The sequence below is a fragment of the Gilliamella sp. BG7 genome (assembly GCF_046635565.1).
GTDB lineage: Bacteria > Pseudomonadota > Gammaproteobacteria > Enterobacterales > Orbaceae > Gilliamella > Gilliamella apicola_P.
Map to the genome: position 1 here is coordinate 62989 of NZ_JBIDFB010000008.1, position 56748 is coordinate 119736.

A 56748-nucleotide genomic window follows, 5' to 3' on the forward strand; every position below is an offset into this window, starting at 1 on the left:
TATGGATAAAAAAGATCGCGCTATTTTAGATGAACTTAAAAAAAATAGTCGTCAATCATGGAAAGAAATTGGCGAAAAAGTATATTTGTCAGGACAGGCTGTTGGACAGCGAGTTCAAGAATTGTATGATAATCATATTATTGAAAAATTTACTATTAAAGAAAAAACAAATCAGCTTCAGTTTATAACTATTTATATGAATTCAAATCAATTCACCTCGTTCGAAAACATGGTCATGTCGTTTAAAGAAATCATCGAATTTTATAAAATCACAGGCGATGGGTGTTATTTTATAAAAAGTGAATTTACAGACCAAAACTTACCACATTTTTTAGACAAACTTGAGCTCTATTGCCGTTATAAAGTTAGTCATCAGTCAAAAGTGATTAAATAACGCTATTTTAAAAATTTACACCTAAACTTGTTGACTCTTTTTTGTATAAAGATTTTTTACATAAAAAACAAAAAAAAGTTGCGAGCATATAAATTCTGTTATATTTTGTTCAGTAGCTTTAATTATCAACTCAGTTAAAGGTTTTTTATTTTTATGAATTGTTTTTGCGTTTTTATTACTAATGCTATTAGTACACATCATCATCACCATCATTCCTGAATAGTCTTCGGGCAATTGGTGCAGGAAGACTTTGGTCTTCCAGTGATGTCGCAAAAGCAAGCAGAAACCCTCGGAAGATCAAACTTCCGAGGGTTTTTTGTTTGTAGTTTATAAATTTTTAGATAACTTTGGAGAAAGATATGTTGGATAATTCGCGTTTACGCATTGCTATGCAAAAGTCAGGTCGATTAAGTGACGAATCAAAAAAGTTACTTGCCCAATGTGGTATTAAAATTAATCTTCAAGAACAGCGTTTGATTGCTTTTGCTGAAAATATGCCCATTGATATCTTGCGTGTTCGTGACGACGATATCCCCGGATTGGTTATTGATGGCGTTGTCGATATTGGGATTGTCGGCGAAAATGTTTTAGAAGAGGAAGTATTAGATAGGCAGGCCGAAGGCGAAGATCCACAATTTAAAAAATTGCGCAGTTTAGATTTTGGTGGCTGTCGGTTGTCGATCGCAGCACCTCGTGATTTTGAGTATACAGGACCAGAATGTTTAAATGATTTGCGTATTGCCACCACTTACCCTCACCTGCTCCGCCGTTATCTTGCTCAATATAATGTTACTTTTAAAACATGTTTGCTTAATGGTTCGGTCGAGGTTGCCCCCCGTGCTGGGCTTGCCGATGTAATTTGTGATTTGGTTTCGAGTGGTGCAACGCTTGAGGCCAATGGACTAAAAGAGATCGAAGTTATCTATAAATCAAAAGCCTGCTTAATTCAACGTCAAGGCGAAATGTCACCAATAAAACAGGCGTTAATCGATAAAATCATGACACGCATTCAAGGCGTTATTCAAGCTCGTGAATCCAAATATATTATGCTCCACGCCCCTACTGAGGTGTTAGATGATATTGTTGCGCTATTGCCGGGTGCCGAAAATCCAACCATTTTACCGTTAACAGGCGAGCAAAATCGTGTTGCGCTACATATGGTGAGTAGTGAATCTCTTTTTTGGGAAACCATGGAAAAATTAAAAACATTAGGCGCAAGTTCAATTCTTGTATTACCAATTGAAAAAATGATGGAGTAATAAGATGAAACTTTCTTATTGGCAACAATGTACTGACGTTCAACGAAAGAAACTACTGACTCGCCCTGCAATTAATGCTTCAGATTCGATTAGCAAGGCAGTAGCCGATATTTTGGCACAAGTAAAACAGCACGGCGATGAGGCTTTAAAGGTTTTAAGTCGCAAATTTGATAAAGTCCAAATTGAGCAAATAAAGCTTACAAAAGAAGACATAAAAGCCGCCGCAAATCGTGTTAATCCTGAATTAAAACAAGCCATGCAATTAGCGGTTGCCAACATTGAAAAATTCCACCAAGCGCAAGCCTATCAACCTATTACGGTTGAAACAATGGCAGGCGTAAAATGTCAGTTAGTTACTCGTCCTATTGATTCGGTTGGGCTTTATATTCCAGGCGGTTCTGCCCCTTTATTGTCTACGGTGTTAATGCTTGCAACACCAGCTAAAATTGCGGGTTGTCGTCAAGTTATTTTATGTTCACCACCGCCCATTGCTGACGAAATTTTATATGCGGCACAATTATGTGGTGTTAGCGAGGTTTATCAATTAGGCGGTGCACAAGCCATTGGCGCAATGGCACTAGGTACCGAATCGGTTCCTAAAGTTGATAAGATCTTTGGTCCAGGCAATGCCTATGTTACCGAGGCTAAACGACAAGTTAGCCAGCGACTTGATGGCGCTGCAATTGATATGCCAGCAGGTCCGTCTGAAGTGCTCGTGATTGCGGATAGTTCAGCAAATCCTGCTTTTATTGCTGCCGATCTTTTGTCGCAAGCTGAACATGGTCCTGATTCACAAGTTATTTTGTTAACACCTGATGAAAAAATAGCACAAGCAGTATCGATTGAAGTCGATAAGCAACTTACGCAACTATCGCGCCAAAATATCGCTAAAAAAGCATTACAAGAAAGTCGCCTTATTGTAACTAAAGATTTGGATGAATGTGTTGCTATTAGCAATCGCTATGGTCCAGAACACTTAATTATTCAAACTGCGAATGCGGATGAATTAGTTGAGCAAATTACTAGTGCTGGCTCGATCTTCTTGGGTGATTGGTCACCGGAGTCAGCAGGTGATTATGCATCAGGAACCAATCATGTATTACCAACTTATGGTTATACAGCCACATATTCTAGTCTTGGGCTTGCTGATTTTCAAAAACGTATGACGGTGCAAAAATTAACACCAGAAGGATTAAAAGCAATAGGTAATGCCGTTGAGCTTATGGCAGAGGCTGAACAACTAACCGCTCATAAACAAGCAGTTAGTCTTCGTCTATCGGTATTAAATTCAACAAATCAAAAATAGGTGGCTAAAATGGATATCAATAAATTAGTTCGAAAAAATGTTCAGCAATTAACACCTTATCAATCTGCTCGGCGAATTGGTGGTCAAGGCGATGTGTGGCTAAATGCCAACGAGTACCCCGTTGCTCCACATTTTGAATTGACCGATCAAACCTTAAACCGTTATCCAGAACCACAACCAGAAAAGGTTATCTGTCGCTATGCACAATATGCAGGGGTTAAAACTGAACAAGTGATTGTTAGCCGAGGAGCTGATGAGGCCATTGAGCTTTTAATGCGTGCATTTTGTGAGCCTCAGCACGATAGTATTTTATATTGCCCACCAACTTATGGCATGTACCAAGTGAGTGCTGAGACATTAGGTATTAAAACTAAAACCGTGCCAACCACTTCTGATTGGCAGCTTGATCTTGAGGGTATAAAACAAAATATTGATACTGTAAAACTAATTTATGTCTGTTCACCAAATAATCCGACCGGTAATTTAATCGATTCTGATGATATCAAAGCTTTACTTGATATTGCTAAAAATCGTGCTTTGGTCATTATTGACGAGGCTTATATTGAGTTTTCGCCTGAATCTAGTGTCGTTAGTTGGCTTAATGACTATCCTCACTTGGTGATTTTACGAACATTATCCAAAGCCTTTGCTTTGGCTGGATTACGTTGCGGTTTCACCATTGCTAATAAACCTGTGATCGAAGCCTTACAGAAGGTTATTGCACCATACCCTCTAGCAACCCCCGTTGCTGATATTGCAGCTCAAGCATTGAGTAAAGATGGTGTGAATACCATGAAGCTACATGTGGTAAATTTAAATAATCAAAAGGAAAAATTTGCCAATTTACTTCGACAATTGCCAATTGTCGAAAAAGTTTATCCAAGTTATTCCAACTATTTGTGTGTTAAATTTCAACATGATAAAGATGTATTTAATATTTTATGGCGCCAAGGTATTATTTTACGAGATCAAAGTAGATCTATTGGGCAACAAAATATTATTCGTATTACCATTGGAACCCAAGCCGAGTGCGAGGCAGTCATTTCTGCGCTCAAAACAATTAAATAGGAGCAAAAATGTTACAAAAGTACTTATTTATCGATCGAGATGGCACACTAATTACTGAACCTCCGGTTGATTTTCAGGTTGATCAGTTTGAAAAATTGGTTTTTGAACCTAATGTGATCCCAGCCCTACTCAAGCTACAAACTGCGGGATACCATTTAGTGATGGTCACTAATCAAGATGGGCTCGGGACTAGTAGCTATCCACAGGCTGATTTTGATGGTCCACACAATTTGATGATGCAGATTTTTAAATCGCAAGGTGTTAATTTTGAGGATGTATTAATTTGCCCACACTTTCCAGAAGATAATTGTGAGTGTCGTAAGCCTAAAATCCAATTAGTTTTGCCATATCTTACTAGTGGTAAATTAGATAAACAAAACAGCTATGTTATTGGTGACAGGGTCACAGATATTCAATTGGCTGAAAATATGCAAATTAAAGGATTACGCTATCATCCTGAAAATTTAAATTGGAGCGAAATCGCCCAACGATTAACCACTAAAGATCGTTATGCAAAAGTTGAACGCAATACCAAAGAAACTAAAATACTTGTTGAAGTGTGGCTTGATCGCCAAGGTGGCAGTCAAATTAATACTGGAATTGGTTTTTTTGATCATATGCTCGATCAAATTGCGACTCATGGTGGAATTAAACTCAATATCCAAGTTGATGGTGATTTACATATTGATGATCATCATACCATAGAAGATACTGGACTAGCTTTAGGAGAGGCACTAAAAATAGCACTCGGTGATAAACGTGGTATTACCCGTTATGCCTCTGTTATCCCTATGGACGAGTGTTTGGCCAGATGTGCAATAGATATTTCAGGACGCCCTTATCTAAAATTTAAAGCAGAGTTTACTCACCCTAAAGTTGGCGATATGAGCACGCAAATGGTAGAACATTTCTTTTACTCAATAAGTTATGCTATGGCTATTACATTGCATATTGAAACAGAAGGCGATAATGATCATCATAAAGTAGAAAGTTTATTTAAATCTTTTGCTAGAACATTAAAACAAGCCATCAAAATTGAAAGTGACCGATTACCAAGCTCAAAAGGAGTGCTATAAATGAAGATTGTCATCCTCGATACTGGCTGTGCTAATCTATCTTCGGTCAAATATGCCGTGCAACAATTAGGTTATGATCCAATAATTAGCCTTGACCCTGATATCGTGCTCAGCTCAGATAAGTTGTTTTTACCTGGAGTAGGATCCGCAAGTTCAGCAATGGAAAAATTAAAAGAGCGTCATTTAATTGAACTTATCAAAGTCTGTACTCAACCTGTATTAGGGATCTGCCTTGGTATGCAACTTCTAGCCGATTATAGTACCGAAGGACATGTTAACACATTGGGAATTATTCACGAAAAAGTTAGAGAAATTCCTGATTGTGGTTTACCTTTACCACATATGGGGTGGAATCAGGTTTCACCTAAAGCCGGTCATCATCTATTTCGAGATATTCCTGATGATGCTTATTTTTACTTTGTACATGGATACGCGATGCCATTATGCTCAGCAACAATAGCAGAAACCAATTACGGCGAAAGCTTTACCGCAGCCGTACAAAAAGAAAACTTTTACGGCGTGCAATTTCATCCCGAGCGTTCTGGCTTAGCCGGTGCAAAATTGCTAAAAAACTTTTTGGAGATGTAACTATGACAGCTTTTCCAATAATCATTCCTGCACTTGATTTAATCGATGGTTCCGTTGTGCGATTACATCAAGGTGATTATAAGCAAAAACGTGATTATGGCAACGATCCACTTTTACGCTTACAGGATTATGAAAAACAAGGTGCTAAACTGTTACATCTTGTTGATTTAACAGGTGCGAAAGATCCCCAAAAACGCCAAATTTTACTAATACAAAATCTGATTAATGGTGTGCAAATACCAGTTCAAGTTGGTGGAGGAATTCGTACTGAAAAAGATATACAATCATTGCTATCTGCCGGCGCTGCTCGCATAGTAATTGGTTCGACAGCTATTAAGCAACCCGAATTGGTCAAACAGTGGTTTTCAAAATATGGTGCAGAAAGGCTAGTATTGGCTCTTGATGTCCGCATTGACAACCAAGGAGATAAATATGTCGCTATTCATGGGTGGCAAGAAGATTCCTGTCAGACACTAGAACAAGTGATTGATGATTACCTTCCTTATGGCTTAAGGCATGTATTGTGTACAGATATTTCCAAAGATGGCACACTCAGTGGATCAAACGTTAAGTTGTATCAAGAAATTAGTCGTAAATACCCACAGATTGCTTTTCAAGCGTCTGGCGGAATTGGTCAATTGAGTGATGTCAAAGCACTGAAAGACAGTGGTGTTAAAGGTGTCATTGTTGGCCGTGCTTTACTTGAAGAAAAATTTACAGTTCAGGAGGCAATTTCATGTTGGCCAAAAGAATAATTCCCTGTTTAGATGTTCGCGATGGACAAGTGGTTAAAGGTGTACAATTTCGTAATCATGAAATTATTGGAGACATAGTCCCCTTAGCAAAAAGATATGCAGAAGAAAGCGCAGATGAGCTCGTTTTTTATGATATCACCGCTTCGTCAGATGGCCGTGTTGTCGATAAAAGTTGGATCTCAAAAGTTGCCGAAGTGATTGATATCCCTTTTTGTGTTGCTGGTGGTATTAAAACGGTTGAAGATGCAGGTAAAATATTAACCTTTGGAGCTGATAAAATTTCGATTAATTCCCCTGCCCTTGCTGATCCTAGTTTAATTACACGACTTGCAGATCGTTACGGAGTACAGTGCATTGTAGTTGGCATTGATAGCTGGTATGACAAACAGTCAAACAATTATCATGTTTACCAATTTACTGGTGACGAAAAACGCACCGTTGCCACAAAATGGAACACTCTCGACTGGGTACAGGAGGTACAAAAACGTGGTGCAGGTGAAATTGTTCTTAATATGATGAACCAAGACGGCGTTCGTAATGGATATGATATTATTCAACTAAACGCCGTTCGAGAAGTATGCAACGTGCCACTAATTGCTTCAGGCGGTGCTGGTACTATTGAGCATTTTCTACAGGCATTTAATGAAGCACAAGTTGATGGAGCATTAGCTGCCTCAGTTTTTCATAAACAGATTATTAATATTGGTGAACTTAAACAATATTTGGCACAACATGGAGTAAATATTCGATTATGTTAACGCAAAATTGCAATACCCAATTAGATTTACAACAACTGGATTGGCAAAAAGTGGATAATTTAATGCCAGTCATTATTCAGCATTATGTTTCGGGCGATGTGTTAATGCTTGGCTATATGAATCAAGAAGCGTTAGCACAAACACAAAATAGCGGCAAAGTCACTTTTTATTCACGAACCAAACAGCGCCTTTGGACAAAGGGTGAAACTTCTGGCTATTTTCTTAATGTTGTGAGTATTTCAACTGATTGTGATAATGATACATTATTGATTTTAGTTGATCCAGTTGGCTCAACTTGCCATACCGGCTCAACAAGTTGTTTTGCTTCGACTAAAACCCAATGGGGATTTTTATTTGAATTAGAACAGATAATTGCAGGGCGTAAAAATGCCGATCCTAAATCATCATATACCGCAAAACTGTATCATGACGGCACTAAGCGCATAGCCCAAAAAGTGGGAGAAGAAGGCGTTGAAACAGCCCTTGCTGCAACAGTTCATGACAGAGAGGAACTAAAAAATGAATCTGCCGATTTAATTTATCATTTATTAGTTTTACTCCAAGACCAGAATCTGTCTTTACAAGATGTCATTGGTATTTTAAAAGCAAGACATAAATAGTTATAATCCATCCAAAGTGCGAGTTATATCGCACTTTGTTTCAATTTTTTTATTCTCATAAAAAAGATAGAATAAATTAGTAAACTGGTAATTTTACCCCGTTAAACATCGTTAATACTTCGGAATTTTTTTCACATAACATAAGTTTGTCTACAGCTTGTCGATTCAAATGAGCCGAAAACTGACTGATAAAATCATACATATAACTGCGTAAATATAATGAGCGAGGAAAAACAATATAGGTCGTGCTGTAAGGAAAAATATGTCCAGCATTAAGTACAACTAAATCGTCATCTGAAGTATTGATCACCGCCATTTTTGCCACAATACCAACGCCGACACCTAATTTAACATAAGTTTTAATTAACTCAGCATCCGTTGTGCTAAAAACAATATTAGGTGATTGGTTAGCACGCAAGAAAGCTTGATTTAAATCTGAACCATCATTAGAAAAATCATAGCTAACTAACGGATATTTTGAAAGCTCTTCAATCGAAATTAATTTACTTTTGGCAAGCGGATGATCTTTCATCACAATCACAGCTTGATTCCAGTGATAGCAAGGTAAGGCAATCATATCATCGCTAAGCTGTGAGATATCGGTCACAATAGCAAATTCAGCCTGACCTGCTTGAGTTTGTAAAATACATTGAGGAGATGATCCTTGCTCCATATGCAATGTAATATTTGGATATTGCTGCATAAACTGTTGAATCACAACTGGCAATGTATAACGAGCTTGAGTATAGGTAGTGGTAATTGTTAATGAGCCTTGATTTGGTTGACTAAACTCTTTGGCGATAATCTTAATATCATTGGACTTATTGAGGATCTCTCGGGCAAGAGCAATGATTTTTTCACCAACCGGTGTGATTTGAGAAAGGTGTTTACCCACTCGAGTAAATATCTGAACGCCGAGCTCGCCTTCTAATAATTTTATTTGTTTGCTTATACCGGGTTGAGAGGTATACAGTTTTTCGGATGTTAGCGATACATTGAGGTCGTTATTTGCGACCTCAACAATATAGCGTAATTGTTGCAATTTCATAACACTCAAACGCTCCTTTAACTGTATGCCTTTCTTCCTTTTTAATAACATTACAAAAGGAAGAATTGCTAAGGTAAGTCATTTCACAGCCTAGCACAAAAGAATAATTATTTTATACTAAAACGTATACTTTCCTGAAAGTTTTTCACAAAATTAAGACGTGCTTACCTATTTTTTACTATTGATCCATTTGCCATTCACATATTGCATCACCCAACCCGTCGATTTTCCATTAACTTCAGAAGTAACATATTGTTGTTTATTTTTACGGCTAAAACGAACAATTGATGGATTACCATTAGGATCTTTATTTGGTGCTTCGGTCAAATAAATGAATTTTTCGGGCAAGCGCTCTTTAAAACGTTGTAACTCTTCTATCAAAGGTGCGCGTGTTTCTCTTGATTTTGGAAAATTATGCGCCGCCAAAAAGATACCCGCAGCACCGTCACGTAATACAAAATGTGCATCTGACTTGGTGCATTTTAGTTCAGGTAGATCAACTGGGTCTTCTTTTGGTGGTGCAACATCACCATTTTTTAAGATCTTACGCGTATTTTTACAATCAGGATTAGTACAGCCCATATATAGGCCAAATCGCCCTGATTTTAAATGCATTTCTGAACCACATTTTTCGCATTCAATAATTGGCCCTTCATAACTTTTAACCTTAAAGTTACCTTTTTCAACAATAAAACCATCACAAATCGGGTTATTGCCACAGATATGCAGTTTTCTTTCATTATCAAGTAGATAACTATCCATAGCCGTGTGACATTTTGGACAGCGTTTACGGGCTCTTAAAGCATCAGTTTCTGCTGTTTCAGCTTCTTCTAGAATATTTAATGTTTCGTGCTCAGGAATTAAGTTAATGGTCTGTTTACAACGCTCTTTAGGTGGCAACGCATAGCCTGAACAAGCTAAAAATACACCGGTACCAGCAGTCTTAATACCCATTTCACGCCCACAATTTGGACATTTAATTTCAGGTGTTAGCACTAATGGATTAAGCTGCATTCCGCCTTTATCTGGTGCTTGTTCAGCAACCTCAAGATGCTGACTAAAGTCACTGAAAAACTGATCCAGCACTTCACGCCATTCTTGTTTTTTATGAGCAATTTCATCCAGAGCATGTTCCATACGTGCTGTAAAATCATAACTCATTAGATCATTAAAGTTTTCACTAAGTCTATCGGTAACAATTTCACCAATTTTTTCAGCATAAAACCGACGATTATCTAAACGTACATAACCACGATCTTGTATTGTCGAAATAATGGTTGCATAAGTCGATGGTCGCCCAATTTCTCGCTTTTCAAGCTCTTTAACAAGAGATGCTTCGTTATATCTTGCTGGTGGTTTGGTAAAATGTTGATTTGGATTTAAGTTAATTAAATCAAGCTTATCGTTTATCGATAGTGATGGTAATATTTTATCTTCATTATTTTTGGCTAGCTGTGGCTGCACTTTAGTCCAACCATCAAAACGCAATGTCCGACCTTTGGCTTTTAAAGTAAAATCACCTGAATTAACCGTAATTGTTGTTGAGTTATATTCAGCCGATGTCATTTGGCAAGCTACAAATTGGCGCCAAATTAGTTGGTATAATTTAGTGGCATCAGCTTCAACATCACTAAGATTATCAGCTAAGATAGTAACATCTGATGGGCGAATCGCTTCATGTGCTTCTTGCGAGTTCTTTTTACTACTGTATACATTAGCCGATTTTGGTAGATATTTATCGCCAAAATTTTTACCGATATAATCACGTACCATCGCTAACGCATCCTGACTTAAATTGGTCGAGTCAGTACGCATATAGGTAATGTAACCTGCTTCATATAATCTTTGAGCCAACATCATGGTTTTTTTAACACCAAAACCAAGACGAGTACTTGCTGCTTGCTGTAAAGTTGAGGTAATAAAAGGTGCTGTTGGATTACTTTTAGTTGGCTTTTGTTCAATATTAGTTACTTGATATTGGTTTTTACTAAGTTCAGCTAGCGCAATATCAATGGCAATTTTATCTTTAGGTTCGAATGCTTCGTTTTTATAATGAGTAACTTGCAAACTTAATGGCTCATTTTTAGCCGTGTTCAAATCAGCAAACAGATCCCAGTATTCTTCAGGAATGAAAGCATGAATTTCGCGTTCACGCTCAACAACAAGACGTACAGCAACAGATTGTACACGACCAGCTGATAACCCCCTAGCAACCTTTTTCCAAAGTAATGGCGATAGCATAAAGCCAACTACCCGATCCATAAATCGACGTGCTTGCTGGGCGTTAACCCGATCCATATCAAGCATCGATGGTTCATTAAAAGCATTTTTGATCGCCGTTTTGGTAATTTCGTTAAAAACAACACGACGATATTTGCTATCTTCACCACCTATCACGTCTTTAAGATGCCATGCAATGGCTTCCCCTTCTCTATCCAAATCGGTTGCGAGATAGATCATGTCAGCATCTTTAGCCAGTTTTTTCAGTTCAGATACTACCCTTTCTTTACCTGGTAGAATTTCGTAATGCGCTTTCCAACCGTTATATGGATCAACGCTCATGCGATCAACCAATACTTGTTTTTCTGAACGTTTAACTTTTTTCTCAACTTTATCTTTTTTGTCTTTTGTTGATTTTTCAGCTCGTTGGCTGCTACCACTCACAGGTAGATCGCGAATATGACCTACACTTGATTTAACCACGAAATCTTTGCCAAGATATTTATTGATCGTTTTTGCTTTGGCTGGTGATTCGACAATAACAAGGAATTTTCCCATAATTAAACCTTTCTATTCTGTTGTTTGTATTATTTACTATCAATATTTACATCTAGGAGTGATAGTAAATCATCTTTAATTGTTGATACTTTCGTTGCATATTGCTCTTTCTGCTCTGCATCTTCAATTAGTTGAGTAATGGTTTGTGACAACGTGCATCCACGGCGTTTAGCTAAATTAGCCAATCGTTGCCAAACTAAAAACTCCAAATCAATGGATTTTTTCCGAGTATTTTGTTGTTCTGCATTAAAATGGCGCTTTCGCCTTGCACGAATAGTTTGCTTAAGGCGATTATCTAAGTCAGGGTTTAAATGCTGTTTTATCCAATCAACGACACCAGTTGGGTTATGCTCTAATAACAATAACTCATTGACCGCCTGCTGCGCAGCGCTTTTTTCAATATAACGTGTAATTAACTCGCCTTCTAAGTGCCTTTTAACTAGATAATTCCATTTCCAACCACATTCAAGGTTTTCTAACTGTTGATATTTCATCTGTTCACCTTGTGACGCTGTAACTAAATAGCTATTTGTAGCATAATCTGCTCACACAATAAAGAAAATTATTGCGTTTGACAAATTTTTTATAAATCTGTTATCGTGAGCCTCTCATTTCGATCTTTATTTAAGGAATCCTACATAATGGCTAAAGCTGATGTTATTTATATTAATGGCTATATTTACACCGCAGATAAACAAGACAACGTGTGTGAAGCTATCGCAATCGAAAATGGCTATATTATTGCAACAGGCTCCACGCAAGAAATAAATAGCAGTCGCTATGTTGATAATCATACAAAAATTTATGATTTGCAAGGCAAAACAATGATGCCAGGTATTATTGACTCACATTTACACACCTTTTGGGGTGGCATGCAATTATCATCATGTAATTTAAATTACCAAAGTTTAACTATTGATGAGACTTTAGCTATTATTCAAGACTATTTAGATAAAGATAATCCCAATCATAACGCTAATTGGTTGCAAGTCCGTGGTTGGTTACGCCAAGAAGTGTTGCCAATTGGTACAGATATTACTCGTTTTGATCTTGATAAACTCAATACAAAACGCCCTGTTATTTTGTTTTCAAATGATTGCCATACTTTGGTTGCTAACAGTATAGCATTAGAAAAATTTGGTTTAGATAGAAACACTCCTGAACCATCGGATGGTAAAATTGGTCGTACTGATGACGGCGAATTAAATGGTATATTAGAAGATGCCCCAGCCATGCGTGCTTTTGATAGTATTTCTAAACTAACAGATGAACAAGCACTTAATATTGCTAAATTATCGCAAGCAGAATTAAATAAACAAGGCGTTACTGCTGTTATGGATGCTCGAATTACTGAAACTCAAGCCGATGCCTTTTTAAGACTACAGCAACAAGATGGGCTTTCTATCCGCCTGTTTGGCGCTCGGGAATTGCCACCTGATGATGTATCATCAATCGCCGATATTCCAAATGTCATTGAGAAAGTAAAACAGTTTGCCGCTCGTTATGATGATAAAAACTGGCAACCTAAACCAGGCATTAAAATATCACATACTAAGTTATTTGTAGATGGCGTAATGCAAGCACCTTTGATGACTGCACGATTACTTAAACCATATCAGTTAGAAAACGAAAAAGATCGTTACGGTGATCTTTATTATTCCACTGAAATGTTAAATGCATTAATACTTGAATCCGCAAAAGCAGGTTTTCACCCACATATGCATACTGTTGGTGAAGGGGCAATTGAAGTGGTACTTGATGCTATTGAAAAAATGCGAAAAGCCTTACCTGATGCAGATATCCGTCCAAGCACTGCACATAACGAACTAAGCGCAACACACCAGTTTGCCAGATATAAACAATTAAATGCTTGCGTAGTATTTTCTTTCCAGTGGGCTGGTTGTAGTTCAGCAATGGTTGAGCAGTATCAAACTCTATTTGGTCCAGAGCGTTATAATGGATTAGAAGCGCACGGGCAATACATTGATGCTGGTGTAAACTGTGCGTTTGGTAGCGATTGGCCAATTGATCCTTTAAACGAATGGTATGATTTCCAAATTGCTATGACTCGACAAATTGATGCTGATCATCCACGATTAGACAGCGATCGTAATTTAACCATTACTGAAGTATTGCGTAGTGCTACTATCAATGCTGCATATGTATTAAATCAAGATGAATATATTGGTTCAATTGAAAAAGGTAAATTTGCTGATTTAATTATTTTAGATCGCAACCCATTTACCATACCAACTAATGATATCCAAAACGTTAACGTGTTAACAACTATTGTTGGCGGTAAAACGGTTTATCAAAATGATGTAATTTAAAATTTAAATTTTTTATGTCAAATTACTACACCACAATTATTAGTGGTGTAGCATAAATAATTATCCAAGCTTTAATCAACTTCAATTGCTTTTGATTTTTCTGTTTCCACCGCTGTCGTTTTTGTGAAATGTAAGATAGCAGCAATAATCAATGCTCCGATAAACATATCAATCACATACCATATGGCTCCCTTAGTCACTCCCCCTAACGCTACTAGACCACCGAATGCGACAAGCGAATCTATGCCATTTATCATGCCTAACAAACCTGCAACCGCTGTACCAACAACAATTGCAATGATAACGCGTTTAGGATCTTTGGCGGCAAAAGGAATGGCACCTTCGGTTATCCCAGCTAACGATAAGAAAAAAGCTGTTATTCCAAACTCTTTTTCTTCTTTAGTATATTTTGAACGTGAAATAATCAATGATGACACCGCTAAACCTAATGGTGGAATAGCGCAGCACATACGAAACACGCCATTTGGACCATAAACTCCCTCAGCCATTGCTGCTAGGGTAAATGCAGTCGCCGCTTTACTACATGGTCCTCCCATATCAAGCGCCGCTAATACTCCGATTCCAATACCTAAAAATGCGGCATTCACCTCTGACATCCCTTTTAAAGTAGCGACCATAACTTTAACAAACCAATCGAGAGGATAAGATAATCCATAAATGTAAAGTGGTGCCATCACTAATATCGTCACCGTAGGGATGATCATCACTGGCATAATCGAGGCAATTACCGGATGGACTTTAATCGTTTTCAACCATTTCACGAAATAGCCGATTAAAATACCAAAAATCATTGCACCAATAAATCCTGTACTAACTTGATTATAACCAACCGGATTATTAACCACATAGCCCATAATAAATGCAGGCGCTAAAGCTGCATTGCCACCAATAGAGTAAGCCATATACGCAGCAAGTACTGGAACCATCATAGCAAAACCATATAAGGCAACTTGCTTTAAATCAATAAAGAATTGATTACTTGGCTCAATATTGCCATTGGTCACATTTCCTGTCATTAACACAATTGAAAAAAGAATTCCCGATGTGAGAATGACAGGTAAAAACTTACTGATCCCCGTATTTAAAGCTCTAAATATCTCTTTACCGATACTATCTTTAACAACCTTTGCCGATGTTTTCTCAGCATTATTAAAAATATTGGCAGTATTTTTAACTGCTTCACCCGTACTTACTTTTATGACATTTTTATAAGGCTCAAGCCTATCAGCATTTTCAATTGAAATATCAGTCGCTAATAAAATTATATCGGCATTTTTAAGATCTTGTTCAGTTAATGAATTTTCAATACCTGCAGCACCTTGGGTTTCGACTTTATAATCCCAACCGCGTTTTTTCGCTTCATTTTCAATTTTTTGCTTAGCAATATATGTATGCGCCATCCCTGCGGTACACGCACAAATCGCAACAATTTTTTTTCTAATCATATAAACCTCTAATCTTATTTGCCACAGATTGAATATCGCTTTTGAGCAAATCTTCGACAAAATCATCATTAGCTAAATTCGATGCTAATTTAGCAATAATGGATAAATGCTCTTTATTGGCATGCTCTGGCGCACCAATTAAAATAACTAATTTAACTTTATTACCATTATTCCAAACTATGCCATCAATATATTTACCGACAACAATAAATGGTGTATTAACCGCTGTACTTTTAGCATGAGGCAATGCAATATCTGGCAACACATCTGTTTCCATTTCTTGCTCATGATCCATCACATCTTCAAAAAAACTTTTAACATCTATTAAATAAGGTTGGCTAGTTTGAGCCATTAAATTAATGATGGATGATTTCTGATTCGTAACTTCACTGGTTAAATCAACCGATAAAACAGGGATTGACTGCATAAATAGATCCTCTTTATTAATGATAACTGCCCAAGATAAATTAATTTTCATTTCTTTGCATTTAATGTACAACAATTGATTTATGCTGACATTTATTTTGTCTGACAAATAATAGATGGATCACAAATATGAAAAGTTTAACTCAAAGTTTTAATCAATCCATCTAGATTAAATTGATCAGAAATAACTCGTAATATTGCATTAAAGTTTATAATTTACCCGCTCTGGCGTTTTTTACAAAAAATTAGCTTGCATAATTATTATAATATGGCAGAATTCCCTGCCGCTTTAAGCGGGTAAAAAGGCAAAACTATACTTAGTAGTTTTTTATTGTTTTTTGGACAGAGGAGCAAAATAAGTCATGTCCGCAATAAAAATGAAACGAGTTTTAACCACTCCTGCATTAATTGCATTTGGTTTAGCTTATATGGTTCCTTTAGGAATCTTCACCACTTATGGGGAAGTTACCGTTGCTAGTAACGGACACTTACCTGTAGCTTACATTATTACTCTTGCTATGATCTTCTTTACAGCATTGAGCTATTGCCGAATGGCAAATAAGCTTCCAATTGCTGGTTCTGCTTATTCTTATGTACAACGTACTTTTGGTGGAAAAGTTGGTTTTTTAGTAGGTTGGGCACAGATCCTTGATTACCTATTTTTACCAATATTAAATTATTTGGTATTAGGTATTTATCTTAATGAAGCATTTCCAAGTATTCCTGCTTATGTTTTTGTACTTGGTTCATTGTGTAGTGTTAGCTTATTAAACTATTTAGGTATTAAATTAATTAATTCAGTAAATTTTACATTGATTATCATTCAGATTTTTTTTATTGGATTATTTATCTTTTTAATCTTAACTAATGTAAGTCTAACTCCAGAAGCGATGATAAAGCCTCTGCAAGTTAATGCTGGTGATTTTAACGGTTTGCTCTCTGGCGCAGCAATTTTATGCCTAGCCTTTTTAGGTTTTGATGCCATTGCTACCCTAGCTGAAGAGTCTAATGATGCACAAAAATCACTACCAAGAGCGATTATATGGACAGTTCTTATTGCAGGCTGTATCTTTTTAGTTGTCTCTTACTGTGCTCACTTAGCTTATCCCGTATGGCAGGATTTTATAGATAATAAGGATACTGCAAGTTTAGACGTGGTTCGTCGAGTTGGTGATATTAGTCAGCTAGGGGGAAATTTTATGTATAACTTCTTCCAAGCGGCTTATTTAACGGGTGTCTTTGCCTCGGCAATGACTGCGCAAACCAGTGTATCACGAATTTTCTATGCCATGGGGCGAGAAGGCGTGTTACCTAAACAAATTTTTTATAAGGTTCACCCCCGCTTTAGAACACCTTATTTATCGATTATTTTTGTCGCCTGTTTTTCACTATTATCATTAGTGTTAGAACTGAGTTTGGTTGTTTCTATGATCAGCTTTGGTGCTTTAGTTGCATTTACTTTTGTTAATTTGTGTGTAATTAAAAGCTACTTAAGCGATATCAAGGCAAAAACAGTTTCTGTCCTATTTAAATATGGGCTGTTGCCATCCATTGGTGTATTACTTTCATTATGGTTATGGACAAGTCTTGATGCGACAGCGATGATTGTTGGTTTAGTTTGGTTATCTATTGGATTTATTTATTTAATTTATCTAACGAAAGGTTTTACCAAAAAATTACCATCAATTGATCATAAAGAATTGAATTCAATAATTAAAGATTAATTTAATCTTTTTAAACAGGTCTACTTAAAAGTATTTAGTTATGCCCTTTTTAATAATTCCGTCGACCTTAGTCGACGGAATTATTGAAATATTTATTAATTGAGTTAATTATTCACCAAAACCTGTCGCAAATAATTCACGAATTTCGTCCATTGCAGCTTGTTCGTCTTCACCATCACAGATAATTTCAACAGTTGCCCCGCCTTTAACTCCTGCACCAAGCAAACCCATCATACTTTTTAATTTAATTGCTTTATCATTATACACAAGCTCAATTGATGATTGATAACGACCTGCTAATTTAACTAGTGTTGTTACAGGGCGAGCATGCAAACCTGTTGAATTTTTTACTACCATTTGCTCTTTTAACATAATAAAGTCCTTATTTTTATCTTAAAGTTAATACAATACCTGTATTTATATCATAAATTAATCGACTATGCTTCTTTTTTAAGAGTAAATTTGTATAATTTATATAAACCATATGTTTGTCTAAATTTGGTATGAAAGTTACACCCAAAAATAACGTACAACATGAAAAAAGATAGGTGCTGCAAAACACACAGAATCTAAACGATCAAGCATTCCACCATGACCACTGATAAAATTTCCCCAATCTTTTATACCTTTATCACGTTTGATGGCTGACATAACCAGGCCTCCCAAAAAACCTAGTAACGTAACAATAAGTGAAATTAAACCTGCTTGTACACAACTAAAAGGTGTTATCTTAAATAGACACGCACCTATTAAACTTGCTAATAAGGTTCCCCCTATAAACCCTTCAACCGTTTTAGATGGTGATAAATTTGGGATAATTTTGTGCTTACCAAATAATTTGCCAAACACATATTGAAAGGTGTCTGAAAGTTCAATAATCAACAATAAAAAAGCAGTCAAAAGAAGATTACGATCTTGATAATTGTCGATTGGTAATATTAATAGTGCTGGTACAAAAGAGATGTTATAAACTGTAATCATTAGTCCCCATTGCACTTTAGCCGTTCGTTCTAAAAAATTATTGGTTGAACCAGTTATTGCCGCCAAAATGGCTAATAATAAAAAACCATAAACAGGAATAAAAACGCAAAACAATCCATACCACGACATAGCTACTAAAATATATTGCAAAGGTAAAGCTATAAAATAAGCAAACATCAAAGCATAAGAATCATAATGATTAACAGGCGTTATGGTTAAAAATTCACGTAAAGCAATGACAGATAATATAAAGAACAGAAAAATTACAGCAAATTTGCCTAAAAAAAAAGCAATACTAATAACTGCTACCATTACCCACCATGCATTAATGCGAGTGTTGAGATTATCAATTACACTATTTGAACCACCAAGATGCCGTTTTAATAGCCAACCTACAGTAGAGGCAATGGCAAGAAAAATACCGATACCTAAAAATAGTAATAAAATATCAATTTGATGACTAGACATTGTTGTTTCTCCTTTTTATTTATTTGCTATTAACGTAAAGCTTTTTTGCTATAACTTTATTATCAAGACTAGATAATGCCACTAAACCATGCTCCTATTAACAATATAATTTGTATAATCAGTAATGTTATTTGTTTTCTAAATAACCTTAACGTACCTTGTTGGCGTTCAATGATAGTCCGTTTTGTTAACTGATTGGACTTAATTAAATGAAGGGTTAACAGTGCATTATCTAACTCAATAAGTGTATTGGCGAGTTGTTTATTGCGAGTAGACAAATATTTAAACAGTTGTTTATCAAACTGAATTCGTAATGTGTAATAAATCCCAATCAGTCCCATAATAAAAGCAGCAAAACAAAATAAGGTTAATGGTAAAGCATTGTTAATCATCCAATTAGAGATCAATCCAAAGCATAATGCTGTAATAGTGAAAAATAACAATAATAAACCAATTGATAAACTGATAGTCAGTAAACTACAAAATGTCACAAGTGATGTTTGACAATCTGTTGTAAATTTTTTGGGTTCATCATGATTTAACATACTGACTTCCTTTTTTTATTTGTAAAAACCAGTCTAACAAAATTATTCGTTGCTTGGCTGTAATAACAATTGTATGACGGCGTTCTTTTACCATACTTATTGCTTCATCTAAGTTCGATGCTCTTTTAGTTAACAATAACCAAGCAATAATTGCGGTAGCACTGCGCGAATATCCCAAAGCACAACAGACTAATAATTTACCTTTTTTGTAATGCTGATTAATAATTTCAGCTGCTTGCTGACATTGTTCAATCGTCAGTGGCGTCATATCTAATACAGGGATGAGATTGTACTGACCATTAAAATGAGGAATTGGTAATTCAGCGCAAAGATCAACAATTGAGAAAAAATGATTTGTGCGCAAAGTATTATTGGAAGGTATTCTACCTAAATAAACATTATCACAAATCAAATCTACCGACTTATTTTTAAATGTCCACAATCGTGAATTAACCCATATAATCACAAAATAAGGCAGATATAAAATAGTAACTGCAAGATTAAATTTTCCATTAGTCTGTTTTTGAAAACCGACTGTACCAACTAATAAATAGTTTACTGAAACTAATAAAAATGCAACAGAAAACCATAATAACCATAATGCCCATGAATAAAAGTAAATAGCAATAGAAAAGGAAAATGCAAACAGTAAAAAATAAACGCTACTCCAAAAATACTGCTTAGGTAATTGGTAATTTTTTATTGGTGATAGACTATCATTTGGCCATAACCAAATACAGAAACACCCTACTCCGACCCCTGTAGGGACGTCAAAAAAGTGATGTTGCCAAGTTGTTAATACAGATAAAGCAATTAATAAACACCAAATATGTAAAATATAGCGCCTCACACCACGAAAATAGCCAACATAAAATTGCCATAAAATAACCAATAATGTAATGTGAAGCGATGGCGCTTGATTAAAAGGTTTATCAAATCCCATCAAAATATCAAATAATAATCCCGATAATCCATCTAATGTTGGGAGCTCAAAAGAAAACTTAAGCGGAAAAATCAAAAAACAGATAATACAAATAATCTGAGCGGATAAAAGTCGAAGACAAAGTATTTTTAGAGCTCGATGAGAGCAAACAAGTAATATTGCTAGTCCATACATAAGGTCTATCGACCAATAAGGTACGATAGACCAAGACCACAATGGAATTGAATGTTCCCATTTAAAAACTATACTTCCTACATCACTACGTGTAGAGGTAAACCAATTGGCAAAATTATAGCTAGTAAAAAAGAAAATAGCTAAACAAATTAACCATATAAACTTATAAATAGTTAGCTTATTAAATCCTAGTTTTACTTTATCCATTATTTTATTCGTTGTGCTAGCGATACAGTAAAAATCCCCCACTGATCAATACGCATTGTTATTTTTTTAAACCCAGCAGTTGCAACCAACTGATCCATTTCACGTTGAGTTCGTCTTCGCATAATCCATGGTTGACCATCACGATGTGATGTTAACGCTCTTGCTATAAATTCCAATTGAGGATGCCATGGCTGATTGGTATAAATTAAATATCCCCCTTCAGGTATTGAGTCAGCAAGGCCAGATAAAGAGTTACGTAGCAACTGATTATCACTAAACAGCTCATACAAACCAGATACAACAGCTAAAGTTGGTTTAGGTGATAATTGGGCTAGTTGCTCACGATTAAAAGCATCACCTTTTTCAAAACGTGCTATATTTACTAATCCTTTCTCTTCTATTAATGTTTGACCTGCAAGCACATTAATATCACTATAATCTCGTAGTAAAATCGAATTGGGTTTATTGGCAATTTGATTAATCGTTTCTAAAATATAACGCCCATGCCCTGCTGCTATATCAACAATATCGACAGAATAGTTCTGATCATATAATTTATTGATAGCTAGTTTTAATAGCTCTTCAAGATGTACTTTTCGTTGTCGAATTCCTCGCCAACCAATAGATTGTAAATAAACATAATCAAAAAAACGCCCCAATTTTGATGTTCCCGATGGTTCATTACGGTAAACATAATCAAGCGCACTACCCGAATCAAATCCCGTATCGATACCAAGCCTAATTCCGTCAGATATTTTACTGACATATTTTAAATTGGCTTTAATAAACTTCCAGTATATAGGTTTAATCAAACCCGATGGAGGCATCGTTAAATTATCTGCTTCTTGCCTAGTATATCCTACAAGATCAGCATTAACTAATGGCGGTACACAAATTTGATTGGCGAAACAACCAATAATAAATCGTCTTGCACGATCGATAGCGAATTTTCGTTCTTTTTCGCCAAATGTATCATGATAAAACCCTGGGAGAATGTGAAATTCTTTTTGTTGTGTGCCCAAATTATCGTAAAACTGTCTTTGCGGTTTTCGTCTTACTACATAATCCGATCCAGAAACTAACAATTGTGTTGGGACGGTAATTGCATTTGCATCTTTAACAACACGATCTGATACTGAATATAAATCAAGCAAAAGTCGTACAGAAATAGGTCGAGTAATTAATGGGTCTTTTGTAAACGAAGTTGCTCTTTCTAAATCATGCGTTAATAAATTAGGTTTGACATAACTATTAACAAAAAAATTCCCTTTCAAATTATATAGTAATTTCAATCCTGGCACCGCTAATGGTACATATAATTTTACGCTAAAAGCTGGTGAACCTAATACCAAGGCACGAATATTTGGCACATAGTCATGTACCCATGCCGAAGCAATCACAGCACCAACACTTTGGGCTATAATAGCAATATCTTCTTGACGGAGGTTATACTCCTGCATGATGTGTTCAATGAAACAGTTAGCATCTTTAATTAATGTTGCAAAATTAGGAGCATCACCTCGCTCACCTTCTGATTGACCATTACCTCTAGCATCCCAAGCAAAGATTTGATAATCTGGTAGATTTAATTCATCAGCAAGATGTGCAACACGTCCTGAATGTTCATGCCCACGATGAAAAATGACTATTGCTTTAGGTTGATTAGCATTGCTATCAATAACAGGCCAATAGCGATAGAATAACTGACAGCCATCATAACTAATAAATGTTTTTTGTTGCTGTTGACGCATATTTCCCCTCGTTATTTTTGGACTTCTTGAATGCCATTTCGTATTCTGTTAATTACAGTACAAACAAGCAAAATACTAATGATCCATAATAGCGCATTGATGTAACTTAAAGGTAATAAATAAGTGGCAATCGCTAGACTAATTCCACCAAGCACAAATGCTCGATCGCTCTTACCCATTGGTCCATCATACCGCCGTGAAGCACCAATCATAACACCTAGCACGCCACTGTATTCTGTTAATAACGACAATAAAACCACTAAAATGACTAAATAGTTATTGACACATTCAATTTGTGTAAAAATGAGTAACAATGCGCTATCAGACACAACATCACAAATTTCGTTTAAATAAGCACCTAAATTTGATTTTTGGTAATATTCTCTTGCTAATATACCATCAATGGCATTAAGTGCCATACGGATAAACATCCATATTGGAATAAGAAAAAAAATCCATTGATATTTGGCTAATACTCCAACAATCAAAGCGATAAAAATCGATCCAAATCCAGCTATTAATGTTACTTGATTGGCGGTAAAATTTGCTTTATAAAGAGCATTGGCATATGGTCTAAGTAATGCTTGAAATTTTGGTTTTAATTGATAAATCGACAACACAACTAACTGATCCTCCTTGTAAATGCATTACTATGAATAATTTTATACATTATCACATAGTTATATGTCATTATAATGATTAAAAAATACGTTGTAATTGGGTATACCTTAATGAGCTAACAATAAAATGTAAACGATTTAGCACGTTCACTTCTCCCGCTCCATCATCAAAATCCAAATACAATAAATTAAGTTTAGGATTCAAGTCACGCATACGTTTTTCAACACCTTTTGAAACCACATGATTAGCAATACAGCCAAAAGGTTGCAAACTAATGACATTGTTAATACCATACTCAGCAAAACTCATGATGCCTGCTGGAATCAACCAGCCTTCTCCAAATTGGTTACTTAAATTAAGAATTTGTTCAGCTTTTTTTGCTATATCACGGATATTATGAAATGGTTGATAATATTTAAAATTAGCCAGAATTTGATTAGTTTTATCAATATAACGTTGTGCAATCTTCTCAAAAAAGTGTAATAAATAGGAAAGATACCTTTTCGATTCAAGGTGATTATCAATATTACTATCAAAATTTACAAAGCCTTGAACAAAAAATTCGAGCATTGGAGGTATCACTGGCTCAATGCCTTGATCAATTAACCAATCAATACTGTGTTGGTTACCAAAATTATTATATTTAACATAGATTTCACCTACAATACCAATTTGTGGGCAATTTTTGTTTAGAACTTCTACTTGGTTAAAATCAGCAACTGCTTCGGCTAATAGTGTATAAATTGCTTTATGACCTTTATACTGACTAATAGCCTGCTCTAATTTTCTTATGTAAAGATCCTTGAGTTGATCAACTTGTTGTTTTATCTTTGCTCTAGGCGCTACAGCGTAATACATTTTAGCTAATGAATCAGTAAACAACATAGCAAAAAAAGAAGTTGGCAGTGCTTTAAGCCAATTAATTTTAAAACCTGGCTGTTCACTCTGATTCATGTTCTTAGGACTAAGTGATATGATTGGTATATCTTCAAAACCATTACTAATCATGGCCTTTTTAATTAATGATAGATAACTACTTGCACGACACTGTCCCCCTGTCTGAGTAATTCCAATCGCAACTTCGTCACGATTATACTTACCAGATTGAAGAGCTTTGATAATATCGCCAACAATAATGGTTGCTGGATAGCAAATCTCGTTATTACAATATCTTAATCCCCACTCAACCGAAGTTTTATCTGGTTTTGGCAATGTTTCTAGTTTATAGCCCAATAATGCAAATACTGACGGTAAAATTGGCGAATAAAAGTCAGAAAGAAACGGAGCTAGTATCGTCCTACGCTGTTTATCTTGTTTATTAAAAATATCTATTTTTTTACGTTCAAGAGATTTTAATGGCTGTTGGTGATTCATACGGATAGATTCAATTATTGACCGCAAACGTAAACGAACGGATCCCGTTGCTGAAATTTCATCAACACGAATAATCGTGCAGGTTTTGCCTTTTGATTCTAATATCGCTTTACATTCATCGGTGACAATCGCATCAGGTCCGCAACCGAATGAATTGAGTTGAACGAATTGAATATTATTTGCTTGTTGTGCCACAAAGGTTGCCGCAGCATATAAACGATTTGGATAACTCCACTGTGAACAAATTTGTAGTTCTGGTGACAATTGATTGATCGCTCCCAATACCGAATCTTCAGTAATCACATCGCAACCAAGTGCATTTAAGATTTCGGGAGTTTTATGGTTTATTAAACTGTCACTATGATAAGGACGCCCCGCTAAAACAAATACATAACGTCCTGTTTGTTTAGCATTATTTAAGACTTCAATTGCTTTATTATAAAGTGATTTTTTAAATTCAGATTGAGCAATTATTGCACTAGAAAATGCTTTCTCTGCCACAGCTTTATTAATACCTAACGAAGTTAAATATTTAATACAGCCTTTTTTAAGTAATTTAATATTGGTGAAATTAATAACCGGATGATCAATTGGCAAGCCATATTTAATTTCGGGATTAATAGCACTATTTACCACTTCAGCATAACTACTGACTATTGGACAGTTATAACTATTCACAGCATTATCAAACTGCGCAAACTCAAAAACCACCATGGGCATAAAAATACGATCAACCTTTTGTTCAATAAGTTCCATAATGTGCCCATGCACCAACTTAGCAGGAAAACAAACACTATCAGACATGACTGTTCCTGCCCCTTTTTCATAAATAGCATTGGTCGAAAATGGCGAAAGAGTAACTTTAATGCCACTGTGAGTTAATAACGTATGCCAAAAAGGAAAATTTTCGTATTGCCCTAACACTCGCGGAATACCAATATTAATTTTTACATCAGAGGTTGAAATTGCAATACGATCAAATAACAACGCATTTTTATAATCAAACATATTAAATGAATTGTTATCTTTTTGAGGATTATTACTTAAAAAACGTTCACATTTATTGCCTGAATAATAGCGTTTCCCATTAGCAAAACGATAAATTACAATATCGCATTTATTTTCGCACCCTTTACAACGCGAAGGTTTAGCTTTGTTATCTTCGGCTTTGTATAAATTGTTTAAACCAATAAATGTTGATGCTATTGGGTTTTGTTGATAGTGATTTTTTACTACTAATGCAGAGCCATAAGCCCCCATTAATTCAGGTATATTAGAACTCGTAATTTGTGCACCAGTTAATTGTTCTAACGCTCTAAAAACTGCTGGATTTTTAAAAGTTCCTCCTTGTACCACAATATGATCACCTAGTTTTCGCATATCGTGGAGTTTTAATACTTTGTGAATCGCATTTTTTATGACTGAAAAAGCCAACCCAGCTGAAATATCACCAACGGTAGCATTCTCGCGCAAAGCTTGTTTAACTTTAGAATTCATAAAAACAGTGCATCGTGTACCTAAATCGCAAGGGCTTGTTGATTTACAAGCCGCATCAGCAAAGTCGATCGTATTAAAATTAAGTGATTTAGCAAATGTTTCAATAAACGACCCACATCCTGATGAACAAGCTTCATTAAGTTCAATATGATTAACAACACCATTGGATATAAAAATAGCTTTCATATCTTGGCCGCCGATATCCATTACAAAGCTTACCTCAGGATCGATATGTTTTGCAGCGGCAAAATGCGCCATCGTTTCAACAAGTCCATCGTCAAAAGCAAAAGCTGCTTTTAATAGCTCTTCGCCATAACCTGTAACACCTGTGCGAGCAATAACAATGTTTTTACTTGATGATGCAATTTCTTGCTTTAATTGTGTTAAACCTTTGCTTAAAGCACCAATAGAGTGACCATTATTTGGTGCATAATAGGTAAAAAGCAACTCATCATCTTCACCAACTAAGGTAATTTTTGTAGTTGTAGATCCACTATCAATACCTAAAAAAGCGTTTTGTTTTTGATAATCAGCTAGCTCAATTTTAGGAATTTCAATATATTTTCTTTGTTTTTTCCAATCATCAAAAGGCAATAATTTATTAAATAATGGATTTAATCTAAAAGACTGTTTAGTGGTTATTTTTGTTGAGGCATTTAATTTTGCAATAAAATCAGTAATTGAAAGTTCAGTACGATCCAAAAAATGAATTGCAGCTCCCCAAGCCGACAATAAGGTGGGATGTTCAGTTTTTACAATTTGATCTTCAGTTAGCTTTAAAGTCTCTAAAGCCGCTTTACCAAGTGTTGGAATAAATGAAAATGGTCCACCAATTAACATCACTTTTGGTACAACGTCATAACCACGCGCTAAGGTGTTAACTAACTGAATACAAACGGCATGCAAAACAGAATATGCGATATTTTCTTTTGAAACGTTACGACTAATCAGATTTTGGACATCGGTTTTAGCAAAAACACCACAACGAGAAGCGATTGGGTAAATTTTGTTGTGATTTTGGGCGAGAAGATCGAATTGTTGAACTGGAGTATTAAGTAACGTTGCCATCTGATCAATAAACGCTCCAGTTCCACCAGCACAACTGCCATTCATACGAATATCTGGTGGACGATCTGGGAAGAAGAAGATCATCTTACTATCTTCTCCCCCTATATCAATCAATGTTCTTACTTCGGAATATTTTCGTTGCACAACTTCTGAAGCAGCTACCACTTCTTGAATAAAAGCAATCTCTGCTTTTTCCGAAATCCCCATTCCTGCCGAACCAGTCACTTTCACCGACAAGATAATATTATTGCCAAGTTTTTGTACTATCTCATCTAATAATCGCAACACAGTTGCTATAACATGGGTATTATGGCGAACATAATTGGTATACACAAAGTTATCATGCTCATCAAGTAACACACATTTAGCTGTTGTAGAACCAACATCCAATCCTAACTTATATAGTTTTGACATAATAAACTCACATTTAGCAAGAATATAGCTAACTATTAAAAAATTAATTTTATTTTTATAAATGACAATTATAGCTAAATGTTTAAATTTTTTAATAGTTCTGTTTAAAAAATATCTCTCAGTAGATAATAACAGTGTCAAAAAGTTTCCGGTAACTATACGTTTCAGTATATTTTTATAAATAAATGTTACAAGTCCTTCTCTAATCCTTGCTTAGCTATCGCAATCACATTTTTCAAATCAACACCTTGTGCTTTGGCAGCAAAAATACAACCGCAATAACATTGACGATACACATCATACTCCTTGCATAATTCAATAGAGCGTTTATAACCGTTATTTTTTTTGAAATCAGAAGGTAGATAATTGACCGAAAAGATCTCTTGAATTTCAAACCCCAGTTCGTTTATTTTTTGGCTATTCTTTTTAGGGCTTAGTGTTAAAGCACTTGCAAAATAGTCAAAGCCCAATTCTTGTGCTTTAATTGCGGCCAGATCTAATCGCATTTTGTAACAAATATGACAACGCTCGCCGCCTTCGGGCGCATCACGCAAATGACCAACTTGTTTAATAAATTCTGCTGGCTGATAAGGTGCTTCTAAGAATTGAACGTTATTACCTGTTTTTTGATTAAAGTCAGCAATAAATTTCTGTTGCACCACACTACGGTGCTCATATTCAACTCTAGGATGGATATTAGAATTAGCAAAATAAATCGTAATATCTGCATATTGTGCTAAATACTCTAAAACATAAGTACTACAAGGTGCACAACAACTATGAATTAATAACTTTGGTCGAACTGATTCTGATTGCCAATTATTAATCACTTCTTTTAAAACAGAATCGTAATTTACTTTATTATGTGGATTTAATTTTTCGAGAATATTTTTAGCATTAATTAACATGGGGACTCATTTATTTTGTTTTCTATTTTTTGGGGTCTAGCTAACTAAGATCTTAGTCGGCCAATTATGATATAGCTATACACACTAACCTTCAAGGAAAAAACTAAAATTCTATATCTAACTTTATGAAACTGACATATTTTTATATATAACAAATGAGGTTTATCATAAAGCTAAAAAAGAAATTCAAACATATTAATACAGCTGCAAATTAGTGCCATTGCTGACGTTGTTGTATCAATCAATTTTTATTTGATTATTTATAATAAATGAACTATTGCTAATTTAATTTTCTCTCCTAGCATTTGTCGACATTATCTTTTGAACATAACGTTTTTCTAAAATAAATGCGATACAAAAATAGACAATGGTTAATATCCACAAATGCCAATATTGCTGACTAAATTCGGAAAAACTTGCTCCCATTTGATTTATTTTTACTGACCCTACTATAGCTGGTACAGCTGGAAATATATAGCCAATAAAATGGAACAAAGGAGGCATCAATTCTTTTGGCCAAGATAATCCTGTAACAAAAAAGATAATCATACTTGACGGTATAATTAAGCAAAACACATCACTTACCGTATGGACAAAATATGAAACAATTTTACCTAATAACGAAGTGGACAAAATAAAAGGAAGAATAAATAGTAAGGAAACAGATAGATGACTTAGGCGCGGTAAGTCATACCAATAGTTAGCAAATACGGTATAAATAATAAAATAGATTAAATAAAGCACTAAATAAGTCAATAATTTACCAGAAAGCAGGAATAATGCCGATGAAACCGTGTGATTCTGTTTATTAATAAAGGCTATTTCAAAATCAGAATTTTTACTAAATAGACGGCATAAAATACTACCGATAAATAATGTCTGATTTAAGATCAAAATAAAAGCGGCTGGAATAATATAGGTTGCATATCCTGATTGAGGATTAAATAAACTAATTAACTGGCTATTAAAAGGAGAAACATTATTATTTGCCACTGCAGGGTCGACACCTTGCGCTATTTTGCGTGAAATTGAAATTTTAGCGCCAAAATTACTGGCAACGGTATTAATGGCGGTAGCAACATTACTATAAATTAAAATATAGCTCGCATCGCCATAATATGACACTGGGCTAGTTTTTCCTTCTAATATATTCTTTTGAAAACGGTAAGGTATGAGTACAACTCCATATATTTTACGTTCTTCGATAAGTTTTTTAGCCGTTTCTAAGTCTGCAATATGTAAGTCTATATTGATGGACTTATTAGCATCAAGTTGTCTTACTAGATCTCGACTGTAATTGGTATGATCTTGGTCAATAACAGCAATAGGAACATCTCGGATTGCTTCATGTAAATAAGGTTGTGGGTAAAAGATGAAATAGATAAATATTCCCACAAACATAACGCTAACTATCGCTTTGGTTTGGAAAATTCGTTTTAATTCATCATAGGAAATTAATAGTAAAGATTTAATCATATCAACCGCCTACGGATCTTTCGTAAAAAAAGATAAACAAGAATAGCCATAACACTTAATTGGATCACTAAATAAACAAACGGTTGTAAGGAAGTTACTATATTTGGCGATCTTAATGTTTGATCAAGACGAATTTGTATATACCATGTTACAGGTAATAAAGCACTCCAAATATAAGCAAAGGTATTCATTGCAATCCGAGGGAAAATAAGCCCAGTAAATCCAAACGCAGGTGATGCTACTAAGCTTGCAGTGCCATAAGCTTGTGCTAGTGTTGATCCCGTTAAACCAAAGAAAATGCCATACAAACATGAAGTCAAAATAAAGCCTATATCACCAAGTATAAGCAATATTAAATGTCCATTTAAAGGTAAATTAAAATTAGCAATTAAAACCGTATCAAATAGAATCAAGCAAAATAAAAAATAGATAAAATAAGGAATAATGCGTCCTAATAAAAAGATAAAAATATTATGATTAGCTAATTTTAATATTTGCTGATACCCCGTTCCAGTAAAACGATCACGAGTAATACTAGTAACCATGGCCATCATAATAATGATTTGTAATATAGTAGGAATTAAACCACTAATTAACGTATATAGATAATTTAAAGTTGGATTATATAAAGGATGTAAACTTGTCGGTATAGTTTGCATTTGGCTTTGTGCAACTGGTGAAGCAATTCCTTTTTCTAATAATCCTTGCAATACTATTTGACTATTTGCTGTTTTCAATGCGGAACTCATCGCCCGAAAAATAATCGTTCCAGCTGACATATACTGATTATTATAAAAAGCGACAACTTCTGGCTGATGACCAGCTATAAGATCTTTTTCAAACTCATGCTGAATGAAAAGCACAGCATAAACATCACCTTTAATCAACGCATGTTTAGCTGAGGTAAGATCTTGATAACGTTCAGCTACCTGTAGCTGAGGTGAAGCAGCAACTTGTTGAATCAATAAGCGAGATGATTTGGTTGTATCTTGATCAACAACAGCAATAGGTACCTGAGTAATAACACCGGCATGGTACATATAAAAAAATAAAAAAATAAATAATAAAGGATAGATGAAAACTAATAAACACAAAATACGTTGTTTAATTAATTTACGAAGTTCCCATCCAATTACTTGAAATAGCCGGTGATACATTAATATCGTTCCTTTTTGTCTAAAATCTCGATATTATTCAAGCTAGCGAGATTGCCACTTTGTAGTAACACTCATTCCTGGGCGGAGACCTGACACTTTATTAATTGGTTTAGCACGCATTTCAAAAGTCTTTAAGTCAAAATCACCCGTTGCTTTAGTCGCCTGCCAATTCGCATATTGACCTAAAGCATTTAATACAGTGACTTTAACATCTATAATCTGATTATTTAATGCCGGTACTCTTACTTGAAACGTATCACCAACTTTAAGGTTTCCCAGCAAATCTTCACGTATATTAAAAGTAAACCAAATATCATTTAAATCAATAATAGAATAAAGCGGAGTACCTGGACTGTATAATTGCCCTGTTTCAGCAACTCGAGTCGTAATTTGACCGTTAATTGGAGAAACTAAAGTTAATTCATTAACATCAGCTTTTACTTGCGCCAATGCTGATTCTGATTGTTCAACTTGCACATCGGCTAATTTTTTCTGTTCTACACTGCTACCGTTTTCGGCTAGTGATAAGTTAGCTTTAGCGGCTTCATAAGCTTTAATGGCCGCTTGATATTGATTAAAGGATTCATCATAGCTTTGCTTTGAAACAGTGCCATTTTTAGCTAAGCGATTAATTCTTTCATAGCTAGTTTGAGCTAAATCTAAATCTGATTTAGCTTTATCTAACTGCGCTTTTTGCACATCAATTGTTTCTGGTCTAGTGCTATAAGTATTATCACGACTCGCCATTGCTACTTTTAATTGCGCTTCTGCTGTTGCAAGCTGAGCTAACAATGCAGGATTTGAAAGAGTAAGAAGAACTTCACCCTGCTTAACATCGTCACCAACATCATAATTAAATTGATTTACTCGACCTTGAACTCTGGCAGCAACATCAACACGATTAGATTCAACTTCACCTTGCAAAATAATAGTACTAGGTTGATAAGCAAAATATATAATAACAACCATAGCAATAACAGCAATGATCGCTACAATCAAAGAGAAACGTTTTTTATGCATAAATTGGGCTTATAAAGGTTAAAGCAAAATTGCAATATTAGTATTGAAAATAATATAAAGCCAAACACTTAAATACGCAATAAAATATATACTGTTATATGTGTTAACGATTAAAAAATATTTATCTTTATTTAATTTTTAATCATTAATTAAAAATATTTGTATAAATCATTTATCAACTAACCGCAGTATGTTTTTCAAACATAAATTTATTTTTAGTCTGTAGACCACTTTGCGTTTTTAATTAATCCCTGTTCCCAAAAGTATACAGAAGCCGATTCTATGATATAAATGAAAATTATGGGTGAAAAATAGAAAGAATCATAAGAAGAAAATCATTTTATTATTTTACATTTGTAGTAGTCTCCGAATTCATAAGGGATAAAACATTTTCAAATTTTCCAAATAATTGCTCTTCTGGATTACTAATTGCTCGTTCTGGAATAGCATTAACGAATTCTTCAAATGTTGCATCCACTAATGCAATACGTCCATCTCCCTGCTCAATTGAAGTTTCTAGAAGTTTTTTAATTTGTGAATTAATTGAGCTTCTATATTTTGAAATATTTCTTGTTCCAACCATTAACATGAAATCAGGATTTGTTCTTAATGCCATAGTAATAGCATCATTAATATATTTGTTATTAAATCCGAATCCTAAGCACAACAATGCAGTTTTCGGTTTCTGTAATGCATTTAAAAAAGCACTCATCATATCCAAATATGGTGATTCATAAGATTTTTGGAATTTATTAATACCTGAATAAATAAAAACTGGATCATAACTTTGATCAATATTTAATAGTGATGTCCCAGTTATTTTACCCACACGACCTTGAATTTTGAACCAATCAATAGAACCATGAATTTTATAGAGTTGCATCACATTTGGTATATATCCAGCAACTCTATCTTGGGTCAATCTACGATTTACTATGTCATAGCTAAACCACATTGGGTTAAAATAGGAAGGATTAGCATACTCAAAACCATCTATAATAATAGTTCCTGTATTTGATGAGGCAGTTTCGAAAGCTAGGTCATAATTAGTAGTAAAGAGCTTTAATCTTTTCTGTTTAATGCCCCTACGAGAGAATATTCGAATAAATTTATTATGTGTTTTCCAGTCTTCTTCTTTGATTTTTTTAGTAAAGTCTGTTGCCCTTAAAATTGTATTTTTAGCGATCTTTACAAAATTTTGAATCTTATTTTTATCATCTTCCTTAACACTATCCAGAGCTATAATTGAATCACATATTGACAATAATAGTTCTATATCTGGTTTAAATATTTTACCTGCACCTACATTAGTATCAATTTTAACTTCTTGAAGTTTTTCATAGTTAGTAAGTGCTAAAATATCATCAAATCCATGCTCATAGCCAGTTTTGCACAAATCCCACAAATCCTGCATACTAGGAGCTATTTTCGTTTCTTCTGTAGTATTGAAGGTTAAGGAAGTTCCTGAGCCTGCAAGGATAATAAGATTCTCAACATCTAATATTTTATTGATATATGGACCAAAGTATTGGGCCTTTTCATTATCATCAGTAAGTTCAATATATGTTTTGCCATCTTTAATAGTATCTTTTGAATAAATTTTCATCGTTTACAACCTATTTAATACACAGAAAATAAACAAATTATATACGATTATTCAATTTTCACAAAGCCCATACACAATTAAAATAGATTTTAATATATTCAACAGTGCTTTATTAGCTATCTTCCTTGTTTTGTAGTAACAGTCATGAATAATATATGTTAATTGTTGATGAAATACACAAGCGTCTTTTTTAGTATATCATTGGCCATTTTTAGTTCTTTAATCTTTTCTTCTAACGCCATAATCCGCTGTTGCTCAGTCGTTAACTCTCGATGGCTAATTTTATTCGGGGCTAGTTGTCTAATCCATTTATCTAAGATTGATTTGCCTATTCCTAAGTGGTTGGCAAGTTTGCTGATAGAAATGTGTGCATGAGATAACGATCTATAGGAATTATTTTATATAGCTTACTGATTTTATTTATTAAAATGAAAAGTGATAAAAGTTGATAAAAGTTGATAAAACATTTAATGGTGGCCCCTACTGGACTTGAACCAGTGACCAATCGATTATGAGTGACACGTATTATTTTATAGCGTAATTTTAATTTATTATAAATCAATCAGATAAGAGGTTAGCCAAACTAATTGCTGTTCATTTATTCACTATTTTTTAGTTTATTTTACATTATCTACGGCACAAATATGGCGCAAACATTTTTGTGATCTGCTCTCCATAATTTCACATCATAAATTCACATCAAAATACAATCAATATAAAATACCCAAAAAAATTCTAACTTCGCTTATCATGATAACAATAAACTACACACTACCAATTTACATACGAATGGCGCCAGAAGATTACGAAATTGAAATCACGGGCGAGTGCTACATTATCAACAGCGACGACGAGCACAATTATGTATTCTATCAAACGCAGAAAGCACTATACGATATCGCTGATTTTGTGATGTTAGAAGACGCTGTTGAGTATTGTAAGTTGAAAATTGATAGTGTGTTTTGATGTTATTGTGGTTTTTCTGGCCACGTTATTGCTGGCGCAGTATCAACATCAATACGATTTAGTAAAGCACGATATTTTTTCCATGCTGAATACAACGCTTTTTCTTCATCAGTTGCTATTTCTGTATCAATTGCATCTTGTAGATAATCAATTTGCGTAGTAGCTTCATTTAATAGCTGTTTTTTTTGTGCTGTTGCTACGTCAACATCGTGTTGATGCTGTTTATTTTCATCTAATACCCACGCCTCACCATTCCACGTGTCAAACTCGCTAGACGGCTTTAATAGCGTGTGATCATTCGGAATATCGCCGATTTCTGTTACTGTTGATTCTGCACCGTTTTCTATTGAGTAGATTTTTTTTCCTCGGTGATCTGCAGGGTATACCCATTTATTGTCAACACTAACAATCGCTTTATCATCTTCAACTGCCTGCGGAGCGTCTAAATGTAGATAATCAGGCAAACCTATGCCAACAGAAATGTATTCGTATGTTGCGTTAATGAACTCGCCCGTTGTCGGGTGTGTATTATAAACTAACACGTAACCAGCTTTAACAGCAAACCCGTCCTCACCAAATTCTGCTGTTTGTGGTTGTAATTGATATTTCATAAATATTACTCCTATATTAAATTATGCTGCACGAACTATATATAAAAATGCGACATTCCGAGCTCGAAACTCATTGGCAGTCGGAACTTGTCTTGACGCATCTAATACTATTAGTGAATTCCCTTCTGCAACGTCTCCACCTATGTGTTTACGCGAATCTTGAACTAAGTAAAAAGCACCGCTGACATTAGCGTTGCCGGTGCCTCCGCCTACATTTGATTCAAAACCAAATGTGCCAGTTAAGTTTCTCATTGCGTCACCTTGTTCGCTCAATATTGCGCGATCAATGTCAATGCCACGCCCTGCGTCTAAACCTCGTATAACATTTGCTCGCAGGTCTGGTAAAAAACCGGATGGGTATGCCTTAGCAAGACGTGGATATTTTGTTTTATCAAACCGCCAACCGTTGCAAATCAACCAACCCTCTGGCGGCGTAACGGACGGATACGGTAAAGGAACTCCGACCGGAATAAAGTTATTAATAAAATCATCTAGTCCGCGAATTTTATTTGCATCAACAAAACCGTGAACTAGTCCGCCCGTTGAGTCTACCGCCCAAGATAAGTTTTGATTAGCTGAATTTTTATCAAAAAAACCGAAAACCCCGTCATCACGAACTGTCGCGTGATATCGTTTGCTAGGCGAAAACATTACAGACTCAAACGGCAGCGATTTGAATTTATCGGTTAAATTCAATAGTTCCTTATTTGCAGATGTGTATAATTCGACCCATGGTTCCCAAGTTTTTGGGGCTCCCAGATAATTTCTAATAAACTGTCGAGAATTTTTATATGTTGTATAAATCTGACAACATCCAGCTCCGTCAGCGCCGTTTTTAAAAACCTGCAACGTACCGGCCTGATTAATTGGGTACCCATTCTCAATAATCGCCTGTACATTTCTGCCTTGAAAATAAATACCTTCATTCATCCCAGTTAGATTGTTTATGTTTGTATTCGATAAATTACCTAAAACTTTCAATAGTTTAGAAGTGTCAACAGTAGACGCCCAGTTTTTAGCATTAACAGCTGATTTTGCAGCTTCTTGCTCTGATGTTTTAGCGTTATTCTCTGATGCTTTAGCTGCATTCGCACTATTGCTAGATTGTTGAGCTGAGTTGCGTGACGCTGTTGCTGATGAACTCGCACTATCTGCACTGCTTTTTGCTGAATCCGAATACGATTTAGCTGAAGTGTTAGCGTTGGTTGCTGTCGCAGCTGATGCGCTTGCAGATTGTGCGAAATTATTTGCTTTCGTTTCACTGTTTTTTGCATTATCAGCACTAATTTTTGTATTCGTTTCAGATGTTTTACTATTACGTTCTGAATTCGCTGCTTTTTCAGCAGATTTACCCGCATGATTCTTGGCATCAATAACCTCTCTCAGTATTGCGGGCGTAATTTCACTCTCAGCGGGATTCAGTAAAAAATCATTTAATGTACCGTCTTTTGAGTCAGAAAACACCTTAATTGTGCCAAGCTTCTTTGGCGGAAATCCATTTATAATTAACTTTACTTCATAGTCACACGGCAATACGTTCATCGTGTAACTACCATTATTTGCTACTTGAAATGCTTGCGTTTGTGTTAGTACTTTGCTTGTTGTTTTTTTTGCGTATAACACGATAGTGCAGTTGTTAATAATATTACCCGCACCGTCTGTTAATACTCCTGATATTTTTGCCATAATAATTTTCTCCAGATAATAAAAAACCGCACTAGGCGGTTGTTATTTTTTAGTGATATATAAATTAACTGTACGAGGACAGCCGCGTTTTGAGCCGGTCGCTTCAATTATTATGTCTTTGTTTGCTGGAATTTCATAAATCATACATCCCTGGTGAATATCTGTATTGTGTTGTGAATCATTAGTTCTTGCGCGTAAACTAAAAACCAATTTATTGTCTATTTTTATGTCATAAAATGAACTCATACCGCCAGAATTTGAGCCGTAAAGCGCACAAACAAAAATTTGAGATGTGCTTACAATACGAGTAAATGGCTCGGCAGAAATTTTTAGCTCACCGCCCGTATTTAATTGCGCGACTTTTACAATGTCACCAACGATTTGCGTTGCCGTCAACTTACCGTTAATTCGACAATTTTCATTAATGACAACATTGTTTAATTGCCCTGAATTTGCATAAATATTACCCGAGACATTAGCTCGTCTAGCGTTTAGCGTGCCGTCCTCAAGCAGTTCAAATGCGGGCGGATTGCCTGAGCTAATAACATTACCGGCAACCATTTTGCCGCCTGTGATTAACGGTGCTTTGATTTCTGTACCAGCGATTAACCTATCGCCTCGCATTGTGCCAGTAGCAATTAAATCACCGTCCAAAAACATAGCAGGTTCAACCCAATAAGCGCCGTTGTACATTCTTGCCTCAGAGTGTGCTACTTTGCCAACGCCATTTAATGAGTAGATAATTAACGTGGTATCACGGGCCGGATAAAACCCAAATTCACGATAAAACATTTGAGTTGCATCATCATTTTGCGGAAATCTACCGTCGTGAGTTTGAATTCTAAATACTCCCCCAGCGCCATTTTCTGCAATTAGCGTCCGAGTGTTAGCTATGAACATCTCTGAACGACCAACTACATTAACTGCATTCACGCCATACCAGTATTCGGTATCGGGTTGGCAATCAACATCAGTCAGTGTCATGGCTCGACCAAGATAATTAGTTTTTGCTTCAACCTCTGCCTTTGTTGTGCCTTTGTAGAATTCGAATTGTGTACCCAAACTCGATACAGAAGTCATTACTGGTCGAATTGCTACGTTAAAGCTGCTTGGTGTTAACACTAAACCCGATGGTTTAGCTGGCGGCAGAATAGAAAATGCAATCGTGGTTTCATCGCCTAATCGTCCATCTTCCGCTACCCCTCTAACTGTTGCGATAAACTTGCCTTGTTGCAAGTCTGATAAATAATACTCGGTATCGTTAACCGTTTCCCTGCTAATCAATTTATCATCACGATACACTTTTACTTCAAACTTCAAGTTTTGAATTGTTCTCGGTGTAGACCATGACAAGCGAGCTTGATATAAGTCTGATTCGGGGGTTATTTCAGCTTGTAGTTGCTCAACGGGTGGAATTGACCATCCGAAAATAGTGCCGCTTTCCGCTTCAAATTTTGCCCCGTTATCTACTATCGCCTCTTTTTGCGGTTCATGTTGCAACGCAGTGATTGAATAAGTACCGTCACTATTTTCAGCAATGGTTATTGCTTTGAACAAGCGTGGTTTGATTTTATTGTCATATAGACCCCAGACAGAATACTCATCAACACTAACGCTGCTCACCAAAACAACTTGATTAGGTTTAATTTGTGCTTGGATTTTGACTTTTTGTAGTTGCATATTTGTGTCAGTCACACTTAAATACGCACTTTTCATGTTTTTAATGTCAATGTCACGGTCTAACGTAATCGTGCTGCCGTTTGCTTCTAAAATTCGCCCACCGATTGTAGTACCTGCAAAATCATTGTCAGCGATACCAATGATATCACCTGGTAAATGACGGATACCTTCACGACCCACGCTAAATGTAACGGTTTGTGTTTCCAATTTTTCAGTTTGAATTAACCATTTACCAACTCTGTGAGCCTGACCTCTCGACGTACAACCAAACGCATCGATTTGCGCTACATTCAGCCCAAATCGTTTAATTAGCTCATCATCAGCAACATATTCAGTTGTTGTTTCCCAATTGTTATTAGGGTCAATATAACGCACATGAACAGCCGTATGCCGTGATTTTTGTGCTGCTGATGTGTAGTTGAACTGCCCATCCACAACATTAGCATTTGCATAAATTGCTACAGGGTCACTTGGTCTATCCATCACTGCTGTATACTGCGTGCCGTCCCAAATTGGCATAGCTCGGAATATTGAACACAGGTCGTGGATAACATCATACGCTTGTCGTTGCTCAGTAATGTAGCAATTACATGTAAATCTTGGCTCTTTACCGCCAAAACCATCGTCAACCAACTGGTCACAATATTGAGCAATTGTATATAATGCAAATTTATCGACACCAAACCGACTGATTCGATTACCCATGCCGTAACGTGTATTAGTTAGTATGTCGTAAAATATCCACGCTGGGTTATTGGTCCAAGCCAATTTGAAGTTACCCACCCAAAAGCCTTTATACTCTCTCGTTTCAGGGTTGTAGTTATCAGGCACTTTAACTATCATACCTTTAATAAGATAATTACGGCGAGGCACACCACTAAACTGCGATGAATCAAACTTCAAGCCAACCACTGCGGTGTTCGGGTATGAAAATTTAGTATCGTAAATTTCAGTGTACGAACTCCATAGCGTATTATTAACTAACAGTGATGATGTACTATCTTGCGTTCTACGCACAACTCGAATGTTAAATGGTTTTGGCGGCAAATCATCTAAAATGACCGAAGTTAAATACTGTGAGCGTGTTTTTTTATCGATCAAATCAACCCTTTTTACCGTTTTCCAGATATCTCCTGTGCCGATTTGAATTTCCATTGATACCGACGTTCCGTTGATATTGCCGTTATTATCTGTTGAACTTAACGATTGCACGCCAACCGTAACTCGAACTCGGTCAATGTTTGGGTCGGTAATGGTTCTCACAATCGGCGTTGTTGCTTTCACTTCCAAATTAACAGGTACTTCGTTTTCAGTAGCAGGAAAGCCTTCAAGCGGCGCCTGTGACTGAATACCCGCCGTCCATTCGGCGTCAACACCTTTAAAATTATAAGAGCCGTCAGACGCCTGAATTGGCGTGTCGTTTAAAAATACGCTTTGTAGCCCGTTTAATGGACCTTCTATCTGCCCCTCGCATAGTAAATCAATAATACTAAGTTGCTGATGTGACTTAAGATTGTCACGAGCTTCGCTAGGCGTTTTTGCCTTTTTTGAACCTTTACCCATCTATTGTATCCAACCCTTGTGATAAAACTTTAGAGCCTATTTTTGTTAATCCATAACAAAGTGGCACAGGTGCGCCCTGCGCTATCGTGTTGTCCAGATTAGAAAAATAGGTATTTTTATTGGTACCGCCGTCTGCTGATTTATCTGTTTTGGGTAGCTTGGTTAACATCATGGCCACACCGCCAATCATTAAGCCCAATCCTGCTGCCATTAATGGATAACCTGCAGGTGTCCAGTAAAAAATAGCCCCTACAACGAACATCACCGCACCAGCGATAAAGCTGAATGCTCCACCTTTTGCGCCCTCTGTTTTAGGTACAATATGAATAACAGCGTCCTGAGGTATTCGACTGTGTAGCCCGAACTGTAAATTGCCCTCGTTCATATCTACGCCGTTAATTCGCACGCGGAAATAGCCGTCCATGATTTTTTGCTTTAATCCTTTGATTTGACAATACAAGCCATTCATCGCTTCTGCTGCCGTTTCAACATTCAGATTGAACTTATCGCCATATTGTTTAAGATTGCCGTAAAGCCTGACAATTGCCATTTCTTATGCCTCCATATTGAATGTGTGTACTTAAGCCAAAACCCGTCATATAAATCTCTTTTCGAGAGACGGTTTGGGCAATGATGTAGGATGAATTGATTGCCGATATAAATGGCTGCATGATTAGGTGTTGTTGAGCCAAGACAAACCAAGATAACATCGCCTTCTTGAACGTCTTCAACTTGTTCAAACTCATTTTTAGGTAGTAAATCTAAGTAGAGATTTTGCCCGTTATGCCACCAATCATCTTGCCGTTCGTAATCCGGTAAATCGATACCCGTTAACATGTACGCATCTCGTACTAGTGTTAAGCAGTCAGTCTTGCCGTGCTTGAATTCACGACCAAGCAGTGGCTTAATGTATCTGAATTTGTGAATTTTGTTATCACAAACTAGCCACCAATCCACCCCCGTTTGTTGCTGATAAAACTGGTCGGCTTGGCTGAGTATCGGTAAACCGTTTGGGTGAGAATGGACTACAGCGGTTATCTCTCCTTGCTGTTCTGCCGTTATCCAATCCTCGGTTGCTATTTCGAATGTTTCGGTTGGTGTGGATGAGATATTGTTGCATGGCAGATAGGTTTTATTATCAATAACAAATCCGCAGCACTCAGCCTCACCGCATTGTTTAGCGTGATTAAGTATTTGTGTTTTCATGATTAATTAAGAGAGTTTAGCAGCAGTTGGAAAACCACCAAAAGGAAGAATACCGTGTTGCCCATAACGCAGTTTACAGCCATTTAGACAACGGCTACATTTATCTTTTGTGATGTCGTTTGTCGGTTTATCAAATTCATCAGCTACAGGTCCACCAGTGTAACCACACTCTGACGAACGATATATCCAGCTACAGGTATTAGCGATAATAACACGGGCAGGTATTAATGCACCATCTGATTCACACGGTAACGCTAATTCAAACGTAACAACCATCGAGTTTTGTTGCTTGACTTGTTCGATAACATAATTTGAGATGATTTCGCAAAACGGGTCAGCATATTGGTTGCCGCTCTCAAAATTCACCGCGTCTAAGTATTTAACGGGCACTTCGTGGCGTGTGACAACTGCGCCAAGTAGGCCGTCAAAATCAGCAATCAGACCAGTGATAAAACCCATTGCATTACTGACGCTCATGGTTGGACGGTTACTAGTACCCTGCCCGTTTTTTTGAAAACCCTCTACTTTTATGGGATACGGCTCATAGATATTACCCTGCCATGTAATTGATCGCCGAAGCTCATTTAATCCATTATGAAAGCGAAATATTGTTTTATTGCCGACAATTTTAGTTAAATCGACTTCATACAAATCAACTATCGCATCTTGTGCTATTTTTGTGATATCGAGTAGCATTTTGGGGGGGATCATGCGATTACCTCCTCAAATGTTGCTGTTATTGTTGTTGCAGTGTTCATAACGTTAGATGTCCAGCTTGGGCATTTAACTGTTATTAATCTGTGCGAGTTCGGCTCTATCCATTTAAATGCATGAAGCCCACCCTGCCGTGTTAAAAAGTCATTGATGTGTTGAGCATCTTCTCGTGCCACTTTTAGCGTAACGCTGTATGAGCGCAAGTCGTTGTTAATACCGTCCCGAATTCGTTGCTCATAGCCATCACCGAATTTAATGGTTTTTATTTTTGGCTCGGCTTTTTCACTCATATTCGGCGAAACTTGCCAGTGAAATGTTTCCATAGTTTTCTCCAGATGATTAAGCTAATTTACTTGTATTTTTACTTGCTAAAACTTATATATCTTATATAATACTTATATCAAGATTAGTTAGAAAAACAAAATGAATAAAATTATTTATCAAATTAAAGCATTAAAGCAGTTACGGAAAATTCAAAGCAATGCTTTAATCCGTAATAAAATTAATGAACTGGCTGACATGCCGAATTGCATTAATGTAAAAGCCTTAACTAATCATAAATATCAGTACAGATTACGGGTGGGTAACTATCGGGTGTTTTTTAATTTTGATGGTGTTATTCATATTGTTTCTATTGAAGAGGTGAAAAAACGCGATGAACGCACTTACTAATATACAGTTTATTAATAATGAACAAGGACAACCACAGTTTGTAGTTATGCCTTACAACCAATACTTAGAGTTATCAAACGCAAAAACAATCGATGTTGAAACAGGCGTACCAAACGAAGTTGTTAATATGGTTTTTGATAATAACTATTCTCCTGCACAAGCATGGCGTGAGTATTTAAAATTATCTCAAGTTGAAGTTGCGAATAAAATAGGTATTAGCCAATCAGCTTATTCTCAATATGAAAAAAGCCAAAAGTTAAGAAAAGCAACACGAATTAAAATTGCCAAAGCACTACAAATCAAGCCTGAACTGTTAGATTTTTAATAAAAACCCGCCGAAGCGGGTTAGGATCTAATAATATTTGATCTAAAATTAACTTATTAATAATAGTAATTATGCAAAAGATTTAGCGGGACGATAGGGAGCTCAAAACTGCAAAGAGACAGCGGACGTATCCCCCCCCTTAAAGGTGTTATATTAGTCGCACTCCAGTTCACCATAGGTATAATAAATAGGTTTTTTATTTTATTTCTAGATTTTCGTAAACCCACTTTTCTGTAGATGTATTGTACTTAAGGTTCATTGAATAGCGATTCCTAATAATGCCGCCAAAACTATTTTGAGCATCAACATCGCCCTCAATGTAATAATGGCACACCCCCTGAAGCTCACCAATTTCAATTAAACCGCTCTTTCCGGGGTATGGAAAATCCGCTGTAGAAGGTGATTTTAATCTTGATTTGACTATATGTTGGGCTTGTGTCCAAGCGTCTGTAACTACATCTGGGCAAGTTTTTTTACCACAACCAACCAAAGCTATACCAACTAAGCTAATCAAAATGATCTTTTTCATACCATTCTCCTTAATTAATTTTTGGCTAATGGTATGAAATTTCAGCCATTAAATCAACGACGATTTAGTTTTCCTCCTGGACGCGTTTGCTCATCAAGAATTGCTAGTACCGATTGTTTTATCATATTTCCGACCGCTTTTCCGTCCTCTTCTGATAAACCACCATTGCCAACATTTACAGGCACGTTTACAGTTATATTGCCTCCCGATTTATTCGATGTTTGCAAGAAGTCTTTTAAATCAGCGTTTGTTCTATCATCTATTACTCGCTCACCTTTTTTAAGTAGCCAAGTACCGTCTTCTGGAATGTGATCAATACCACTATGCGCCATACCAGTTAGTGTTTGAGCGGCTATCATACCCACCGATGCATAGCCAAGACCTCTTGTAATTCCAGACATAATACCTGTTGGATCAAATTCTAATGCTTTTGCGGCAGCAACTTCGGTGCTAATCATTGCTTGTGCAATAGCCGAGGCTTTACTAGCAAGAAACATCACTTTGTATGCTGCAGATGATTCACCAGCAGTTTCTTTAAACATATCAGCAATCGAGCCAGTTAATGATGAGAATGTGCCAAGTGTTGCGAGTGTATATGCAGACTGAATATCCTTTTGCTTTTGTTGCATAGTTTCTTCTATCTTAACAATAGCATCAGCGTATTCTTGCTGTTTGATTTCCTTTTTTTTCAATAAATCATCAAACAATTTTAACTGTTGCTCATGCCAATCTTGAAGTTTTTTATCATCTTCTGCAACGTTCAGTAAATCACTACCTAAGCCGTTGTAAGAGTTGTGATAACTAAATGACGGGGCGGATTCAGCGGCTTTTTTAGCCATTCTATTAAGCAGTTCTTCACGTTCTTTTAGTGATAGATTTGCTTTTTCGATAATCGATAAATGTTGCTTGTAAGTGTCTAGTTGTTGCTCAGCAGGAGTGCGCAAAGAATCCATAATTGATTTATATTCTTTTTGCGCATTTAGCTTATCTAACTCGATAGCTTTTGATTCTAATACTTTCTTTTGAATATCAGTTAGCTTACTTAATTCCCCTTCCGCTAATTGCCTGCGGATTTTTTGTAGCTCAGTGATATCAGTGTAAGCGTTGATCTGACTATTTAGTTTGTCTAACTGCGACTTATACAGCTCTGCTGCGCTCTTGATCGTTTTTGAGTGTTTGAAGCCCTCTTGTAGCTTGAAGCTTTCACGTAGATTTTTTGTATATAATCTAAGCTTTTCAGTAAGTTCTTCTGACATTTTGCCAGTTAACTCTTGTCCTTTTGCTAATGCAATTAAATCAGCAGCGTGTTCAATAGCTGCATCTCCGGCAGCACGTTGTAAACCAGCAAGCACAAATGCCGCCTCTGCTCCACTTTCTGACTTAACTTTGTTTACATCAAGTTGCTGACTAAGTACGCCAAGTTGATTTTCTAAATTTGGAAAATCAGCTACATCAAGTAACTTTATTTCTGTTGCTGTTTCAGCCGAGGCTTTGCCCACCGCGTCCATTTTTTCTTTGCTTTCTGCCAAAGCATCTATTGATGAATGCACAGCCGATGTCATACTTCCCAATACTGTTTTAAATTCCTGCCCTTTTCCAACCGCATCTGCAAATTTTTCATTAAGCTCACCGACCTTGTTACCAAAATCATGCTTACTTATAGCTCCTTCGTCATATGATTTTTTTAGCGCTTTAAATTGATCAATATAGTCATGTATGGCAGATTGGTCTTCCTTTGTAACAATCCGTTGAACTGAATAATTGCCGTTAGCTTTCCAGGCCGTTTTAAATTTTTTTTCAAGTTGTTTTTGTAGGTTATCTATTTCATCATCAACTCTTTTAGAGTCTGCATCAACTTTTAATGTCAATTCTGATGTTATTGATTGTTGCTTACCTTTATCTAATTCTTTAAATTTAGCGAGAAGTTCGTCAACAGGCAATTGTAATTCTTCAAGCGGCTTTTTGGCTTTGTCTGCGCCGTCGCCCATTGCAAAAAATGCCGCACCGACTGATACCGCTGTAGTCAGCAATCCAACAGGCCCACCGAGTAGACCTAATAAACCACTGCCAGCTCGCGATAACAAATTAAATTTACTAGTTAGTACATTTACTTTTGTTTGTGCGGCAGCTAGCGCATTATTTGCTTGTGTTTGACGATTAATAGCTGCTGTTAAATTATTTTGCGCAACAAGACTGGCTTTTAAACCAACAGCACGTTGCGCTTCAAATCTTGCGGCATTTACTTCGGCAACAGCTTTTAATTGCAAGCTTTTAACTGCTTCTAGTTGTGCTTGAGCTTGAGATATTTGTGCTGTTCGGTTTGCTAGTGTTGTTTTTGTAGCATTGAAAATAGATAGCGAAAGTCCGCTGAAATATCGAGATAGACCAATGCTAACAAGAATTGTGCCAGCACCAGTTATTAAATGAATATTATCTGCAACGAATTTCAAGCCGCTTGCGATATTTTGAGTAACACCGGTACTGCTATTTAGTTCGCCAATTAACGACTTAAAGCTGTTTGATATCTGAGTAAAACCGTCTTTTACGGTATTACCCATGCCATCAGCCATTTCGCCCGTTTCATCTTTAACTTTGATCATGGCATCAGCAAGCTGTCGCATTGATATTTGACCGCTCATACCAAGTTGTTTTATGACCTTTTCGGCTTTACCTGTTGAGTTTGCCAGAGCGGTAACAACATTTGGCGTTGATGCCATGATCGACTTCCAGTCGTTACTACTAACTTTCCCTGTGATCATCGATTTAGTGATTGCGTTAATGCTTGTTGATACTTTATCTGCAGAAGTCGCATTTATGGTATAGCTGTTTGACATTGATTCGATAAAGTCGATCGTGTCATTTGTGCTATAACCCAGATCACGCATTGATGATGCTGTGGCGACGTACAGCTCTTGCGAATCTTCAATCGCTTTAGCATTACGATTACTAATTTCAAGCAAGCGACCTTGCACCTGCTCATAATTATCTGCTGAACCCTCGACAGATGTAATAGCCATTCTAATACGAGCAGCCATTTGCCCCCAGTCGTCCGCCATGTTTACAATGCTAGTAAATGCAAAACCACCTGCAAATGCTGTAGCTACACTTAAAGCCGATGATTTTAGCTGTGTTAATTGCATGTTCATTGCTTGAACTGAGCGATTATTGCTAGCAATGTATGCATCAAACCGCTTTGAGCGATCTTCCATCGTTTTGTAATAATCTGTACCAAGTCGTGATGCGCGGCTCATTTCTCGTTGATATGATGATGAGTCGGCTGTAACTCGGATTGCCAATTCTCGCAATGTTGCCATTTTATTTATTTCCCAAGTAAATTTGATAGCGCGTCAAATATGCTGACAGGCTCTTTCTTTTCTTCTTTGAATTTAAGTAAACAGTCCTCAAACTCGACTTTTGCACCTTGTGACCGATAGATAGCTGATGCGACTTGTGCGGCGTGCCAATCGTGTCTTTCATCACCAATCGGGTTTAATTTGTCGAATGCGACCCAGTAGTAAAATTCCCTTGCTGATAGCGTTTGTTCAAGCTCGGCAAGAGTTTTACCGAGCCTTAATGCAAGCTTTAACTTAAAAAACAGCTCAGGATCGCTTTCTACTTTTTTTCAGCTTCTTTTATCGGCTCGCTTTTCAAGCCAAGCAGATTAAAAGCCTCATTGACTAATCGAGTATGAACAGGACCATAACTTTTTACTAAATCATCAATATCATTGCTGAAAACAAAATCACCGTTATCATCAAGCAAAACCGTTGCAAATAGCGTTGCTTCCGCTTTAATGTTTAGTAAATCTTTTTCGTGATCAGTTAGTTTTTCATTATCTGTGATATCTTTGATTGTCTTAATATACCGATTAAAATCAGTGTGCAAAGGCTCACGAATAGTAACCGCAACGCCCCATTCTTCAACCCGAATCTTTTTTGTACGAAAGCCTGAATTTTTTGCTGTAATAATTTGTTTTAAATTCATTATTTTTGTCCTTGATTAACAGACGGAGCATTAAACACAAATTTCCCTTTCACTTTGAATGAGAAAGAACCTGTTACGACACCATTTTTCGCGCCTTTGAACTCGTAGCTAGTTACACGCGCAATCCAGTCGATTGAACTACCGTCTTCATATTTGATCTGGAATGCGTAGTTATCCCCAGTATCGTACGATTTACGTAATACTTGCTGTGCAGCATTGCCGATCACAAAGTTTGCATTCATTGAAACAGTCGCTTCCGCTGGTAAGCCGCTGATAGTTTCTTTTGTGATTGATGAAAGTGTCGATACGTCAATTTCTTCACCCTCAGGCGCTGTCATTGAGTAATCTGTCACAGTGCATTCTAAGCTGAGTTTTGCTGTTGCTGATACGATAAATTTAAGAGATGGATCTTTACTAACAAAAACACCGACATCCCTTGTTTTTGTGTATTCACTTTGTACTTGTTGAACTTCTGGCATATTAATATCTCCAAAAATAAAAAAACCGCAGTTAAGCGGCATAAATGGTTAAATGGGTTATTATTGAATGTAAAATTCTAACGTTGAGCGATAAAGCTCGGTTTCGGTTTCATAGTCTTGGCGACTAGTGATATTGAATGGTTTTAACAGTTTCAGTTTTTCGTATGACTGTTGTTTAATGGTTTCAGCTTCGAGCAGTGTTTTTGCGTAGATATCAACTTGAAAACAATACTCAACGGATGATTGTCCGCCCATAACATCGTCATAAACTTCTGAAACTTTTGTGTAACACATATATGGCGGACTAGTCCCATACGGTGCAACTAGTGGACTAACACGACCGTCGCACAATGTTTTTAGTGTGTTGTTAATTTTAGCTTCTATCATTTTAAGAAAATCTCATCGATATCTTTTAAATACTGTTTAAATGCTGCATCTTCTGCCTTTTTTACATTTGCATCAAAAGCAGGGCGGACAAAAGGACGTGCTGACATTTTTGACGTTCCGTTTTCGATCATCCACCAGTAAAATGGCAAAGTTTTTTTACTTTTACCTTTTTTTGATTTCTTTGTAACTCGAATTTTTTTAAACTTCACGCCAGAAGTTAGCGAACCTCTTGCTGTATCCACAGAAATAGACCGCCTCAATCGTCCAGTTCGAACAGGCGCACTTGCACGAATAGCGTCACGAAAAACCACTGCTCCAGCACGAACCGCTTTTTTTGATACTTTGCGTTGTTCCGACTTTGAAAGCAACTTAAAATCAGCTTCAAGCTCTTTAAATCCCGCTATTGATAACGAGGGTTTCATCATAACGTACACCCTTTTGACATGGTAATTCAAGCCTTGTCCTTTTTACGTCTTCAAGCACCGCTTTAATGTCGTAATAAGTTCCATTACACAGCGCACGCATATCAGCAGTAATATCGTTTCTATACCGAATTAAGATTTTACAATCTGTTTGCACCTGTTCAGCTTGTGAGCTTTGATACTCTTTCCCCGACACGTCCCGAATTTCGGCTCGTACAGTGCACACATCGACCCATTCATTAACTAGTTGTCCCAGTTCGTCTGTACGTTTAATTTGCTTCTGAAAAGTTACTTCGTTGCGTAATCGACCTGCTTTCATATGGGTATAATCCTGTATGGGTTAATCAACATTTGATAAGCTAATGGTAAAACACTCGCATTTCCGTTAATTGTTACCGCTTCTCGATTGTCATACCAGTGTCCGGCAAGCATCAAGATTGCAACTTTGATTGCATCGTTAACAACAATTCCATTTGAATCGCTATCAGGCACGGAATCATTATATAATTTCCGATTTAGATGACTTTCAATTGTTGTTTTTGCGGCATTTGCATATGTGGCCAATAAAGCGTTATCTTCATCATGATCAAGGTTTATATGAGTTTTTAACTCTTCAATTGTGGGCAAAGCCATAAATATACCTCTAAGCCCTTTATTTAATAAAGGGCCTTGTCTTTTCAGTTAAGATTTTGCTGAACGTGATTGAACCGCTGGCATAGTTAACACTTTAATAGCATTGCTATCATTCAACATAGAGCCAACACGTTTGGTTGTATAGAATCCAACAAATGGCTTCTTAGTGTATGGGTCTCGTAACATACGAATACCAATGCGATCAAAGATATAAAAGCCACGCTTGAAGTTACCGAACGCGATTGGTGCTTTGCCTGAGCTGTCGCCGATATCAGGCATTTGCTCATTTTCAGCAACAGCAAAACCCGATAATAGTGATGGTTGGCCAACTTGTAAGCCCGGTTGCCAGATGTAGTTACCATTAGAATCTTTTAGTAAACGAACGGCTAACAATGATTGATTGTTCATCATAAATTTAGCACCTGCACGATAGACTTTACGCAGTGTGTAAGTTAACTTCACAATATCATCAGTTGTTAAATTCGCCGCACCTGCTACAACATTTTGCAATTTACCCCAGTCACGATCTTTATCTGCTTGCGCTGTAGTTTCGTAAGCTAAAAAGCCTTTCGGTTTTTTATTGCCGTCACCGAATGTAAATGCCTCTTCTTCTTTTTCTGCAAACTCTTGAGAAAGCTCATTCACAATAAAAGATTCAACATTAAAAAAGGCATCATCAAGCATGGTTTGCGTGGCGTACGGATTACCGTAAATTTCCCCCCAAACAGGAGAAATAACACCGAGTTTTGGTGTTCCTGTTTCTGTTCGCTCATCGGTTTCACCAACCCAACCACTAGCAATGCCACCTTTACTGGTTAGCTTTTTCCAATCAGGTGTGCCAACCGTCATTACCGTACACTCTTGACGCATCACAACTTCATCACGCAATGCGGCTAAAATATCAGTATTTAGTTCTTCTGGTACTGCAAAACCACCGTCAGTATCAACGCCAGTTTGCATCGCTTTTCGTTCCAGTTCGGCTAATCCTTGTTCGTCACCTTTGCGGATGAACATAGCAAACGCTTCTTTATGTGCTGAGGCTTGTTTGTTACCGCCTGCAGGGCGTTTGACCTCTTTTAGTTCGTTTTCTAGTACATTTTTTACATTATCTAATTCTGATAATTTGCCATTTAAGGTTTCAACCCTTTCAGCTAATGCACTTTTTTCTTGTGAGATAGCGTCTAATCGCTTGTCATTTGTTGCTTTAAATTGCTCAAATTGATTTTTAATTTCTTGCGCGACCAGTTCAACATCTTTTTGATCTACTGCCATAATATATAATCTCCTAGTTAAAAATAGATTTTAAAATTTTTAATGCGTTTTCTTCGCTATTACTAACATCTCGCTGTTTTAGTGAAGAGTATCCCTCAGACATAAACGCCTTTGCCTGAGTTCTGGAGAGTCCAACGTCGCGCAGTACTCTTTCTATCTCTTTCGGCGGCGGTATATCACCACTTTCGAAAATACTTTTTACGTTATCAATCCTTGCTTCATCATTGGCAGGGAACGTGACAACGGAAACCTCCCAAAGGTCAATATCCTTTAAAATGAATGCAGATTTTTCCTTGTCATAATCATAATCGTTTAATATATAGCCAATTGACAATCCCGATAATGATTTTGCTTTCATATGAGCATGTGCTCGTTTTGCGAGTGGGTCATCGTCAATTAATAACTGCCCCTCAAGGTATAATCCGTTATCGTCCTCAACCATTTTTGTGTAATAGCCGATAGGTTCGTCCATCTTGTGTTGCCAAAGGAGTGCAGGTAAACGTCCTTTTTCTTTCCACTTATTAAGCGAATTAGCAAAAGCACCTTTAATCACAATATCGGAATAACTATCTTTTACACCGAACACCGAGCCGTAGCCCGTAAACGCACCTGTATCACTGATTGACTTAATTTCAAAGGGTATATCAAGTCTCTTTTTGTTTAGCATTTTTGTTATCATCCTGTGGTTTAGTAGTCATATTCATTGGGGTTAGATAGATGTCTCCACCTTCCCTAGGGTTACGCTCTTCCAAATCTCGGCACTCATTCGGTGACAAAATGCCCCAGTTAATACCTGTGGCGTATGAGTCATAACGTGATTTCATATCGCCACGCAATAACGCTCCAACATTGAATTTGGCATAAAATTGCCCTCGCTTTTCTTTATTAACCAGACCAACATTTATGCGCTGTTCAATACGTGTTAGGTATGGCACTAATGAGTAGTTAACAAAACCCATGCCGAGATTTTCAATATTATTGAATGTCGCCCTATCTGTGTTTTGCACCATGTGCATCGGCACTCGGAATATTCTGCATATTTCCTCTAATTGAAATTTCCTTGTTTCTAGAAATTGGGCATCTTCGGCGGACATACTGATGTTGTTCCACTTTAAACCCATTTCTAGAATCATTGGCTTATGTGCATTTGATAAACCTTGATGACGCTCTTGAAAATTGTCTTTTAATCGTTTGTACGCTTCATCCGTTAATACTTGGTCAGTTTGTAATACGCCGCTTGATACTGCGCCATTACTGAACAGTCTAGATCCGTGCTCTTCCGTTGCTAAGCCTAGCCCTATCGCATGCCGCGCATAACTAATCGGGCTTAGTCCAACCAAAGAATCCATTGAGAATGTGCGCACGTGCCAAATTTCATCTTGCGATAAAACATCACAAGAGCCATCAGGAAATGTGACTTGATAAACAGGTTCCCATTTCTCATTAAGCTTAGGCTGTACACTACCAGGTAAAAGCGGGAGTAACTCGACAACTTCACCAAATACTTTTACTTTGTAAGCATAAAAGTTACCTCGTAAGCAGAGACAACCAATCAAGTATTCCCAAAACTCTTGGGGCGTCATATAGTTGTTTGGTGCAACGTACAAAAGCGAGTACAGTTTTTCTTTAGGTGCTTTCTTGCGCCCGTTATCGGTCGCTTGATATAAAAAACAAGGTAGCATTCCAACTGATTCTGTTAATACCCTCACGCAACCGAACACCGCCGTTAACTGCATAGCTAGGGCAGGGCTAACTCTGCGACCCGCGTAAGTATCTAGTGAAAAGCCGATGTAATCGGATACCTCTTGAGAAGAGGTGCTAGCTTGCGATTTACGTTTAAATAAATTAAAAATTTTCATTATAAGGACCGTATTCCTACGTTTAGGATGTGATCTGATAAATTGTTTTCCAACTCATCTTCTTTATTTGTTACACCAAAAGCCATAGCTAACGCTTGCATTCCGTCTATCCGCCCTGTTGCTTTGTGCTTATCGAACTTCCTATTGTCCGCTTCATCCCTTGTAACAACAGCATTAGCAGCACACATAGTTAATATTGGATGGTTACCGTGTCTGATAGTTCCATTTAAAAGCTCATCTTCTAAAATCGACAAAGCAGGCGTCATATCTTTAAAGCCTTGACCAAACCTAACCAGTGGTGGGTTGACATTAATTCGCTCAAATTCCTTGATTAAAAAATCAATGTGATATCGGTCAAAGGCGATAGCAGAAATGTTATATTCTTGGATGATTTCATCTAGTTCTTTAACTAGATACTCATAATCAATAGATGCCCGTGGCGTTGTTCTTAAGTAACCTTGTTTAGCCCACACATCGTATGGCACTCTGTCCCGTTTTGAACGATCATGTATGCCAACTTCTGTTGCCCAAAAATACGGGTGAACGTTCCAGTGCCCATCACTTGTTTTTGATATAACAACGAATGCGGTTAAGTCATTCTTTTGTGATAAATCAAGTCCAGCAAAGCTAATGATATCTTCTGACGTCGGCTTAGCTGAGCAAGATTCCCAAACATTGCGGGAAACAAAAGGACTAACGACGGATACTCTTTGATTTAAGTTTAAATTTCTGAACTTGTTTTCTTCGCTCGGCATTCGATTAGCGGCATTAGCAAGCCGCTTCAAATCGTCATAGGAACGAAACAGACCAAGGGCTGGGTTTGCTGCTTTCCACGCATCCTCATCCAACACATCAGCATTTTTTTCAGCAGAATACACATGGGAAACAATATGTGGATCGTTAGAGTTTTTTGCATCATCAAGCCACACACTAAATAAATCCGCATCATTAGCCGCTTGTGTGCTAATCGCAATGAGTAATGGTGTTTTATGTGCACCCTGCGATGTTGTAATTGCATCAACAAAATCGCTTCTTGGTCCAACTATTTGCCCTACCTCATCCAAAATAGCAAGAATTGGTGATAGTCCGTGTGCTGTTTTTCCTTCAGCGGCTAACGCTTTATATTCAACGTTGCAAAGTAAACCATAGAGCCTTTTCCCACTTGGTACAACCCTTACAATTCTTTGTAGTTCAGGGTTTAAATTCACAATTTTAACGGCTAAATCAAAGACTATTGCAGCCTGCTCTCGGCTCATTGCTCCACTTACGATTTGCGAATTCTGTACAGCTTCGGGACCAACCAAGTGCGCCAACAACAACCCAGCAATTAAACCAGTCTTACCGTTCTTTCTAGCGATACTAAGATACGCCGAATGCGTACCGTGCGGATTATCATAAATATCTAAAATGAACCTTTTCTGAAAATCAGCTAATTGCATCGGCTCGCCAAGGTGTTCGCCGTCGGGGACTCGGCAATATCGCTCAATAAAGGCTATTACTTTTTCACCTCTCGTCATATTCCACCTTAATGTATGGGAGTGGCAAGCAAGCCATCATCATGTTTACCCAAATATCTTCTAGCTTCTTGCTCGTTTTTATTATGATTAACTTGATCTCGTGATTCGCCGTTTGTTGCATGAGAGTGTATTTGCAGATTTCTTTTTTGTGCGGCAACTAACCGACCCAAATCAGTAATCTGCTTATCAATTCGCTTTATCTCGTTAGAGTTTCGTTCTTCGCCAATTTTTTTATTCTCCTTAGACAGCTCTTTCCGTAATTCGAGAATTCTTAACTGGTTATTACATAAATCAGCACATTCGATAAGGTCGGTATCTGTCCATAAATCTAGCGATTTAGATTTAATGTTAGCATCCCAAAAAGGGCGAGCTTTAGCCATTAGCCCCGCGTGCTCAGGAGGTTCAATTGTGTTTTTAGCGGCATTATTCATCACCCTGATAACCGCCGCGGTGCTATCTGAGCGTGTTTTCTTTTTTGCAGCCATAATCAATCCTAAAAAAACTAAAAAAATCGGGTTAGCGTTAAAATGAAAGGAGGCGGGTGGTTTTCAAAGCATTTAGCTGGAGGAATTACCTACCCCCTCCCTATTGCTGTTGTTATCCAATTCAATATCAACCGGGTTGCTAACCGCTTTACTATCTAATTTAAAATCAACATGTATAATTGTTAGTTGATTGGGTTTTGTCTCGATATTAACAGCTACTTGATTAGTTAAAAGCTGTCCATCTACTGCAATACCGTAGCCATAAAATTCACCATTCTTATATAAATGAGCTAATTGAATTTGTTTCATTTTCCTTTACTCCAATGTCCGCCATACGGCATACCGTTCACATCGCATCCTATCTCTGTACCCTTATTCTCAATACGTTGTTTAGTGCTTGAGTGATGAGTGCTACATAAGCCCTGATAGTTTGATGAATCCCAAAACAGTTTCTGGGCTTTCTTTATCTTTATCGGGTCTTTCGATATTAATGCTTGTTCGAGTTTGTGGGGGATAATGTGGTCTACTGCTGTAGCGGGTTCATATCTGCCTTGCTTTAAGCACATAACACAAAACGGGTTACGCTGTAGATAGGTTAATCTGGCTTTACGCCATCTAGTATTGTTATATACGTTTATCATGGCGTTAAATCTAATTACACATAAACTCAGTATTATTCTTTGGTGCAATCTCTTTACAATAGTATTTCTGCCAACCCTCAATCATTACTTTGTTGTACTCGATTGCACTGGTGAGATTGTAATAATCTTGTTGAGAAGTTCTTGCAAGTCGTAAGGCTTTGTTAGCAATATTGCTGGAGGTGGTACTATCTCGTTCGACGGATTCGACTTTGACGCGCAACTCGACAAGACCGTTATCGATATCATTACGTAAAGCATCTGTTTTAGCATACCCATTTTTAATAGCCTCGATAATGTTTGATTCAATTTTTTTAACTTCATTATTATCTTGTATATACTTTTCGTACTTTGCTTCGGCTTTATTCGCTTTTGCAACCGCAGTTTTTTCATCTTGCCAACAGTTATATGCAAAATAACAAGCAAATATCAACGCGCTAATCAATGCTACATTTGTTTTATTCATAGTTTTCTATAACTTCCAACTTAAATGACTTTCCGTTAAGTTCATTCATCAGCAAATTTAATGCTTTTTTGCTTTCAAATAACTGAGTATCGTTATTGCTCATGCCTACCAAAATACAGCCCTGTGTATCTTTGGTCCAATTGCCGGCGTGAATTAAAATGTGTGAGCGATTAGGAACGTCTTTAACTTGATATACTCGACCAAATTTTGGTGAGTTAACAATATCGCATTGATATATAGAAGCTGGAATACATGAAATCTGACGTTGATTATTTAGCCACGGTAGCTCTAAAGTTGACAAAACCGCACCCGACGGCAATTGTATTTTACCAAACGTACCGCGCACACTTGTTTTTAATCTTGTTAGCTTCATGAGTTCCCTCCTGTTTTATCTTTGAATCTATCAGCAATATTCTTTATCATTTCAGCACCTAGCCAGCTTGCAATGCTTATAGCGCAATACTTTTCTTCATCTATCCAGTGCCTGCTCGTAGCTATCCAAGCCATTAGCTGCCCGGCATATAGTGCGACTATCACTTGACAAATGACTACTTTTAGCGTGAATGATTTACCGCTTAAAATATCAAACGCTATTTTCGCAATAGAGCCGACAACAGCAGCTATTAACTGGTATAGCCAATCATAATTATTAGGATCTTTGATTGGCATAATTAATTCTTCTTGTTAGTTAATGATGTGACAGCGTACTAGCTCTAAATGTTAGTTATGTGTGTGTCTAGCTTTGCTGTCGATTCTGTAGAAGACCCCGAACGTATCTATAAATCCATTGTTAGTGAATTATTAGAAAGTGGCATAGGGGTAAATTTGGACATAAAAAAACCGACTTA

The 56748-nt window shown here is 36.7% G+C and carries 54 protein-coding genes, 3 pseudogenes and 1 other annotated feature; of the genes and pseudogenes, 14 read left to right on the forward strand and 43 right to left on the reverse strand.

The window, feature by feature from the left end; genetic code table 11:
* The first annotated feature begins 1 nt into the window (after position 1).
* The 9 genes from ACGH49_RS06740 (at position 2) to hisIE (ending at position 7824) form a co-directional block, all read left to right on the forward strand.
* The gene (locus ACGH49_RS06740; RefSeq protein WP_065590964.1) at positions 2-394 is read left to right on the forward strand and encodes an AsnC family transcriptional regulator; all 393 of its coding nucleotides are present in this window, start codon (positions 2-4) and stop codon (positions 392-394) included.
* A 200-nt stretch (positions 395-594) separates the two neighbouring features.
* Positions 595-714 (forward strand) — a sequence feature (His leader region).
* Positions 715-753: 39 nt separating this feature from the next.
* Positions 754-1653 (forward strand): ATP phosphoribosyltransferase, encoded by a 900-nt coding sequence (gene hisG, locus ACGH49_RS06745; RefSeq protein ID WP_085164043.1) that lies wholly within the window; start codon positions 754-756, stop codon positions 1651-1653.
* A 4-nt stretch (positions 1654-1657) separates the two neighbouring features.
* The gene (gene hisD, locus ACGH49_RS06750; protein WP_411588735.1) at positions 1658-2959 is read left to right on the forward strand and encodes a histidinol dehydrogenase; all 1302 of its coding nucleotides are present in this window, start codon (positions 1658-1660) and stop codon (positions 2957-2959) included.
* A gap of 9 nt (positions 2960-2968) precedes the next feature.
* Positions 2969-4027: a histidinol-phosphate transaminase gene (gene hisC, locus ACGH49_RS06755; protein WP_411588736.1), complete on the forward strand. Its 1059-nt coding sequence runs from the start codon at positions 2969-2971 to the stop codon at positions 4025-4027.
* A gap of 8 nt (positions 4028-4035) precedes the next feature.
* A complete protein-coding gene (gene hisB / locus ACGH49_RS06760; RefSeq protein ID WP_411588737.1) occupies positions 4036-5103 on the forward strand; it encodes a bifunctional histidinol-phosphatase/imidazoleglycerol-phosphate dehydratase HisB in 1068 nt (355 codons plus the stop codon).
* The gene (gene hisH / locus ACGH49_RS06765; RefSeq protein ID WP_411588738.1) at positions 5104-5691 is read left to right on the forward strand and encodes an imidazole glycerol phosphate synthase subunit HisH; all 588 of its coding nucleotides are present in this window, start codon (positions 5104-5106) and stop codon (positions 5689-5691) included.
* 17 nt (positions 5692-5708) lie between these two features.
* Positions 5709-6446 carry a 1-(5-phosphoribosyl)-5-[(5-phosphoribosylamino)methylideneamino]imidazole-4-carboxamide isomerase gene (gene hisA, locus ACGH49_RS06770; protein ID WP_411588792.1) on the forward strand — a complete coding sequence of 246 codons (738 nt, stop codon included), beginning with the start codon at positions 5709-5711 and terminating at the stop codon, positions 6444-6446.
* A complete protein-coding gene (gene hisF, locus ACGH49_RS06775; RefSeq protein WP_411588740.1) occupies positions 6428-7204 on the forward strand; it encodes an imidazole glycerol phosphate synthase subunit HisF in 777 nt (258 codons plus the stop codon). The genes hisA and hisF overlap by 19 nt, the downstream gene beginning before the upstream one ends.
* Positions 7198-7824 carry a bifunctional phosphoribosyl-AMP cyclohydrolase/phosphoribosyl-ATP diphosphatase HisIE gene (gene hisIE / locus ACGH49_RS06780; protein ID WP_411588742.1) on the forward strand — a complete coding sequence of 209 codons (627 nt, stop codon included), beginning with the start codon at positions 7198-7200 and terminating at the stop codon, positions 7822-7824. The genes hisF and hisIE overlap by 7 nt, the downstream gene beginning before the upstream one ends.
* Before the next feature lie 76 nt (positions 7825-7900).
* Here hisIE and cysB read toward each other — a convergent pair whose 3' ends face one another.
* The 3 genes from cysB to matP all read right to left on the reverse strand — a co-directional run bounded on the left by cysB (position 7901) and on the right by matP (position 12144).
* Entirely contained in the window at positions 7901-8872 is a 972-nt protein-coding gene (gene cysB, locus ACGH49_RS06785) for an HTH-type transcriptional regulator CysB (RefSeq protein ID WP_411588744.1), read from the reverse strand.
* A 168-nt stretch (positions 8873-9040) separates the two neighbouring features.
* The gene (gene topA / locus ACGH49_RS06790; protein ID WP_411588747.1) at positions 9041-11650 is read right to left on the reverse strand and encodes a type I DNA topoisomerase; all 2610 of its coding nucleotides are present in this window, start codon (positions 11648-11650) and stop codon (positions 9041-9043) included.
* 29 nt (positions 11651-11679) lie between these two features.
* On the reverse strand, positions 11680-12144 hold the full coding sequence (matP, locus tag ACGH49_RS06795; protein ID WP_065607235.1) for a macrodomain Ter protein MatP: 465 nt from the start codon (positions 12142-12144) through the stop codon (positions 11680-11682).
* Positions 12145-12291: 147 nt separating this feature from the next.
* Between matP and ACGH49_RS06800 the strand changes: the two genes are divergently transcribed.
* Positions 12292-13980: an amidohydrolase gene (locus ACGH49_RS06800; protein WP_411588749.1), complete on the forward strand. Its 1689-nt coding sequence runs from the start codon at positions 12292-12294 to the stop codon at positions 13978-13980.
* A 71-nt stretch (positions 13981-14051) separates the two neighbouring features.
* Here the strand turns inward: ACGH49_RS06800 and ACGH49_RS06805 are convergent, their stop codons facing one another.
* Positions 14052-15446 carry a PTS fructose transporter subunit IIC gene (locus ACGH49_RS06805; protein WP_411588750.1) on the reverse strand — a complete coding sequence of 465 codons (1395 nt, stop codon included), beginning with the start codon at positions 15444-15446 and terminating at the stop codon, positions 14052-14054.
* The gene (locus tag ACGH49_RS06810; protein ID WP_411588752.1) at positions 15439-15924 is read right to left on the reverse strand and encodes a PTS sugar transporter subunit IIA; all 486 of its coding nucleotides are present in this window, start codon (positions 15922-15924) and stop codon (positions 15439-15441) included. Before ACGH49_RS06810 ends, ACGH49_RS06805 begins: the two co-directional genes overlap by 8 nt.
* 310 nt (positions 15925-16234) lie before the next feature.
* Here ACGH49_RS06810 and ACGH49_RS06815 point away from each other — a divergent pair, with 310 nt between their 5' ends.
* Entirely contained in the window at positions 16235-17596 is a 1362-nt protein-coding gene (locus ACGH49_RS06815) for an APC family permease (protein WP_411588754.1), read from the forward strand.
* 108 nt (positions 17597-17704) lie between these two features.
* On the opposite strand, the gene ACGH49_RS06820 is transcribed toward ACGH49_RS06815, so the two are convergent.
* The 12 genes from ACGH49_RS06820 to ACGH49_RS06875 all read right to left on the reverse strand — a co-directional run bounded on the left by ACGH49_RS06820 (position 17705) and on the right by ACGH49_RS06875 (position 33806).
* On the reverse strand, positions 17705-17968 hold the full coding sequence (locus tag ACGH49_RS06820) for an HPr family phosphocarrier protein (RefSeq protein WP_065607244.1): 264 nt from the start codon (positions 17966-17968) through the stop codon (positions 17705-17707).
* A 138-nt stretch (positions 17969-18106) separates the two neighbouring features.
* Positions 18107-19045, reverse strand: a complete 939-nt coding sequence (locus ACGH49_RS06825) for a phosphatidate cytidylyltransferase (RefSeq protein ID WP_411588756.1) — start codon at positions 19043-19045, stop codon at positions 18107-18109.
* Between the two features lie 68 nt (positions 19046-19113).
* Positions 19114-19590, reverse strand: a complete 477-nt coding sequence (locus ACGH49_RS06830; RefSeq protein WP_411588758.1) for a hypothetical protein — start codon at positions 19588-19590, stop codon at positions 19114-19116.
* A complete protein-coding gene (locus ACGH49_RS06835) occupies positions 19577-20914 on the reverse strand; it encodes a dual specificity protein phosphatase family protein (protein WP_411588760.1) in 1338 nt (445 codons plus the stop codon). The genes ACGH49_RS06830 and ACGH49_RS06835 overlap by 14 nt, the downstream gene beginning before the upstream one ends.
* Positions 20914-22665, reverse strand: coding sequence for a bifunctional alpha/beta hydrolase/class I SAM-dependent methyltransferase (locus ACGH49_RS06840; protein WP_411588762.1), 1752 nt, complete (start codon positions 22663-22665; stop codon positions 20914-20916). The genes ACGH49_RS06835 and ACGH49_RS06840 overlap by 1 nt, the downstream gene beginning before the upstream one ends.
* Positions 22666-22676: 11 nt before the next feature.
* The gene (locus ACGH49_RS06845) at positions 22677-23285 is read right to left on the reverse strand and encodes a CDP-alcohol phosphatidyltransferase family protein (RefSeq protein ID WP_411588763.1); all 609 of its coding nucleotides are present in this window, start codon (positions 23283-23285) and stop codon (positions 22677-22679) included.
* Positions 23286-23364: 79 nt separating this feature from the next.
* The gene (locus ACGH49_RS06850; protein WP_411588765.1) at positions 23365-27639 is read right to left on the reverse strand and encodes an acyl-CoA dehydratase activase-related protein; all 4275 of its coding nucleotides are present in this window, start codon (positions 27637-27639) and stop codon (positions 23365-23367) included.
* 188 nt (positions 27640-27827) lie between these two features.
* Positions 27828-28547 (reverse strand): epoxyqueuosine reductase QueH, encoded by a 720-nt coding sequence (locus tag ACGH49_RS06855; RefSeq protein ID WP_065560076.1) that lies wholly within the window; start codon positions 28545-28547, stop codon positions 27828-27830.
* A gap of 285 nt (positions 28548-28832) precedes the next feature.
* Complete coding sequence (locus tag ACGH49_RS06860; protein WP_297223739.1) at positions 28833-30023, reverse strand: ABC transporter permease; 1191 nt, start codon at positions 30021-30023, stop codon at positions 28833-28835.
* Positions 30020-31180: an ABC transporter permease gene (locus ACGH49_RS06865; protein ID WP_411588766.1), complete on the reverse strand. Its 1161-nt coding sequence runs from the start codon at positions 31178-31180 to the stop codon at positions 30020-30022. The genes ACGH49_RS06860 and ACGH49_RS06865 overlap by 4 nt, the downstream gene beginning before the upstream one ends.
* Positions 31181-31222: 42 nt before the next feature.
* Positions 31223-32200, reverse strand: coding sequence for an HlyD family secretion protein (locus ACGH49_RS06870; protein ID WP_411588767.1), 978 nt, complete (start codon positions 32198-32200; stop codon positions 31223-31225).
* Positions 32201-32543: 343 nt separating this feature from the next.
* Positions 32544-33806 carry an SIR2 family protein gene (locus tag ACGH49_RS06875; RefSeq protein WP_411588768.1) on the reverse strand — a complete coding sequence of 421 codons (1263 nt, stop codon included), beginning with the start codon at positions 33804-33806 and terminating at the stop codon, positions 32544-32546.
* Between the two features lie 750 nt (positions 33807-34556).
* On the opposite strand from ACGH49_RS06875, the gene ACGH49_RS06880 reads away from it, so the two are divergent.
* A complete protein-coding gene (locus tag ACGH49_RS06880) occupies positions 34557-34772 on the forward strand; it encodes a hypothetical protein (protein WP_411588769.1) in 216 nt (71 codons plus the stop codon).
* Positions 34773-34774: 2 nt separating this feature from the next.
* Here ACGH49_RS06880 and ACGH49_RS06885 read toward each other — a convergent pair whose 3' ends face one another.
* The 8 genes and pseudogenes from ACGH49_RS06885 to ACGH49_RS06920 all read right to left on the reverse strand — a co-directional run bounded on the left by ACGH49_RS06885 (position 34775) and on the right by ACGH49_RS06920 (position 42555).
* Positions 34775-35383 (reverse strand): tail fiber assembly protein, encoded by a 609-nt coding sequence (locus ACGH49_RS06885; protein WP_411588770.1) that lies wholly within the window; start codon positions 35381-35383, stop codon positions 34775-34777.
* A 378-nt stretch (positions 35384-35761) separates the two neighbouring features.
* Positions 35762-37069: pseudogene (locus tag ACGH49_RS06890) on the reverse strand (prophage tail fiber N-terminal domain-containing protein); the annotation flags it as partial.
* A 360-nt stretch (positions 37070-37429) separates the two neighbouring features.
* Positions 37430-37609: pseudogene (locus tag ACGH49_RS06895) on the reverse strand (phage tail tip protein); the annotation flags it as partial.
* 1239 nt (positions 37610-38848) lie between these two features.
* Positions 38849-40312, reverse strand: a pseudogene (locus ACGH49_RS06900) (host specificity protein J); the annotation flags it as partial.
* Positions 40305-40862, reverse strand: a complete 558-nt coding sequence (locus ACGH49_RS06905) for a tail assembly protein (RefSeq protein WP_065606413.1) — start codon at positions 40860-40862, stop codon at positions 40305-40307. The pseudogene ACGH49_RS06900 and the gene ACGH49_RS06905, both read right to left, overlap by 8 nt.
* Positions 40805-41521 carry a C40 family peptidase gene (locus ACGH49_RS06910; RefSeq protein ID WP_141674003.1) on the reverse strand — a complete coding sequence of 239 codons (717 nt, stop codon included), beginning with the start codon at positions 41519-41521 and terminating at the stop codon, positions 40805-40807. The genes ACGH49_RS06905 and ACGH49_RS06910 overlap by 58 nt, the downstream gene beginning before the upstream one ends.
* A 3-nt stretch (positions 41522-41524) precedes the next feature.
* Positions 41525-42229 carry a phage minor tail protein L gene (locus tag ACGH49_RS06915; RefSeq protein WP_411588771.1) on the reverse strand — a complete coding sequence of 235 codons (705 nt, stop codon included), beginning with the start codon at positions 42227-42229 and terminating at the stop codon, positions 41525-41527.
* Entirely contained in the window at positions 42226-42555 is a 330-nt protein-coding gene (locus tag ACGH49_RS06920) for a phage tail protein (RefSeq protein WP_411588773.1), read from the reverse strand. Before ACGH49_RS06920 ends, ACGH49_RS06915 begins: the two co-directional genes overlap by 4 nt.
* A 100-nt stretch (positions 42556-42655) precedes the next feature.
* Between ACGH49_RS06920 and ACGH49_RS06925 the strand changes: the two genes are divergently transcribed.
* Both ACGH49_RS06925 and ACGH49_RS06930 read left to right on the forward strand, forming a co-directional pair.
* Positions 42656-42904, forward strand: a complete 249-nt coding sequence (locus tag ACGH49_RS06925; protein ID WP_065606407.1) for a type II toxin-antitoxin system RelE family toxin — start codon at positions 42656-42658, stop codon at positions 42902-42904.
* Positions 42888-43229, forward strand: coding sequence for a helix-turn-helix domain-containing protein (locus ACGH49_RS06930; RefSeq protein WP_411588774.1), 342 nt, complete (start codon positions 42888-42890; stop codon positions 43227-43229). Before ACGH49_RS06925 ends, ACGH49_RS06930 begins: the two co-directional genes overlap by 17 nt.
* A 196-nt stretch (positions 43230-43425) precedes the next feature.
* Here ACGH49_RS06930 and ACGH49_RS06935 read toward each other — a convergent pair whose 3' ends face one another.
* From ACGH49_RS06935 to ACGH49_RS07020, 18 genes are all read right to left on the reverse strand, one after another.
* Positions 43426-43758, reverse strand: a complete 333-nt coding sequence (locus ACGH49_RS06935) for a hypothetical protein (RefSeq protein WP_411588775.1) — start codon at positions 43756-43758, stop codon at positions 43426-43428.
* A 53-nt stretch (positions 43759-43811) separates the two neighbouring features.
* On the reverse strand, positions 43812-47072 hold the full coding sequence (locus ACGH49_RS06940; protein WP_411588776.1) for a tape measure protein: 3261 nt from the start codon (positions 47070-47072) through the stop codon (positions 43812-43814).
* Positions 47073-47077: 5 nt separating this feature from the next.
* Positions 47078-47356, reverse strand: coding sequence for a DUF4035 domain-containing protein (locus tag ACGH49_RS06945; protein WP_174798337.1), 279 nt, complete (start codon positions 47354-47356; stop codon positions 47078-47080).
* Between the two features lie 14 nt (positions 47357-47370).
* Positions 47371-47742: a phage tail assembly chaperone gene (locus tag ACGH49_RS06950; protein WP_411588777.1), complete on the reverse strand. Its 372-nt coding sequence runs from the start codon at positions 47740-47742 to the stop codon at positions 47371-47373.
* Entirely contained in the window at positions 47742-48263 is a 522-nt protein-coding gene (locus ACGH49_RS06955; protein WP_174798254.1) for a phage tail tube protein, read from the reverse strand. Before ACGH49_RS06955 ends, ACGH49_RS06950 begins: the two co-directional genes overlap by 1 nt.
* 18 nt (positions 48264-48281) lie before the next feature.
* Positions 48282-48608, reverse strand: a complete 327-nt coding sequence (locus ACGH49_RS06960; protein ID WP_065606395.1) for a DUF3168 domain-containing protein — start codon at positions 48606-48608, stop codon at positions 48282-48284.
* Entirely contained in the window at positions 48605-49033 is a 429-nt protein-coding gene (locus tag ACGH49_RS06965) for an HK97-gp10 family putative phage morphogenesis protein (protein ID WP_411588778.1), read from the reverse strand. Before ACGH49_RS06965 ends, ACGH49_RS06960 begins: the two co-directional genes overlap by 4 nt.
* Positions 48999-49349: a phage head closure protein gene (locus tag ACGH49_RS06970; RefSeq protein WP_065606391.1), complete on the reverse strand. Its 351-nt coding sequence runs from the start codon at positions 49347-49349 to the stop codon at positions 48999-49001. The genes ACGH49_RS06965 and ACGH49_RS06970 overlap by 35 nt, the downstream gene beginning before the upstream one ends.
* The gene (locus ACGH49_RS06975) at positions 49346-49663 is read right to left on the reverse strand and encodes a head-tail connector protein (RefSeq protein WP_065606389.1); all 318 of its coding nucleotides are present in this window, start codon (positions 49661-49663) and stop codon (positions 49346-49348) included. Before ACGH49_RS06975 ends, ACGH49_RS06970 begins: the two co-directional genes overlap by 4 nt.
* Before the next feature lie 48 nt (positions 49664-49711).
* On the reverse strand, positions 49712-50935 hold the full coding sequence (locus ACGH49_RS06980) for a phage major capsid protein (RefSeq protein ID WP_411588779.1): 1224 nt from the start codon (positions 50933-50935) through the stop codon (positions 49712-49714).
* 13 nt (positions 50936-50948) lie between these two features.
* Positions 50949-51602, reverse strand: coding sequence for an HK97 family phage prohead protease (locus ACGH49_RS06985; RefSeq protein ID WP_065606385.1), 654 nt, complete (start codon positions 51600-51602; stop codon positions 50949-50951).
* Positions 51580-52794, reverse strand: coding sequence for a phage portal protein (locus ACGH49_RS06990; RefSeq protein ID WP_411588780.1), 1215 nt, complete (start codon positions 52792-52794; stop codon positions 51580-51582). The genes ACGH49_RS06985 and ACGH49_RS06990 overlap by 23 nt, the downstream gene beginning before the upstream one ends.
* Positions 52794-54311: a terminase large subunit gene (locus ACGH49_RS06995; protein WP_411588781.1), complete on the reverse strand. Its 1518-nt coding sequence runs from the start codon at positions 54309-54311 to the stop codon at positions 52794-52796. The genes ACGH49_RS06990 and ACGH49_RS06995 overlap by 1 nt, the downstream gene beginning before the upstream one ends.
* 8 nt (positions 54312-54319) lie before the next feature.
* Positions 54320-54796: a terminase gene (locus ACGH49_RS07000; protein ID WP_065606377.1), complete on the reverse strand. Its 477-nt coding sequence runs from the start codon at positions 54794-54796 to the stop codon at positions 54320-54322.
* A 72-nt stretch (positions 54797-54868) separates the two neighbouring features.
* Positions 54869-55105: a hypothetical protein gene (locus ACGH49_RS07005; protein WP_411588783.1), complete on the reverse strand. Its 237-nt coding sequence runs from the start codon at positions 55103-55105 to the stop codon at positions 54869-54871.
* 342 nt (positions 55106-55447) lie between these two features.
* Entirely contained in the window at positions 55448-55900 is a 453-nt protein-coding gene (locus ACGH49_RS07010) for a lysis system i-spanin subunit Rz (protein ID WP_065606371.1), read from the reverse strand.
* Positions 55893-56273: a DUF5675 family protein gene (locus tag ACGH49_RS07015; protein ID WP_411588785.1), complete on the reverse strand. Its 381-nt coding sequence runs from the start codon at positions 56271-56273 to the stop codon at positions 55893-55895. Before ACGH49_RS07015 ends, ACGH49_RS07010 begins: the two co-directional genes overlap by 8 nt.
* Positions 56270-56569: a hypothetical protein gene (locus ACGH49_RS07020; RefSeq protein ID WP_174798240.1), complete on the reverse strand. Its 300-nt coding sequence runs from the start codon at positions 56567-56569 to the stop codon at positions 56270-56272. Before ACGH49_RS07020 ends, ACGH49_RS07015 begins: the two co-directional genes overlap by 4 nt.
* Positions 56570-56748 lie beyond the last annotated feature (179 nt).

What these genes read in the sequence shown, in the direction of transcription:
- ACGH49_RS06740 (WP_065590964.1), top strand. Translation starts at nt 2, where the DNA reads ATGGATAAAAAAGATCGCGCTATTTTAGATGAACTTAAAAAAAATAGT.
- hisG (WP_085164043.1), top strand. Translation starts at nt 754, where the DNA reads ATGTTGGATAATTCGCGTTTACGCATTGCTATGCAAAAGTCAGGTCGA.
- hisD (WP_411588735.1), top strand. Translation starts at nt 1,658, where the DNA reads ATGAAACTTTCTTATTGGCAACAATGTACTGACGTTCAACGAAAGAAA.
- hisC (WP_411588736.1), top strand. Translation starts at nt 2,969, where the DNA reads ATGGATATCAATAAATTAGTTCGAAAAAATGTTCAGCAATTAACACCT.
- hisB (WP_411588737.1), top strand. Translation starts at nt 4,036, where the DNA reads ATGTTACAAAAGTACTTATTTATCGATCGAGATGGCACACTAATTACT.
- hisH (WP_411588738.1), top strand. Translation starts at nt 5,104, where the DNA reads ATGAAGATTGTCATCCTCGATACTGGCTGTGCTAATCTATCTTCGGTC.
- hisF (WP_411588740.1), top strand. Translation starts at nt 6,428, where the DNA reads ATGTTGGCCAAAAGAATAATTCCCTGTTTAGATGTTCGCGATGGACAA.
- hisIE (WP_411588742.1), top strand. Translation starts at nt 7,198, where the DNA reads ATGTTAACGCAAAATTGCAATACCCAATTAGATTTACAACAACTGGAT.
- cysB (WP_411588744.1), bottom strand. Translation starts at nt 8,872, where the DNA reads ATGAAATTGCAACAATTACGCTATATTGTTGAGGTCGCAAATAACGAC.
- topA (WP_411588747.1), bottom strand. Translation starts at nt 11,650, where the DNA reads ATGGGAAAATTCCTTGTTATTGTCGAATCACCAGCCAAAGCAAAAACG.
- matP (WP_065607235.1), bottom strand. Translation starts at nt 12,144, where the DNA reads ATGAAATATCAACAGTTAGAAAACCTTGAATGTGGTTGGAAATGGAAT.
- ACGH49_RS06800 (WP_411588749.1), top strand. Translation starts at nt 12,292, where the DNA reads ATGGCTAAAGCTGATGTTATTTATATTAATGGCTATATTTACACCGCA.
- ACGH49_RS06805 (WP_411588750.1), bottom strand. Translation starts at nt 15,446, where the DNA reads ATGATTAGAAAAAAAATTGTTGCGATTTGTGCGTGTACCGCAGGGATG.
- ACGH49_RS06810 (WP_411588752.1), bottom strand. Translation starts at nt 15,924, where the DNA reads ATGAAAATTAATTTATCTTGGGCAGTTATCATTAATAAAGAGGATCTA.
- ACGH49_RS06815 (WP_411588754.1), top strand. Translation starts at nt 16,235, where the DNA reads ATGTCCGCAATAAAAATGAAACGAGTTTTAACCACTCCTGCATTAATT.
- ACGH49_RS06820 (WP_065607244.1), bottom strand. Translation starts at nt 17,968, where the DNA reads ATGTTAAAAGAGCAAATGGTAGTAAAAAATTCAACAGGTTTGCATGCT.
- ACGH49_RS06825 (WP_411588756.1), bottom strand. Translation starts at nt 19,045, where the DNA reads ATGTCTAGTCATCAAATTGATATTTTATTACTATTTTTAGGTATCGGT.
- ACGH49_RS06830 (WP_411588758.1), bottom strand. Translation starts at nt 19,590, where the DNA reads ATGTTAAATCATGATGAACCCAAAAAATTTACAACAGATTGTCAAACA.
- ACGH49_RS06835 (WP_411588760.1), bottom strand. Translation starts at nt 20,914, where the DNA reads ATGGATAAAGTAAAACTAGGATTTAATAAGCTAACTATTTATAAGTTT.
- ACGH49_RS06840 (WP_411588762.1), bottom strand. Translation starts at nt 22,665, where the DNA reads ATGCGTCAACAGCAACAAAAAACATTTATTAGTTATGATGGCTGTCAG.
- ACGH49_RS06850 (WP_411588765.1), bottom strand. Translation starts at nt 27,639, where the DNA reads ATGTCAAAACTATATAAGTTAGGATTGGATGTTGGTTCTACAACAGCT.
- ACGH49_RS06855 (WP_065560076.1), bottom strand. Translation starts at nt 28,547, where the DNA reads ATGTTAATTAATGCTAAAAATATTCTCGAAAAATTAAATCCACATAAT.
- ACGH49_RS06860 (WP_297223739.1), bottom strand. Translation starts at nt 30,023, where the DNA reads ATGATTAAATCTTTACTATTAATTTCCTATGATGAATTAAAACGAATT.
- ACGH49_RS06865 (WP_411588766.1), bottom strand. Translation starts at nt 31,180, where the DNA reads ATGTATCACCGGCTATTTCAAGTAATTGGATGGGAACTTCGTAAATTA.
- ACGH49_RS06870 (WP_411588767.1), bottom strand. Translation starts at nt 32,200, where the DNA reads ATGCATAAAAAACGTTTCTCTTTGATTGTAGCGATCATTGCTGTTATT.
- ACGH49_RS06875 (WP_411588768.1), bottom strand. Translation starts at nt 33,806, where the DNA reads ATGAAAATTTATTCAAAAGATACTATTAAAGATGGCAAAACATATATT.
- ACGH49_RS06880 (WP_411588769.1), top strand. Translation starts at nt 34,557, where the DNA reads ATGATAACAATAAACTACACACTACCAATTTACATACGAATGGCGCCA.
- ACGH49_RS06885 (WP_411588770.1), bottom strand. Translation starts at nt 35,383, where the DNA reads ATGAAATATCAATTACAACCACAAACAGCAGAATTTGGTGAGGACGGG.
- ACGH49_RS06905 (WP_065606413.1), bottom strand. Translation starts at nt 40,862, where the DNA reads ATGGCAATTGTCAGGCTTTACGGCAATCTTAAACAATATGGCGATAAG.
- ACGH49_RS06915 (WP_411588771.1), bottom strand. Translation starts at nt 42,229, where the DNA reads ATGATCCCCCCCAAAATGCTACTCGATATCACAAAAATAGCACAAGAT.
- ACGH49_RS06920 (WP_411588773.1), bottom strand. Translation starts at nt 42,555, where the DNA reads ATGGAAACATTTCACTGGCAAGTTTCGCCGAATATGAGTGAAAAAGCC.
- ACGH49_RS06925 (WP_065606407.1), top strand. Translation starts at nt 42,656, where the DNA reads ATGAATAAAATTATTTATCAAATTAAAGCATTAAAGCAGTTACGGAAA.
- ACGH49_RS06930 (WP_411588774.1), top strand. Translation starts at nt 42,888, where the DNA reads ATGAACGCACTTACTAATATACAGTTTATTAATAATGAACAAGGACAA.
- ACGH49_RS06935 (WP_411588775.1), bottom strand. Translation starts at nt 43,758, where the DNA reads ATGAAAAAGATCATTTTGATTAGCTTAGTTGGTATAGCTTTGGTTGGT.
- ACGH49_RS06940 (WP_411588776.1), bottom strand. Translation starts at nt 47,072, where the DNA reads ATGGCAACATTGCGAGAATTGGCAATCCGAGTTACAGCCGACTCATCA.
- ACGH49_RS06950 (WP_411588777.1), bottom strand. Translation starts at nt 47,742, where the DNA reads ATGAATTTAAAACAAATTATTACAGCAAAAAATTCAGGCTTTCGTACA.
- ACGH49_RS06955 (WP_174798254.1), bottom strand. Translation starts at nt 48,263, where the DNA reads ATGCCGCTTAACTGCGGTTTTTTTATTTTTGGAGATATTAATATGCCA.
- ACGH49_RS06960 (WP_065606395.1), bottom strand. Translation starts at nt 48,608, where the DNA reads ATGATAGAAGCTAAAATTAACAACACACTAAAAACATTGTGCGACGGT.
- ACGH49_RS06965 (WP_411588778.1), bottom strand. Translation starts at nt 49,033, where the DNA reads ATGATGAAACCCTCGTTATCAATAGCGGGATTTAAAGAGCTTGAAGCT.
- ACGH49_RS06970 (WP_065606391.1), bottom strand. Translation starts at nt 49,349, where the DNA reads ATGAAAGCAGGTCGATTACGCAACGAAGTAACTTTTCAGAAGCAAATT.
- ACGH49_RS06975 (WP_065606389.1), bottom strand. Translation starts at nt 49,663, where the DNA reads ATGGCTTTGCCCACAATTGAAGAGTTAAAAACTCATATAAACCTTGAT.
- ACGH49_RS06980 (WP_411588779.1), bottom strand. Translation starts at nt 50,935, where the DNA reads ATGGCAGTAGATCAAAAAGATGTTGAACTGGTCGCGCAAGAAATTAAA.
- ACGH49_RS06985 (WP_065606385.1), bottom strand. Translation starts at nt 51,602, where the DNA reads ATGCTAAACAAAAAGAGACTTGATATACCCTTTGAAATTAAGTCAATC.
- ACGH49_RS06990 (WP_411588780.1), bottom strand. Translation starts at nt 52,794, where the DNA reads ATGAAAATTTTTAATTTATTTAAACGTAAATCGCAAGCTAGCACCTCT.
- ACGH49_RS06995 (WP_411588781.1), bottom strand. Translation starts at nt 54,311, where the DNA reads ATGACGAGAGGTGAAAAAGTAATAGCCTTTATTGAGCGATATTGCCGA.
- ACGH49_RS07000 (WP_065606377.1), bottom strand. Translation starts at nt 54,796, where the DNA reads ATGGCTGCAAAAAAGAAAACACGCTCAGATAGCACCGCGGCGGTTATC.
- ACGH49_RS07005 (WP_411588783.1), bottom strand. Translation starts at nt 55,105, where the DNA reads ATGAAACAAATTCAATTAGCTCATTTATATAAGAATGGTGAATTTTAT.
- ACGH49_RS07010 (WP_065606371.1), bottom strand. Translation starts at nt 55,900, where the DNA reads ATGAATAAAACAAATGTAGCATTGATTAGCGCGTTGATATTTGCTTGT.
- ACGH49_RS07015 (WP_411588785.1), bottom strand. Translation starts at nt 56,273, where the DNA reads ATGAAGCTAACAAGATTAAAAACAAGTGTGCGCGGTACGTTTGGTAAA.
- ACGH49_RS07020 (WP_174798240.1), bottom strand. Translation starts at nt 56,569, where the DNA reads ATGCCAATCAAAGATCCTAATAATTATGATTGGCTATACCAGTTAATA.